At 37.6% G+C, this 49,566-nt stretch carries 47 protein-coding genes; 29 read left to right on the top strand and 18 right to left on the bottom strand.

Annotated features, from left to right (window positions below):
* Positions 1-90: 90 nt before the first annotated feature.
* A complete protein-coding gene (locus tag GN157_RS07365; protein ID WP_157482582.1) occupies positions 91-2,001 on the bottom strand; it encodes an ABC-F family ATP-binding cassette domain-containing protein in 1,911 nt (636 codons plus the stop codon).
* Between the two features lie 51 nt (positions 2,002-2,052).
* On the opposite strand from GN157_RS07365, the gene GN157_RS07360 reads away from it, so the two are divergent.
* The gene (locus tag GN157_RS07360) at positions 2,053-2,445 is read left to right on the top strand and encodes a DUF983 domain-containing protein (RefSeq protein WP_157482580.1); all 393 of its coding nucleotides are present in this window, start codon (positions 2,053-2,055) and stop codon (positions 2,443-2,445) included.
* On the opposite strand, the gene GN157_RS07355 is transcribed toward GN157_RS07360, so the two are convergent.
* The 7 genes from GN157_RS07355 to topA form a co-directional block, all read right to left on the bottom strand.
* On the bottom strand, positions 2,435-3,475 hold the full coding sequence (locus tag GN157_RS07355; protein ID WP_157482578.1) for an NAD(P)/FAD-dependent oxidoreductase: 1,041 nt from the start codon (positions 3,473-3,475) through the stop codon (positions 2,435-2,437). The genes GN157_RS07360 and GN157_RS07355 overlap by 11 nt on opposite strands.
* A gap of 70 nt (positions 3,476-3,545) precedes the next feature.
* Positions 3,546-4,472: a type IX secretion system ring subunit PorN/GldN gene (gene porN / locus GN157_RS07350; protein ID WP_157482576.1), complete on the bottom strand. Its 927-nt coding sequence runs from the start codon at positions 4,470-4,472 to the stop codon at positions 3,546-3,548.
* Positions 4,473-4,516: 44 nt separating this feature from the next.
* Positions 4,517-6,070, bottom strand: coding sequence for a type IX secretion system motor protein PorM/GldM (gene porM / locus GN157_RS07345; protein WP_157482574.1), 1,554 nt, complete (start codon positions 6,068-6,070; stop codon positions 4,517-4,519).
* Positions 6,071-6,130: 60 nt separating this feature from the next.
* Positions 6,131-6,763: a type IX secretion system motor protein PorL/GldL gene (gene porL, locus GN157_RS07340; protein WP_197429415.1), complete on the bottom strand. Its 633-nt coding sequence runs from the start codon at positions 6,761-6,763 to the stop codon at positions 6,131-6,133.
* Between the two features lie 65 nt (positions 6,764-6,828).
* Positions 6,829-8,208: a T9SS ring complex lipoprotein PorK/GldK gene (gene porK / locus GN157_RS07335; protein WP_157482572.1), complete on the bottom strand. Its 1,380-nt coding sequence runs from the start codon at positions 8,206-8,208 to the stop codon at positions 6,829-6,831.
* A gap of 163 nt (positions 8,209-8,371) precedes the next feature.
* Positions 8,372-9,523, bottom strand: a complete 1,152-nt coding sequence (locus GN157_RS07330) for a formimidoylglutamase (protein WP_157482569.1) — start codon at positions 9,521-9,523, stop codon at positions 8,372-8,374.
* Between the two features lie 3 nt (positions 9,524-9,526).
* Positions 9,527-12,031 carry a type I DNA topoisomerase gene (topA, locus tag GN157_RS07325; RefSeq protein ID WP_157482567.1) on the bottom strand — a complete coding sequence of 835 codons (2,505 nt, stop codon included), beginning with the start codon at positions 12,029-12,031 and terminating at the stop codon, positions 9,527-9,529.
* 220 nt (positions 12,032-12,251) lie between these two features.
* Between topA and GN157_RS07320 the strand changes: the two genes are divergently transcribed.
* From GN157_RS07320 to GN157_RS07270, 11 genes are all read left to right on the top strand, one after another.
* The gene (locus GN157_RS07320) at positions 12,252-12,956 is read left to right on the top strand and encodes a hypothetical protein (protein WP_157482566.1); all 705 of its coding nucleotides are present in this window, start codon (positions 12,252-12,254) and stop codon (positions 12,954-12,956) included.
* 78 nt (positions 12,957-13,034) lie between these two features.
* The gene (miaB, locus tag GN157_RS07315) at positions 13,035-14,486 is read left to right on the top strand and encodes a tRNA (N6-isopentenyl adenosine(37)-C2)-methylthiotransferase MiaB (RefSeq protein ID WP_157482564.1); all 1,452 of its coding nucleotides are present in this window, start codon (positions 13,035-13,037) and stop codon (positions 14,484-14,486) included.
* A 2-nt stretch (positions 14,487-14,488) separates the two neighbouring features.
* Positions 14,489-15,019, top strand: a complete 531-nt coding sequence (locus GN157_RS07310) for a YcxB family protein (protein ID WP_157482562.1) — start codon at positions 14,489-14,491, stop codon at positions 15,017-15,019.
* Positions 15,020-15,034: 15 nt separating this feature from the next.
* The gene (locus tag GN157_RS07305) at positions 15,035-16,327 is read left to right on the top strand and encodes a sigma-54 interaction domain-containing protein (RefSeq protein WP_157482560.1); all 1,293 of its coding nucleotides are present in this window, start codon (positions 15,035-15,037) and stop codon (positions 16,325-16,327) included.
* A 15-nt stretch (positions 16,328-16,342) separates the two neighbouring features.
* Positions 16,343-16,846 carry an LptE family protein gene (locus GN157_RS07300; protein ID WP_157482558.1) on the top strand — a complete coding sequence of 168 codons (504 nt, stop codon included), beginning with the start codon at positions 16,343-16,345 and terminating at the stop codon, positions 16,844-16,846.
* Between the two features lie 32 nt (positions 16,847-16,878).
* The gene (locus tag GN157_RS07295; protein WP_157482556.1) at positions 16,879-17,907 is read left to right on the top strand and encodes a tetratricopeptide repeat protein; all 1,029 of its coding nucleotides are present in this window, start codon (positions 16,879-16,881) and stop codon (positions 17,905-17,907) included.
* Positions 17,900-18,256 (top strand): preprotein translocase subunit SecG, encoded by a 357-nt coding sequence (gene secG, locus GN157_RS07290; protein WP_157482554.1) that lies wholly within the window; start codon positions 17,900-17,902, stop codon positions 18,254-18,256. Before GN157_RS07295 ends, secG begins: the two co-directional genes overlap by 8 nt.
* Positions 18,257-18,402: 146 nt before the next feature.
* On the top strand, positions 18,403-18,678 hold the full coding sequence (locus GN157_RS07285) for a co-chaperone GroES (RefSeq protein WP_035135923.1): 276 nt from the start codon (positions 18,403-18,405) through the stop codon (positions 18,676-18,678).
* A 43-nt stretch (positions 18,679-18,721) separates the two neighbouring features.
* On the top strand, positions 18,722-20,356 hold the full coding sequence (gene groL / locus GN157_RS07280; RefSeq protein ID WP_157482553.1) for a chaperonin GroEL: 1,635 nt from the start codon (positions 18,722-18,724) through the stop codon (positions 20,354-20,356).
* A 120-nt stretch (positions 20,357-20,476) separates the two neighbouring features.
* The gene (locus tag GN157_RS07275; protein ID WP_157482551.1) at positions 20,477-22,855 is read left to right on the top strand and encodes a hypothetical protein; all 2,379 of its coding nucleotides are present in this window, start codon (positions 20,477-20,479) and stop codon (positions 22,853-22,855) included.
* A gap of 51 nt (positions 22,856-22,906) precedes the next feature.
* Complete coding sequence (locus tag GN157_RS07270) at positions 22,907-25,261, top strand: hypothetical protein (RefSeq protein ID WP_157482549.1); 2,355 nt, start codon at positions 22,907-22,909, stop codon at positions 25,259-25,261.
* A 26-nt stretch (positions 25,262-25,287) separates the two neighbouring features.
* On the opposite strand, the gene GN157_RS07265 is transcribed toward GN157_RS07270, so the two are convergent.
* The 4 genes from GN157_RS07265 to GN157_RS07250 form a co-directional block, all read right to left on the bottom strand.
* Positions 25,288-26,586: a hypothetical protein gene (locus GN157_RS07265; RefSeq protein ID WP_157482547.1), complete on the bottom strand. Its 1,299-nt coding sequence runs from the start codon at positions 26,584-26,586 to the stop codon at positions 25,288-25,290.
* A gap of 170 nt (positions 26,587-26,756) precedes the next feature.
* Positions 26,757-27,110 (bottom strand): heavy-metal-associated domain-containing protein, encoded by a 354-nt coding sequence (locus GN157_RS07260; RefSeq protein WP_157482545.1) that lies wholly within the window; start codon positions 27,108-27,110, stop codon positions 26,757-26,759.
* 38 nt (positions 27,111-27,148) lie between these two features.
* Positions 27,149-29,386 carry a TonB-dependent receptor gene (locus GN157_RS07255; protein ID WP_157482543.1) on the bottom strand — a complete coding sequence of 746 codons (2,238 nt, stop codon included), beginning with the start codon at positions 29,384-29,386 and terminating at the stop codon, positions 27,149-27,151.
* A 67-nt stretch (positions 29,387-29,453) separates the two neighbouring features.
* Positions 29,454-29,876: an HYC_CC_PP family protein gene (locus GN157_RS07250; protein ID WP_157482542.1), complete on the bottom strand. Its 423-nt coding sequence runs from the start codon at positions 29,874-29,876 to the stop codon at positions 29,454-29,456.
* A gap of 147 nt (positions 29,877-30,023) precedes the next feature.
* On the opposite strand from GN157_RS07250, the gene GN157_RS07245 reads away from it, so the two are divergent.
* The 6 genes from GN157_RS07245 (at position 30,024) to GN157_RS07220 (ending at position 34,791) form a co-directional block, all read left to right on the top strand.
* Entirely contained in the window at positions 30,024-30,479 is a 456-nt protein-coding gene (locus tag GN157_RS07245) for a GAF domain-containing protein (protein WP_035135917.1), read from the top strand.
* A 134-nt stretch (positions 30,480-30,613) separates the two neighbouring features.
* Positions 30,614-30,883: a 30S ribosomal protein S15 gene (gene rpsO, locus GN157_RS07240; RefSeq protein ID WP_035135916.1), complete on the top strand. Its 270-nt coding sequence runs from the start codon at positions 30,614-30,616 to the stop codon at positions 30,881-30,883.
* 149 nt (positions 30,884-31,032) lie between these two features.
* Entirely contained in the window at positions 31,033-33,279 is a 2,247-nt protein-coding gene (locus GN157_RS07235; RefSeq protein ID WP_157482540.1) for a polyribonucleotide nucleotidyltransferase, read from the top strand.
* A gap of 78 nt (positions 33,280-33,357) precedes the next feature.
* Positions 33,358-33,951: a TetR/AcrR family transcriptional regulator gene (locus GN157_RS07230; protein WP_157482538.1), complete on the top strand. Its 594-nt coding sequence runs from the start codon at positions 33,358-33,360 to the stop codon at positions 33,949-33,951.
* A gap of 76 nt (positions 33,952-34,027) precedes the next feature.
* Positions 34,028-34,480: a hypothetical protein gene (locus GN157_RS07225; RefSeq protein WP_157482536.1), complete on the top strand. Its 453-nt coding sequence runs from the start codon at positions 34,028-34,030 to the stop codon at positions 34,478-34,480.
* Positions 34,481-34,482: 2 nt separating this feature from the next.
* Positions 34,483-34,791 carry a DUF3817 domain-containing protein gene (locus GN157_RS07220; protein ID WP_157482535.1) on the top strand — a complete coding sequence of 103 codons (309 nt, stop codon included), beginning with the start codon at positions 34,483-34,485 and terminating at the stop codon, positions 34,789-34,791.
* 33 nt (positions 34,792-34,824) lie between these two features.
* Here the strand turns inward: GN157_RS07220 and GN157_RS07215 are convergent, their stop codons facing one another.
* Both GN157_RS07215 and GN157_RS07210 read right to left on the bottom strand, forming a co-directional pair.
* On the bottom strand, positions 34,825-35,448 hold the full coding sequence (locus GN157_RS07215) for a hypothetical protein (RefSeq protein WP_157482533.1): 624 nt from the start codon (positions 35,446-35,448) through the stop codon (positions 34,825-34,827).
* A gap of 1 nt (position 35,449) precedes the next feature.
* On the bottom strand, positions 35,450-36,106 hold the full coding sequence (locus GN157_RS07210; RefSeq protein WP_157482531.1) for an LA_2272 family surface repeat-containing protein: 657 nt from the start codon (positions 36,104-36,106) through the stop codon (positions 35,450-35,452).
* 278 nt (positions 36,107-36,384) lie between these two features.
* On the opposite strand from GN157_RS07210, the gene GN157_RS07205 reads away from it, so the two are divergent.
* On the top strand, positions 36,385-37,161 hold the full coding sequence (locus tag GN157_RS07205; protein ID WP_197429414.1) for a hypothetical protein: 777 nt from the start codon (positions 36,385-36,387) through the stop codon (positions 37,159-37,161).
* An 11-nt stretch (positions 37,162-37,172) separates the two neighbouring features.
* On the top strand, positions 37,173-37,625 hold the full coding sequence (locus GN157_RS07200; protein WP_157482529.1) for a GNAT family N-acetyltransferase: 453 nt from the start codon (positions 37,173-37,175) through the stop codon (positions 37,623-37,625).
* Between the two features lie 46 nt (positions 37,626-37,671).
* Here the strand turns inward: GN157_RS07200 and GN157_RS07195 are convergent, their stop codons facing one another.
* Both GN157_RS07195 and GN157_RS07190 read right to left on the bottom strand, forming a co-directional pair.
* Positions 37,672-39,198, bottom strand: coding sequence for a DUF6770 family protein (locus GN157_RS07195; protein WP_157482528.1), 1,527 nt, complete (start codon positions 39,196-39,198; stop codon positions 37,672-37,674).
* Between the two features lie 2 nt (positions 39,199-39,200).
* Positions 39,201-40,487: a M48 family metallopeptidase gene (locus GN157_RS07190; RefSeq protein WP_157482526.1), complete on the bottom strand. Its 1,287-nt coding sequence runs from the start codon at positions 40,485-40,487 to the stop codon at positions 39,201-39,203.
* Between the two features lie 177 nt (positions 40,488-40,664).
* Here GN157_RS07190 and GN157_RS07185 point away from each other — a divergent pair, with 177 nt between their 5' ends.
* From GN157_RS07185 to GN157_RS07145, 9 genes are all read left to right on the top strand, one after another.
* The gene (locus GN157_RS07185) at positions 40,665-42,200 is read left to right on the top strand and encodes a helicase HerA-like domain-containing protein (protein ID WP_157482524.1); all 1,536 of its coding nucleotides are present in this window, start codon (positions 40,665-40,667) and stop codon (positions 42,198-42,200) included.
* Between the two features lie 116 nt (positions 42,201-42,316).
* Positions 42,317-43,180, top strand: a complete 864-nt coding sequence (locus GN157_RS07180; protein ID WP_020212501.1) for a sigma-70 family RNA polymerase sigma factor — start codon at positions 42,317-42,319, stop codon at positions 43,178-43,180.
* 304 nt (positions 43,181-43,484) lie between these two features.
* Positions 43,485-44,147 (top strand): ribulose-phosphate 3-epimerase, encoded by a 663-nt coding sequence (rpe, locus tag GN157_RS07175; protein ID WP_157482522.1) that lies wholly within the window; start codon positions 43,485-43,487, stop codon positions 44,145-44,147.
* Between the two features lie 38 nt (positions 44,148-44,185).
* Positions 44,186-45,628, top strand: coding sequence for a glycoside hydrolase family 30 protein (locus GN157_RS07170; protein WP_157482520.1), 1,443 nt, complete (start codon positions 44,186-44,188; stop codon positions 45,626-45,628).
* Positions 45,629-45,869: 241 nt separating this feature from the next.
* Positions 45,870-46,295: a DoxX family protein gene (locus GN157_RS07165; RefSeq protein WP_157482518.1), complete on the top strand. Its 426-nt coding sequence runs from the start codon at positions 45,870-45,872 to the stop codon at positions 46,293-46,295.
* A 31-nt stretch (positions 46,296-46,326) separates the two neighbouring features.
* Positions 46,327-46,881 carry a dihydrofolate reductase family protein gene (locus tag GN157_RS07160; protein ID WP_157482516.1) on the top strand — a complete coding sequence of 185 codons (555 nt, stop codon included), beginning with the start codon at positions 46,327-46,329 and terminating at the stop codon, positions 46,879-46,881.
* Positions 46,882-46,903: 22 nt separating this feature from the next.
* Complete coding sequence (locus GN157_RS07155; RefSeq protein ID WP_157482514.1) at positions 46,904-47,446, top strand: SRPBCC family protein; 543 nt, start codon at positions 46,904-46,906, stop codon at positions 47,444-47,446.
* Position 47,447: 1 nt separating this feature from the next.
* Positions 47,448-47,864, top strand: a complete 417-nt coding sequence (locus tag GN157_RS07150) for a VOC family protein (RefSeq protein WP_157482513.1) — start codon at positions 47,448-47,450, stop codon at positions 47,862-47,864.
* Positions 47,865-47,929: 65 nt separating this feature from the next.
* A complete protein-coding gene (locus GN157_RS07145) occupies positions 47,930-48,433 on the top strand; it encodes a DinB family protein (RefSeq protein WP_157482511.1) in 504 nt (167 codons plus the stop codon).
* Here the strand turns inward: GN157_RS07145 and GN157_RS07140 are convergent.
* Positions 48,423-49,232, bottom strand: coding sequence for a zinc-dependent peptidase (locus GN157_RS07140; RefSeq protein ID WP_157482509.1), 810 nt, complete (start codon positions 49,230-49,232; stop codon positions 48,423-48,425). The two genes, GN157_RS07145 and GN157_RS07140, sit on opposite strands and share 11 nt — an antisense overlap.
* A 154-nt stretch (positions 49,233-49,386) precedes the next feature.
* Positions 49,387-49,566 (bottom strand): OmpA family protein (locus GN157_RS07135; RefSeq protein WP_157482508.1); only part of this gene is annotated, 180 nt, incomplete at its 5' end.

Here is a 49,566-nt window from a genome sequence, read left to right as displayed (position 1 = left end):
CTAATTTTATACATGAAAAAACCAGTCAGCAAATACTGACTGGTTAATATAAATTTTATTGTAAAAATTGTCAACCTATTTTAGGACGACTCATAAACTCTCCAGTTCTTCCTGAACGGTTTCCCATTCTTCCATTAAACCTTCAAGGTCTTTTTTCTTTTTCTCATAAGCCGAAAAAAACGAAGCATCAGCCATCAGTTTCTCATAATCGGTTTCCAGTCGCCTGTCATCCTTCTGAATATCACTTTCCAGACTTTGTATCTGCCCTTCAATTTTATTCAGTCTGTTTTGAAGGGTTTTATTCTTTTTCTGATCCTCGTAAGAAACCTGCTGTTTCACCTCCTTAGGAGCCTCTTTTACCACAACATCCTTTTTCTCCACCTCTCTCATATTCTGAAGGTTTCGCTGTTCCAGATAAAAGTTAATATCGCCCAGGTATTCTCTTATTTTCCTGTCTTTAAACTCATAAACGGTATTAGCCATTCCCTGAAGGAAGTCCCTGTCGTGAGAAACAAGCAGTAAAGTCCCCTCAAATTTCTTTAAAGCTGCCTTTAAAACGTTTTTAGACTTAATATCAAGGTGATTGGTAGGCTCATCCATAACAAGCACGTTAATAGGCTGTAAAAGCATTTTACAAAGCGCCAAACGGTTTCTTTCTCCTCCCGAAAGTACCTTTACCTTTTTCTCCACATCATCTCCCCTAAAAAGGAATGCACCAAGCATATCCCTAACCTTAGATCTATTAGTATCGGTTGCGGCATTCTCCATGGTTTCCAAAAGTGTAATCTCACCATCAAGATATTCAGCCTGATTTTGGGCAAAATACCCCAACTGAACGTTATGCCCCAGTTTTATATTACCGGTATAGTCAATTTCCTCAACAATAGCTTTTATCAGTGTAGATTTCCCCTGACCGTTTTGTCCCACAAAAGCAATTTTACTTCCACGCTCAATAAGCAGGTCAATATCGCTTAATATGGTTTTCTCTCCATATTTTTTAGTCACATTTTCGGCTTCAACTACAACCCTACCCGGAGTAACGGAAACAGGGAAGGAAATATTCATAACCGAATTATCATCCTCATCAACCTCAATACGGTCTATTTTGTCCAGTTTCTTGATAAGCGACTGCGCCATGGAAGCCTTAGAGGCTTTTGCCCTGAATTTTTCAATCAGTTTCTCCGTTTGCTCAATCTTCTTCTCCTGATTCTTTTGGGTAGCAAGCTGCTTTTCCCTTATCTCCTCCCTTAGAGTAAGGTATTGCGTATATGGTTTATTAAAGTCGTATATCTTACCAAGTGATATTTCGATAGTTCTGTTTGTTACATTATCAAGGAACATTTTATCGTGCGAAACGATAATTACAACTCCAGGATAGTTACGCAAAAACTGCTCTAACCAAATGATACTCTCAATATCAAGGTGGTTGGTAGGCTCATCCAGCAGCAACACATCATTATACTGAAGCAGAAGCTTTGCCAGCTCAATCCTCATTCGCCATCCGCCCGAAAAGGTATCGGTTAGCTTATCAAAATCCTCGCGCTTAAAACCAAGACCTAAAAGTATCTTCTCGGTATCACCCACATAATTATACCCTCCCAATATCTCGTAGTGGTGTGTGTGATCACTTAAATCTTCTATCAGCTTAGAATACGATTCACTTTCATAATCCGTTCTTGTGGTAAGCTGCTCATTGATTTCTTCAATCTTAGCCTCAGCTCTCTTAATCTCCTCAAAAGCCTGATATGCCTCTTCAAGCACGGTTCTTCCTCTCACAAAATCGATATCCTGGCGCAGAAAACCTATTTTAACCTCTTTCTCAGTAGCTATCACACCCGAATCTGGCGGTATATCGCCCGAAAGGATTTTTAGCATGGTAGACTTACCGGCACCGTTTTTACCAACAAGTCCTACCCTGTCTCCGGCACCCAGTCTAAAGGTTACTTCTTCAAATAAATAAGTTCCGCCAAAAGAAACCGATAAATTATGTATGTTAAGCATTATCTGTTTTTATTTAATTGTAAATTTGTGTGAAAACCAAATTTTTTGCAAATGTTAAAAAAAGGATCCAAACTATATAGCATTTTAACAGGAACATGTCCTCGTTGTCAGGAAGAAAGCATGTATATCGATAAAAATCCCTATAATTTGAGCAAGGTATATAAAATGCATGAGAATTGCAGCCACTGCGGACTGCATTATAAAATAGAGCCTTCCTTTTTTTACGGAGCGATGTATGTTAGCTATGCCGTTGGTGTTGCCTTTAGTGTTGCGACCTTTATAATTAGCTATGTATTTTTTAACAGCAGCCTTAAAACAGCCTTTATCGCTATAGTAACTACGCTTATAGCACTAATGCCTGTTAGCATGCGTGTATCAAGAAACATTTGGATCAATTTCTTTATTAGCTACGATAAAGACTGGAAAAACAACACTAGCGCTTAAAGCGAAGGAAACTCACTGTTTTATCTACAGGAATATCATTCTCAATAGAATCAAAAAGCAGTTTAGCCATAGGCGGTCCTAACATTACACCACGTGTACCCAGCCCGTTTAAAAGGTGTACTCTTTTATACAACTCATGGGTACCAACCAACGGTTTCCTGTCTTTAACAGTAGGACGTATACCTGCCAAATGTTCAAGAATTTCGTAGTCGCATGAAATTACCTCCTCTATTTTTTCTATAAGCTCTTGTTTGCCTGCTTCGGTAGGAACAGGTGTTTTATCATACCATTCGTAAGTAGCCCCAACCTTATAAATATCATTACCTACCGGGAGAATAAACACACTTGCATTTATCGCTACATCAAGCTTAAGATCAGGAGCTCTTATTACCAATAACTCGCCCTTAGTACCATCCAAAGGCAATCCTGTAAAGTATGGATTATCATGCAAACCAAAGCCCTCGGCAAAAACAATATGCTTTGCTTTTATCCCTTTATATTCTACACAATCAGCAGTAACGTTAAGTTGAGTATAATCAAACGTTTCCTTTATAAGCTGATGATTGTTTTCAAGATATTCCTGATAAGCATTTAGATAAACTCCGGTATCCAGATACCCGGTATGCAATACTTTTCCAAAGCCGTAAGGAGAATCTATACCGTTATACTTAGTATGAATTACCGAAGTAAACAAAAAAGGCGATAAAGCAGGCTTATCAGCCGCCTCAAACCAGTTATTTTGTTCTTCGGCCGAAACGAACTTTCTGCAAATAGGAATAGGAACATCAAACTTTACATCTATCCGATTCTCAATGGTACTGTAAAACGGCTTTATATATTCAATATGCTCTTTAGCATTAAGAGGCATACTAAAGCGTTTTAATATTACAGGATTATATAATCCGGCAGCTACATAACTGGAGTTTTGAGAAGCATCACTAATAACCGTAAATGATTTATCATTCAAAAAAGCTGTTTCAGCAAAACTTACACCTGCCAGCCCGGCGCCTACAATTATATAATCTTTCATGGTGTAAAAATAAAAAACTCTTACTTAAAAAAGTAAGAGTTTTTCATATTGTATATAAGACAACTACTTATTAGTAATTCCACATATCCTGCTCAAAGTTACGAATAACCTCTTTTAGGCGCTCAGCTTCAAGAAGCTGCATTTGTGAATTATCTTTTAAATAGTCCTCAATAAGTCTGTCACCATATTCGTTTTCAACTTTTATAATATTAGATGAAAAACGTCTTGAGTTTAACAGGTGATCAAAAGTAATTGGCATTGCAGAGTTTCTTGGATTGAATGCATCTTCTCTGTGCAGAATATCTCTTGCAGCAGGGAAGTAAACCCAGAAAAGTTGAATTGGTTCTGCATCAGCACCTATTCTCATTTTAGTAAGAGCATCAACAGCCATAGGACAAATACCCATCATTCTGTATTTTAACTCACCTTGTCTCTTATCAAAATACCAGTACCCTTCAATCATGTACTTAGTAACATCGCCAGCATTTACTTCAGATGTATCATAATGCTCTGCAGTTAAGATACCTTTAGCTTTCAGCTCGTCTTCAGAACTACCCATATACTGGTTCATCGTTTCAATACCGTAGCTATTTAACTCTTTGTGGCTAAACAACTGTTCGATATTTTCAGGAGTAATTTTATCCCTGAAATAAGAATCGCTATAAACCTCAGTTAATTCTCCGTCTTTAATTGCAGTCGTTAAAACATTGAATAGAGACTTTCTATTTTCGCCTAGGTTATCTTCAACCGGAAAATACAAAGGGAAATTAATTCTCTCATCAAGGTCAATCACCTCCCATACCCTTTTGAAGAACATGATATCCCTATCCCCAACATATCCATACGGAAGTGGGTTATCATTGTCCGCAGCCATCTCGGCTTCGGTCTTCTTTCCTATCTCATCCGGTGTTTTTGCGTTAAGAACGTTAGATTGAGCAAAAGCTGAACCAGCACCTAACATAAAAAGAGCCGCTAATAAAATTTTTCTACTATTCATATTTTAATTTTAAGCTGTAAAAGAAAAACGTTCTTTTGAAAATATTATTGTACTTCCCAAACAAGAGGACTAGAAGGTTTCACCTTGTAGCCTGGAGCACCTTGTACATCAACCTGAACTCTGTTGATTGTAATTTGATCTCCTCTTGTTGCTCTGGAAATAGCTTTTAATGCCTGAGCATTAAATCTGTTACCCTGACAAATGATAGCCGGATTACCAGGAACATAAACCTCAAAACTCTTAACAGTAGCTGTTACATCAAATACGAAGTCTTTAAACACCGCGTTGATTGTAGAGTTAGAAAGGTCATTTTTATTTCCTTTAGCTGAATCGGTTTTACCTCTTACAGAAGCCGATGGCTGAGGAATATCTCTTACGTTAAATGTTTTCTTGTCAACAACTTTAGAACCGTCAGGTAAAGTACCTGTTACGGTAACTACAGCTGTAGTTCCCTGTACTCCGTTAACACTCCAGTTGTACTGACCTGGCTTACTTCCTTTAGAAAGACCCTGAGCAGAAACAGACACGTTGTTATCAGAAATACCTGCAAAAGATATAGTCATAGGGTTTGAAACACCTCTATAAACAGAATTCATTTTATCAGCAGAGATTGTAGCTGAGTTCGGTCTTGGCACTACAACGTAGTTACCTTCGATTGGAATTTCAACCTCTTTACCATCCTCAAGGAATAGGAATTTACCTTTAATGTCGTGCTCTCCTGTACCTCCTGCAGAGATTTCAAAATTAGCCTGACCGTTTTTCATTTCAACTTTACCACCTTCAACGTTAACACCAGTTGGCACAGTTGATTCGTCATAACGACCAAGTACTACTCTACCTGTCACAGCCTCACCAGAGAAGAACGCTGATTTATCTGTAACAACGATAGCTTTATAATTCTTCATATTGTTAGCCTCAAGAGCAGCTTTACCAAGAGCGAAGTTGTAAACGTTAGCCTCAAGCACCTTAACGTTATTCTGCATTGCAGAAAGTTTTGTTAAAGAAGCAATTGCAGGGAAACCTTTATAGTGGTAATCAAGATACATCTTTTTAACACCTTCGTTATCCTTAACATCACTAATGTCGAATTTTTTATCAACATCACTAAGAATTCCTTTATATTTTACGTCGTTACCAACAGCAGCCTTAATATCAGACTTGTACTTATTGATAGTAGCAATGATTTCTTTACCCTTTTGAGAGTAACCATCACCACTAAACCAAAGTTCATCAATTTTATCACCTTTATCCATTGCTTCATAAGGAAGCTTGCCTTCCTCTTTTTCAATATCTTTGGTGATATCAGTTTTCAAAGACTCTATGTACGCATAAAAATCTGCTGATATTTTTTTAACTTTATCTGCTATTTTTTTAGCTTCACCAAACTGAGCTGGCGAATCACTAGCTTTCTGTTCGATTGCTTCATACATTAATTTGTTACTATCTGTAGTATCACTGTTTGAAGTCTCGAACTGCTCGTTCATCAAACCAAAAGCGGTAAGAACCTCTTTTGACATATTAAGAGCCATCATAGCGATGAAAACCAGATACATCAGGTTAATCATCTTCTGCCTAGGGGTTAATTTTCCTCCTGCCATTTCCTAATTAGTTTTTTTGTTTTTTGGTTAAAAAATATTTAAATAAAACTAATCAGTCAATTAGCCTCTGTTACCCATAGCAGAAAGCATTCCGCCATAAACATTGTTTAATGAAGCAATGTTTTGAGTCATTTGCTGCATTTGTTGCTTTAATTGAGAAGCGTTCTCAGCAATCTCTTTGTTAGCCTCAGCATTACGAGAAGCACTTTCTAACTGTACTTTGTAAAGGCTGTTTAGAGATTCCATTTGAGCTGCCGCTGTAGACATCTCTTCGCTGTATTTCTTTTGAGAAGCGATAGAGTCTACTGTAGGAGAAATTCCTTTAGCTGCAGATTCGAAGTTTTTGATACTGTTACCTAAGCTAGCCATTAACTCACCGTCAATTTTAGCGTCTTTTAACAGGTTATCTAATTTTTGAGATAATAATCCCTGAGCCTCTTTTGGATCTTCTTTTTTCTGACCTTTTTTAGTTGGTTCTCCACCAGCTAATTCAGGATAAACAAGAGACCAGTCTAATTCTTTCTCAACTGGATCAAAAGCAGAAAGACCGAAAATGAATGCCTCAACACTCAGACCAATAATAAGCATTGGACTTGCACCTGGCCAGTGCATAAGCTTAAATAATGCTCCGATGATTACTACTGCTGCCCCCATACCGTAGGCGAAATTCATAACTCTTTTAGGTAGTGCCATAATAAATAATTTTTAGTTTTTAGTTAAGTTAATCAATTAAATATTCAAGTTATTAAAATTGGTTATTAGTTAAGTGTGTTACGTGTATTTTGAGTACCCATGTAATCCTGAACTGTTCTGAAACCAATAAAGCTTCTTGCAGAATCTGCATACTCATAATCTCTCGTACTCACCTGAAGGTAGTAAGCTACATCCTTCCACGATCCTCCACGAATTACTTTACGCTTATTTTGGTGATCTGTAACGTTAGGGTTCATTGTAGACACATACTCATAAGATGAAGCATCATATGAAGAGTCTGTCCACTCAGAAACGTTACCCGCCATGTTGTAAAGATTGTAATCATTTGGATCGTATGACTTAGCTTCTACAGTGTATAGTGCACCGTCTGCAGCATAGTCACCTCTGTTAGGCTTAAAGTTTGCCAAGAAACACCCTCTATCACCTTTAGCATAAGGGCCACCCCAAGGGAATGCAGCCGACTCCATACCACCTCTTGCAGCATACTCCCACTCTGCCTCAGTAGGTAAACGGAACGAGTTAACGTGCTGTCTTCCTTTATCTTTTTGATAAGCGTTTTTATAAAGTGTTCTCCAAGCACAAAATGCTTTTGCCTGATCCCATCTTACACCTACCACAGGATACTCACCATAAGCCTGATGCCAGAAATAATCATTATGCATTGGCTCATTGTAAGAATAAGCAAAGTCTTTAATCCAAGCCGTTGTATCTGGATAAACATCTACTTTCTCCTTAATCAGATACTTACTTCTTTTGTTTCTTGTATTCTTAGACTTATCTTTTGCCGCAGCCTGAATATCCATCCATGAATAAGCAAACACAAGCTTAGAAACATCAAACGTTCTTAAACCATTGTAAGACTCTGAAGCAGGTAAATACAATGAATCCATCACTATCACATAATCTTCATCCGGATATTTTTGAGGATCATCCATAAGTTTCACTTTGTGATTCAGCTTTCTGCCCGCATAAAAATCATCATCAGTACCTAAACTGTAATAATTATCATACATGTATTGATCATAAGGAGACTTTTCTTCTTCCGCCTGATCTAAGAATGCATACTCACCAATACCACCACCACCTGGAGCCTGACCCATCTCATCTGCCTGGATAGCCAATCTTGTCCTGATAGTAGAATCTTTAACCCATTCTACAAACTGACGGTATTCACTATTGGTAATCTCTGTTTCATCCATGTAAAACGAACGAACAGTTACAGTCTTAGTTGGAGCATCCTGTACATTAGCCAAATCGTCGTCCGATTTACCCATAATGTAAGCACCTCCAGGAACCAAAGTCATACCATAAGGCTTTTCAGGCCTCCACTTTTTACCTTTAACACCTACAAGCTCTCCGCGGTCGCTAGAACCACAGCTAATTAAAAATGTTAAAGTTGCTGTTAATGCAATGAACTTCTTCATATAAAATTGGGTTATTAATGTAATTCTATTTTTTAAGGGCGTAAACCTATTTATTTATTTTCAAAAAAACAATTTTTTTCCTAAAAAAACCTAAACAAAAAGTAATCTAATGGTAACTTTAAGAAAATCTAAATAAAACTATGCTCTTTTTATAACATTATCATCAAATAATGTTTTTTCGCTGAGCCTTCCACCATCTTTCAGGTATCTCACTCCCACACGCACCCTTGTAATCTTCATGTGTACAAGGTAACAACGTATTTCTTGTTAATTTATTATTAACATGAGACACATATGGTATCTCTATCCACCATCTGTCAGTCCTGTCGCTCTTATAAAAAACCAGTTCCTCGTCTTCCAGAGGAACAATGTATTTAAGGTAGTGCTCTTTACTTCCAAAAGGATATTCATTAGACCTGTAATGAAAGCCTTCTATAAAATACCACAACACCTGAGCTATTAAAACGGACTCCTGCCCGGAATTATTGTGATTGAATACTCCAAACGAAGTAACCTTATCACTTATCCCTGCATACCGCGCTAAAATACAAATTTCTTTGCCATCAAAGCCATTTGGGATAAATTTAACATAATTACCGGAATCACTGGATTTTACAGCCGTCATATCGACCGAAACGATGTCTGCATCCCTAAAAACAGGTTCAGCAATCGTCGAATTATTACTTATTTCACCTAAACGGTAAGCATCAAAATACAATTTCTCAATCAAATCGATCTCTTCCTGAGAATTATAGTACGTTTGATAGCCTACGTTGCTAAAATTAAAAAGATTATTCGGTTCTTCTACGATTATCTTAGTTAAATATGAGTTAGCAGTAAGACCTTCCCCTTCACTACCAAAATCAAACTTACTATCTATAGAAACCAGGTTAACCATTTGCTCAAGCCTGTCATAACCTCTATACATTGCATAGGTAATATCCTGCGAACCTCCCAGCACTAACGGCACCACTTTTTGCTTAATAAGCTCCTCAACCAGTGTCTTTACTACATAGTAAGTATCTTCCGGAGTATTACCACTCACAACATCACCAAGATCAATAATATTTGCATGCCAGTTACCAGGAAACAAGCTGTAAAACTCCTTTCTTACATGTTCAAGATTAACACGTTCATCCTGCCCTAGGGAGCCTCTGTTTTCTAAAACACCTATAATAGCAATAGCTGCCTTATCTAAATCAGGAAAAACATCAGATGTATGTATACTGACCCTCCTCCCCAGAGACTGCTCAGGAAGTTCACTTATAAACCCCAGTAAGCTTTCATCTACAGGTTCTAAAAAATCAAACACCATACTTTATTTCTTTTTTGTTTTTGCAGTTGTTTTTTTAGCGGTTGCTTTCTTAGTAGTTTTTTTTGCCGGAGCTTTCTCCTCAATCAAGGTTTTCACCTGATCCAGCGTTAGCTTTTCAGCATCTACATCTTTGGTTAGTTCGATTTTGGTTTTACCTTTAAGGATAACCGAACGTCCCCAACGGGCTTTTTCAACCCTTATACCTTCATCTTCCCAGTTATGGATAAGCTTATCCCTGTCTTTTTGAAGCTTATCTTCAATAAGGGTCACTATATCCGACTGTGAAAGATTATCAAAGTCATATTTTTTATTCACATTGATAAACATTCCGTTCCATTTGATAAACGGACCAAAACGCCCCACTCCTTTTTGTACCGGCTCGTTTTGATAAACACCAATTGGTGCATCGGCCTGTTCTTTCTCCGCAATAAGTTTAGATGCCACCTCAAAATTCACATCAAGCGGATCCATTCCCTTAGGAAGTGAGATGAATGTTTTACCAAAACGAACATACGGACCAAAACGACCGTTGTTCACCTCAACCTCTTCTCCTTTATAAGTCCCCAATGTTTTTGGCAACATAAATAGTCCAAGAGCCTCATCAAGGGTAATACTACCTATGTTTTGTTCAGGCAACAGGCTGGCAAATCGTTTCTCTTCATCTTCAGCATCACCAATTTGAGCCATTGGTCCAAATTTACCTAAACGAACACTTACCGGTTTTCCGCTCTCCGGGTCTGTACCTAAAATACGCTCACCAGATTCCCTGTCGGCATTTTTTTCAACATCAATTACATTAGGATGAAAATGACTGTAAAAATCATTCATCATTTTTGTCCAGTCTTCATTACCCGATGCTATCTCATCAAAATCCTGCTCTACCTTAGCGGTAAAGTTATAATCCAGTATAGTTTCAAAATGATTTACAAGGAAATCATTCACAATCATACCTATATCTGTAGGCACCAGTTTTCCTTTATCTGAACCTACGTTTTCTTTTAATTGCTGTTCTGAAACCGCTCCGGCTTTTAAGGTTAGCTGAGCATATTTTCTTTCCTGCCCTTCAAAACTTCCTTTCTCCACATAATTTCTGCTTATAATAGTAGAAATTGTAGGAGCATAAGTAGACGGACGACCTATACCAAGCTCTTCCAGTTTTTTAACCAGTGCCGCCTCAGTATAACGTGCCGGCGGTCTTGAAAAACGCTCGGTCGCTGTAATATAATTATTACGCAGCTTCTCGTTTACTTTTAATGCAGGCAGCATACCTTCCTGTTCCACATCCTCATCATCACTTCCTTCAAGATATACTTTAAGGAAACCTTCAAACAACAGCACCTCTCCCGATGCTGCAAAAATTTCTTTATGATTGTTAGCTTCTATCTTAACATTGGTACGCTCTAATTTAGCGTCACTCATTTGAGAAGCCACTGTTCTTTTCCAAATCAAATCGTAAAGCCTTGCCTGATCCCTGTCAATATTTACCGTATGACGGGTCATATCTGTAGGACGGATAGCCTCGTGAGCCTCCTGTGCACCTTTACTTTTTGTAGCATAGTTACGCGGTCTGCTGTATTCCTTACCGTATGATTTTGTAATCTCAGCTTCGGCAGCAGCCATTGCTTCCTGAGAAAGGTTAACACTATCCGTTCTCATGTAGGTTATAAGTCCGGCTTCATACAGTCGCTGTGCCAGCATCATGGTTACTCCAACAGGGAAGTACAATTTTCTTGACGCCTCCTGTTGTAATGTAGATGTGGTAAACGGAGCTGCCGGCGATTTTTTACCCGGCTTGGTTTCTAAATCGGTTACCTTATACTCTGACCCTATATTTTTATTCAGGAAATCCTGCGCTTCCTGTTTTGTGGTAAAGTTTTTCGGAAGCCTTGCCTTAAAGCTTTTACCTGCCTCATTTACAAACTCGGCAGTAATTGAGTAAGAAGCCTCAGCATTGAAGTTTTGTATATCGCGTTCTCTTTCTACAATTAAACGTACAGAAACCGACTGTACACGACCGGCAGAAAGTCCGCTTTTTACTTTTTTCCATAATACAGGCGAAAGCTCATACCCCACTAATCTATCCAATACCCTTCTTGCCTGCTGTGCATTTACAAGGTTGTAATCTATAGTTCTTGGGTTTTCAATTGCTTTCTGGATTGCGGTTTTAGTAATTTCATGAAAAACAATACGCTTGGTTTTACTCTTATCCAGCTTAAGCTCTTCGGCTAGGTGCCACGCTATAGCCTCCCCCTCACGGTCCTCATCACTCGCTAACCAAACTGTCTCGGCTGATTTAGACAGATCTTTAAGTTTTTTAACCAAAGCCTTTTTATCTGAAGACACCTGGTATTTTGGTTTAAAGCCGTTTTCTATATCTACCCCTATCTCCTTTGAGGGTAAATCGGCTATATGCCCATAGCTGGACTCCACCTGGTAATCTTTACCTAAAAACTTCTCAATGGTTTTTGCCTTTGCAGGCGACTCAACGATCACTAAATTCTTTGCCATATTTGCTTTCCTTTGTCGCAAAAGTATAGGATTTTTTTAAATATTAAATTTTGGACATTTCAAATTCATACTTTTTTATCACAAATAAATGCTAAAACACCACTTTATACCACACTACACCTTATTATATATATACCCAAAATAAAAAACCGGAATACACATTGCCATTCCACCCTAAGTTTATTAAATTTAGGGTTTTACATATAATTCCAACTGTACCATGAGAGAGATAAATATAAAGCTGTTACTACCCTATAATTGGGGACACATCAGAAAAATTAAAATTTATGATAATAAAAAGCAGTTAATCACCAAAATTATGCACGGTGAGGAACTCACCTTAAATATAGATTCTGATATTGAAGAAGTGATTATTAAACTTGATTTTTACAAATCTGTAATAAAAATCCCAAAAAACGAAAAAGTATATCTGGGTCTGTATATGGATTTCAGGGATCGCTTTCCGTTCAAATACCTGGACACCTTAAAAAGGAAATGTTTAACTGGGCGTTTCATGACTGAAGAGGAATATGAAAATTTCAACCTGAGTTTTTATACCGAATCATTCCGATGGGTTCCAAAAGCCGGAATTGATAAGCCTACCGTATTTTTAGGCTTACTCCTATCCGTCGCAATAGTAGCCTTATCCATAATACAACAACAAAACCCGCATCAGGACATTGTTTTCTTTATAGGAGCATCGGGAATCATATCGCTTGCCCTATTGTATTTTGAAAAAGATAAAGTAGAACTTTACGATTACAGAAATAGGATGATAGCCTCAGGCTGCTCGTTCATACTTGCGGGGTTACTTGCTTCTTCATCCTTATCTGCCGGAGCTTTATTAGTGGTTTTAGGCTTTACTTTTATACTACGATCTGTTGCGGGAGTAAAGCGTTTATTCAACGCAGCGAATTTAACCTGAGAGAATATGTCAATATGTCATATTTTACAAATTAAATAGTATCTTTGCGAATTCAAAAAAGCACTACAGTAGCGAATCATGGAAAAGATTATAGAAGAGAACAAACAGGGAGAAAGTCTTGTTTTAGAGCAAAAAGACGGAAACAGCAAAAAGCTTTTTATAGAAAGCTACGGTTGCCAGATGAACTTTTCTGACAGCGAGATTGTTGCATCCATCCTTGCAAATGAAGGATATAACACCACCCAAAACCTTGAGGAGGCCGATTTGGTATTGGTTAATACCTGCTCCATACGCGATAAGGCAGAACAAACTGTACGTAAAAGACTGGATCAGTACAACGCTATAAAAAAAATAAACCCGGGAATGAAAGTGGGCGTTTTAGGCTGTATGGCCGAACGCTTAAAAAGTAAGTTCCTGGAGGAAGAGAAAATCGTTGATATGGTAGTAGGCCCCGATGCCTACAAAGACCTGCCTAACCTTTTAAAAGAGGTTGAGGAAGGGCGTGATGCCATTAACGTAATCCTTTCTAAAGAGGAAACCTATGGAGACATTGCTCCTGTACGCCTTAACAGCAACGGGGTAACTGCATTTGTTTCTATTACCCGCGGTTGTGATAACATGTGTACATTTTGTGTGGTACCGTTTACGCGCGGACGCGAAAGAAGCCGTGACCCGCAAAGTATTACCGAAGAGATTGCTGCACTATGGGAAAAAGGCTTTAAGGAAGTAACACTACTTGGCCAAAACGTAGACAGCTACCTGTGGTATGGCGGCGGACTTAAAAAAGATTTTGAAAAAGCCAGCGAAATGCAAAAGGCAACAGCTGTAGATTTTGCCCAATTACTGGACATGGTTGCTATACAGTTCCCTAAAATGCGTTTTCGTTTCAGTACTTCAAACCCTCAGGATATGCACCTTGAGGTAATTGAGGTAATGGCTAAACACCATAATATATGTAAGTACATTCACCTACCGGTACAAAGTGGTAGCACACGTGTACTTGAGGCAATGAACCGCCAGCACACCCGTGAAGAATACATGGAGCTTGTGGATAACATTTACCGTATTATCCCTGAAATATCACTTTCTCAGGATATGATTGCCGGTTTCCCAACCGAGACCGAAGAAGATCATCAGGATACATTAAGCCTTATGGAGCATTGTAAATATGACTTCGGGTTTATGTTTGCCTACTCTGAGCGTCCGGGAACACTGGCAGCCAGAAAACTGGAAGATGATATTCCTGCCGAGGTAAAAAACCGTAGACTAACAGAGATTATCAACCTACAGCAAAAAATGGCTTTTGAAAGAACCCAGCGTTTTGTAGGACAAACAGTTGAAGTACTTATTGAAAAAGAATCAAAGCGTTCTAACGAACACTGGAGCGGACGTAATTCACAAAACACCACGGTAGTATTCCCTAAAGAGGGCAACTACAAACCGGGCGACTTTGTAAATGTAAAAATCAGCAATTGTACTTCGGCAACCCTTATTGGTGATGCAGTAGGTTACAGCGACATCATGAATTAAGCATGACGGACATAACTATAACCCAAACCTTAAAGCAAGACGACCTTGCAAAGGCAGGTCTATATAATTTAGTAATTGGAAGAAGTCCGATATTACTTATAATATATGGCACTTTAGCATTAAGTGCAATTATAACATTTGTAAATCCGTTTAATGCCTATAGGGAAACAGAAAACACCAGTTACAATATTTTTGTATATGCAGTAGCAATAATCGCCATACCCTTATTACTTTGGAGAAGCATAAAAAAGGCTTCAAAAAAGGCTTTTGAAAAAAATGCCAGGTTTTACACTAATGTTAGCTACACCTTTACCCATAGCTCATATAAAAGCGAGGGTGATGATTTTAGCACCACATACAAATGGGAAGACCTGTACAAAATAAAAGAAACAAAAAAATGGTTTTTTATATACATAAGTAAAAACCAAGCTGTAATACTAGATAAGTCACAAATTGATTTATTACAACAAACAGAAATGAAAAACATATTCAATTCTGTTCAATCAAAAATCAAAGTGTCACTCATAAAATAAAACGTGACAATGCCTATGGAAAACATACAAGCCATAAAACAACGATTTGAGATTATAGGGAACGACCCTAAACTTAACCGTGCTTTGGAAAAAGCGATACAGGTAGCCCCTACCGATATTTCGGTACTGGTTACAGGAGAAAGCGGTGTAGGTAAGGAAAGTATCCCTAAAATAATACACGCACTCTCTCACAGAAAACACGGCAAGTACATTGCTGTTAACTGTGGTGCGATACCAGAAGGAACTATAGACAGTGAGCTTTTCGGTCACGAAAAAGGAGCCTTTACCGGAGCCACCTCTACCCGCGAAGGGTATTTTGAAGTTGCCGACGGCGGTACTATTTTTCTTGACGAAGTTGGTGAATTGCCTTTAACCACACAGGTAAGACTGCTTCGTGTTCTTGAAAACGGAGAGTTTATAAAAGTAGGTTCGTCTCAGGTACAAAAAACCAATGTGCGTATCGTGGCAGCAACAAACGTAAATATGTTTGAAGCTATTGAGAAAGGAAAATTTAGGGAAGACCTTTACTATCGTTTAAGTACGGTAGAGATTTTACTCCCTCCCCTGCGCGAACGAAAAGAAGATATCCACCTGCTATTCAGGAAGTTTTCTTCTGATTTTGCACACAAATACAAAATGCCTCCTATTAAGCTGGATGACGATGCGGTACAGTTATTGTTGCGCTATCGCTGGAGCGGAAACATCAGGCAGCTACGCAATATTGCAGAACAGATATCAGTACTGGAAACCAATCGTAATATTTCGCTTTCCTCACTGCGTTCATACCTACCGGACATAGGTACTAACCTACCTGCCGTAGTTAGTGAGAAAAAAACAGAAGGCGACTTTAGCAACGAAAGAGAAATACTGTACAAAGTACTGTTTGACATGAAAAGCGATTTAAACGACCTTAAAAAGCTTACCATGGAATTAATGCAAAACGGTAACACCAGTAAAGTACAGGAGTCTAACAAAGGACTTATCCAGAGAATTTACGGTAATAGCCCAGCAGAGGAGAATAGCCATAATTTTGAAGAAAGAATCCGTACAGAGGTCATGCCTTCACAAAACATAAATCATACGACCGAAACGGTAATAAGTCATCATGACGACGACGATGATGACGATGACCATTACCTTTTTGCAGAGACCGTTGAAGAAGAAGAAACACTCCGCTTAGATGAAAAAGAAGTTGAGCTTATAAAAAAGGCACTGGAACGCAACAAAGGAAAACGTAAGGCTGCTGCCGATGAGTTAGGAATATCTGAAAGAACATTATACAGAAAAATCAAGCAATACGACCTTTAATTATTAAAAAGGATAATGAAATATATAAAATACATACTTGTTTTAGTTTTAGCCGCTACGGTAAATAGTTGTGGCGTATATAACTTTACCGGAACAGGTAAAATTGATGCCGAAACTTTTCAGGTAAATTTTTTCCAGAACAATGCCGAGATTATAGAACCGGGTATTGAACGTCAGTTCACAATAAGACTACAGGAACTTATACAGAATCAAACTAACTTAAGTATAACCAATTCAGGAGGTGATTTGGTTTACGAAGGCGAGATTACACAATACCGTATTTCACCAATGACAGCTACTGCCGATCAGCGTGCTGCACAAAACAGGTTAAGTATTACGGTAAACGTAAGGTTTACCAATAAGAAAAACGAAGATGACGATTTTGAAAAACCATTTAGTTTTTACTATGACTTTAGCGGTGATTCGCTACCTACAGGATCGGTACTTACGGCTGCTTTAGACGAAATTTTTGAAAGAATAACACAGGACGTTTTTAACGAGTCGCTGGCAAAATGGTAATTAAATAAAAAGCTCCCTTAAAATAAATACATTTGAATACGAAAGATTTTACATACCTGCTTAATAAACCCTACAGTGTTACAGACAAGCACACCATGGATCTGGAAAGCGTATTATACGAATTTCCGTACCTGCAAAGTGCGCGTGCCATACACTTAAAAGGCCTATACAATCAGGATAGCTTTCGTTATAATATGGAGCTTAAAAAAACAGCGTCGCACACTAACGACCGTTCGGTACTTTTTGACTTTATTACTTCAGAGAATTTCCAGAGCATTCAAAAGGATTTTTTAGAGGAGAAAGAAAAAGCTATTGAAGAAATCACTGTTAAAGATACAGAAACCCTGCAAACAGAAACGGAGGAAACAGAGACTCCTACTCCTCCTGCTAACAGGTTGGAGCGTTCTATAGAACAAACCATAAAAGAGGCAGAAGAAAACAAAAGGAAGGAAGAGGAAATTCACGATATCCCTGCCATAGTAACTTCACCCGTTTTTACCCCTGATGAAGAAAAGGAGGAACAGACGGAGGAACCTCAACAGGATGAAACCGAAAAAAAACTGGAAATAGGCAAACCACTGGAGTTCGAAAAAGCCGAACAACATTCATTTCAGGAATGGCTACAGCTTTCAAAACTCACACCTATAAACCGCGAAACCGAACCGGAAGAAACAACAATTTTAGAACCGGAAAACACAGTTGAAAACGAAAACACCCTAACTGAAGAACCTGAAAAGGAAGAAACAGAAGGTTCGGCTCCAACTTCTTTAGATAAAAAACTGGAACTTATTGACAAGTTTATAGAATCAAACCCTAAAATAGTTCCTACCAAAAATGCCACGCAACCCGTGGCAAGCATAGAAAGAAGTAGCAGTGACAGCTCGCTGCCTATGACTGAAACACTTGCAAGAGTATACCTGGAACAAAAAAAATATCAGAAGGCAATTCAAGCTTATGAAATTTTAATTTTGAAATATCCGGAAAAAAGTGTTTTCTTTGCAGACCGCATAGCGGATATAAAGATCTTACAACAAAATAATAATATAAATAACAATGGTTGACTTTTCAATTTTTCTGGTACTAATTGTAGTAGTAAGTTTCCTTTTGGTTTTAGTAGTTATGGTACAAAACCCTAAAGGAGGAGGATTATCTTCTTCATTCGGAGGAACTCAAATGATGGGTGGTGTTCAAAAGACAACAGACTTTCTTGATAAAAGTACCTGGACTCTTGCCACTGTTCTAATCGCTTTAATTTTATTATCTACTTTAAGTTTCTCTAACGGAACTACAAATAGTATTATTGACGAGAGTGCTGTTCCAACTACAACGGCTCCGGCTGCTACTGAAGAAGCTGCGCCGACCGCTACTGAAACTCCTGCTGCTACAACAGAGGAAGCAACTCAGGAATAGTTTCAACATACAATATAAAAAAAATGCCAGCCTGTCAGTGCTGGCTTTTTTTTTGCCATAAACCTGACAGTTTTATGGATTGGCACAATTTCTGAAAAATTCAAAACAGTTAATTTTAAAAACAATAAACATAAATAGTAATTCATATGGCTTTAAACATTAAACCACTTTCAGATCGAGTTCTGATTGAGCCCGTAGCCGCAGAAACTCAAACTGCTTCAGGTATTTTTATCCCTGACACTGCTAAAGAAAAACCACAAAAAGGTATTGTAGTAGCCGTAGGTAACGGAACTAAAGACCATGACATGACAGTTAAGGTTGGTGATACTGTTTTATACGGTAAATATGCAGGAACTGAACTTAAATTTGAAGGTAAAGATTACCTTATAATGAAAGAAGAAGAGATTTTTGCAGTAATCTAATAAGAGTTTAATATTTTTTAAAAACATATAACCAGAATACAACATGGCAAAAGAGATAAAATTTGATATAGAGGCACGCGACGGTTTAAAGCGTGGTGTTGATGCGTTAGCTAATGCTGTAAAAGTAACATTAGGCCCTAAAGGACGTAACGTAATTATAAGCAAATCATTTGGCGGACCAACCGTAACTAAAGACGGTGTATCTGTAGCTAAAGAAGTTGAACTTGAAGACGCACTTGAAAACATGGGTGCTCAAATGGTGAAAGAAGTTGCTTCTAAAACTAACGACCTTGCAGGTGACGGTACTACAACAGCAACTGTTTTAGCACAGGCTATCGTTAAGGAAGGACTTAAAAACGTAGCTGCGGGCGCTAACCCAATGGACCTTAAAAGAGGTATTGACAAAGCGGTTGAGGCTATTGTAACAAACCTTTCTCAACAAACTAAAGAGGTAGGAAGTACTACAGATAAAATCAAACAGGTTGCTTCTATCTCTGCAAACAACGACGAATCTATAGGTGAGCTTATCGCTACTGCTTTTGGTAAAGTAGGTAAAGAAGGTGTTATTACTGTTGAGGAAGCTAAAGGTACTGATACTTATGTTGATGTAGTTGAAGGTATGCAGTTTGACAGAGGTTACCTATCGGCTTACTTTGTTACCAATTCAGAAAAAATGGAAGCGGAACTGGATAACCCTTACATTTTACTATATGACAAAAAAGTATCTTCAATGAAAGATCTTCTTCCTGTACTTGAGCCGGTAGCTCAGTCTGGAAAACCACTTCTTATCATTGCTGAAGATGTAGATGGTGAAGCTCTTGCTACACTAGTAGTAAACAAATTAAGAGGTGCACTTAAAATTGCTGCTGTTAAAGCTCCTGGCTTTGGTGACAGAAGAAAAGCGCTTCTTGAAGATATCGCTATCCTTACAGGAGGTACTGTGATTGCTGAAGAAAGAGGTTATACTCTTGAAAATGCAACACTTGACATGCTTGGAACTTGTGAAAAAGTAACTATAGATAAAGACAACACTACAGTTGTAAATGGTGCCGGTGATGCAGAAAACATCAAAAACCGAGTTAACCAAATCAAAGCACAAATGGAGTCGACCACTTCAGATTACGACAGAGAGAAACTACAGGAGCGTCTTGCTAAGTTAGCAGGTGGTGTTGCTGTGCTTTATGTTGGTGCTGCAAGTGAAGTGGAAATGAAAGAGAAAAAAGACAGAGTTGATGATGCTTTACACGCAACAAGAGCTGCTGTTGAAGAAGGTATCGTAGCCGGTGGTGGTGTAGCTTTACTTAGAGCTAAAGCTGTACTTGCTAACATTGATGCTGATAATGCTGATGAGGCTACAGGTATCCAAATTGTTTCGCGTGCTGTTGAGGCTCCGCTTAGAACAATTGTTGAAAATGCCGGTCTTGAAGGATCTGTAGTAGTTGCAAAAGTTGCCGAAGGTACTGGTGACTTTGGTTACAATGCTAAAACAGACGAGTATGTAGACATGCTTGGTGCAGGTGTTATTGACCCTAAAAAAGTAACTCGTGTAGCGCTTGAAAATGCTGCTTCGGTTGCAGGTATGATACTTACTACTGAGTGTGCTTTAATCGATATTAAAGAAGAAGGTGCTGCCGGTGGCGGAATGCCAATGGGTGGCGGAATGCCCGGAATGATGTAATAATAAGCATCACAACAATATACAAAGGAGCCCTAGGGCTCCTTTTCTTTTTTAAAATAGTTGAAAAAAACATACTTTAGCAAAACCAAAAAATAATTGCAAAATAACAATCACACCTACATGAAAAAGAAAGTTAAAGTATTACTCTTATGTATTGCACTTGCAAACGGATTAGCCTGTTTTGCACAACAATCCAAAAAAGAAGAGATTGCAAAGAAGTTTGAAGACTACTTCCTCCTTGAGCGCGAAAACATCCATGCGCATTTTGACAAAAATGTTTTTTTAACAGGCGAAAGCGTTTGGTTTAAAGGTTATGTATTTCACAGAAAATACAATATCCCTTTTTTCTCCTGCGTAAATATTTTTGCAAATCTTATTGATGAAAACGGAACTATTTTAGAAACAAAGTTACTTTACGGCAATCTGGGTGACTTTACCGGAAATTTTAAACTTGACAGCAGTTTAAAATCAGGTAAATACTATATTCAGTTTTACACTAACTGGATGAATAACTTTACCGAAGATGAGTCTGCCGTGTACGATATTACCGTTATAAATGAAGAAACAGGTATACCTTCATACCTTACTGAAAATGCAGAAGCAGAAGTAAACATAACACTAAAACCCGAAGGTAATTTTATTAGCGACTGTACAAATACCATAGGAGTACATATAACCGGATGCGACAATACTCCTCTCAATATTGACAGGGCAAAAGTATTAAACGATAAAAAAGAAGAGATAAAAGAAATCCCTTTAAATAAATTAGGTTATGGTAAATTTGATATATCAGCAAATACTACTATAGGCTACACCTTACAAATAGAGCTAAACGGAAAAATATATAGCCAGCCCCTACCCCCTGTTCAGGCTAAAGGAATTGCAATAGATATAAACAGCCATGTAATGGCAGATAAAACCATTATTAAACTTAAAACCAATTCCTTTACTTATAGTGACATTAAAGGTAAAACATACTTTATAGCCATAAATAAGGACAACAGAACATCTATTATTGATTTCTCATTTAACGATAACCAACTTGAGCAAACTATCCTTCTTCAAAACAAAGACCTTTTTGAAGGAGTAAACACACTACGTATTCTTGATAACAACCTTCAAGAAATAGGGCAACGATTATTTTACATACATCCTAAAAATATCGTAAATGCCGATATTAAAAAAACATTTGACGACAACGGAACCGTAGAGTTTAAAGGAAAGATAAACAACGGAAACATGATGAGCCTTAGTGTGTCTGTTATACCGGCAAACACAATAAGTATTTCAGAGAAAGAAGATATTTATGGAGACTTCCTTATTTCTCCATACATTGATGGGCAGGTAAAAACCACCGCAAAACAGTATTTAAGTGACTTATCCAGAACAAGTAAATATGAGCTCGATTTATTCCTTATGAGCCAAACCAGTAAATACAACTGGAACAATATAAAGAGTAATCCTCCAAAACAAAATTATACGTTTGACATAGGCCTTTCGCTAAAAGGTATTATAAACAAAAAAAAGTCATTAAAAGGATACTACGTTCAAATTTCATCTATTAAAGGCTTACTGGACGAAAGAACTTATGTAATAAATAACAATGAATTTTACCTCAACAACATAATTATCCCCGATTCCTGTAATGTAAGTTTCTCTTTGATGAAGCCGGGACAAAAACCCGAAATTTTAAAATTAACACCTACGGTATCAAATAATATAAGACCATTTAACAAACCGTATAAACCTGTTAAGGTTTCGTGTATAAACTACACTACAAGTGCAGATTCGGAAATTGCCCTACCTAAATATGCCTCAAAAAGCGTTATGCTTGAAAACATAACTATTGACGGAGATGCTAAAAAGAAACTAAAATACGCCAGAGGTTCCGGTAACGGCTTACTAAGAGGCTACAAAATTAGCGAAGATGATGCTATTAGCTTTTTCTACCTGCTGGATTTTATAAGATACCATGGTTTTGATGTAACCAAAACCCCAATGGGCGATATTAATATTACCGGAAGAACCGTAAATACTTTTCAAGGACAACCAACAACACCAATGGTTTATATGAACACCTGGCTATTAATGAGCTTTGATGTTCTTGATGGCATTCAGACCTCAGAAGTTGAAGAGCTATATATCAATCAGCATATTGCAGTTCCCGGAGTTGATAATAAAATGGGGATAATCAAAATTTACCTAAAACCGGGAGGAGGGTTTAAATCAAAAAGTAAAAAACCTGAAGCCTCCTTTCTTATAAAAAAAGGATTTGAGGAAAACAGCGAATTCAAAAACTCTGAATACCTTTCAACTTATGATGATATAGGATTCCAAAACTTCGGACTGATAGACTGGCACCCAACCATAATTACAGATGACAAAGGAGAGTTTAGCTTTAGTGTACCTAAACTTTATTCGGGCAGTGTTAAAATACTAATAGAAGGCATAGGCCCTGACGGAAAAATGATTTCAGAAATAAAAACAGTAAACTTATAAAAAAGAAAGGTATCATATTTTGATACCTTTTTTTTATAACTTACAGTCGCCATGAAAAAACACCTTGCAACCATATTAGTCTTCTGTATTCTAACATCATCCACCCTTTACGGACAGGAAAACAAAATACAGGAAATCTCATCAATAGTTAAAAATTACTATTCTCTTGAAAGAGAAAGCATACATGTACATTTTAGCAAAAACACCTTTATTACTAATGAGAGCATATGGTTTAAAGGATATGTATACTATAGTAAAAAAAACACTCCCTTTTTCACTACTACAAACATCTTTGCAGTACTAAAAAATGCTGAAAACAAAACTTTAAACTCTAAGCTACTATATGGCAGCATGGGAAGTTTTGAAGGAAATTTTGAGCTCCCTTCTAATATGGCTTCGGGTAGTTACTATTTACAGTTTTATACTAACTGGATGAATAACTTTAGTGAAGACCAGTCTGCCATATATAAAATTGAAGTAATTAACCCAAACGCTCCGGGGCAAAGCACAACAAACGATGCAGGGGTTGAAATAACAACATACCCTGAAGGAGGAACATTTCTTAAAAACAAAACCAATACGTTGGTAGTATCGGTTAAGGGATGCAAAAATCAGCCCTTACCTGTTACCGAAGTTAATCTTTACAGCAATAATGAAATAATTCAAACCATACCTCTTGACAACAATGGTTACGGAAAGTTTGAATATTATGCAGTTGAAGAAACCACAACAGACTCATTAAAAGTAACTTTTCTTAATAAAACCTATAAAACAGCCCTACCCAAAGCACAAAAAAAAGGGATTACCCTTAAGTTCACTAACAAAACAAGCGGTGATGCCTCGTTGCTTGAATTAAAAACAAATAAAGATACTTACCCTGATATAGAAAACAAACCCTTTTATATACTAATACATAAAGACGATAATGCCTTTTTACTGGAAACTAAGTTCACTGATAACGTTACAGATCAGGAAATGCTAATTGCTGATAATTATTTATTTGACGGACTAAATACAATACGGATAATAGATAGTGATTTAAATGAAGTAGCACAAAGGCTTATATATAAAGATTTTGATAATAATATCACCATAAATATTACTGAAACCAAACAGGAAAATGGCAACATACTATTTACAGCCCAAACTACAGCTAACACTAATTTAAGCATTACTGTACTGCCTTCAAAATCCATAGCTCTAAACAACAATAATATCTTTAATGAATTTTTACTAACCCCTTATATTAAAAACCATCCTGATATAAATATTTCAGATTATTTTAATAATAGTAAAGAACCTAATAAAAACCTCGATCTATACCTAATTTGCAGCAACAGCAAATATGTTTGGGAAACTATGAAAAAAAATCCACCAAAAGAAAACTACACTTTTGACATGGGACTAAAAATAAAAGGAGTTATTAATCAAAAGCTAAAGCGCGGAAAAAAATATTCGATTAAAGTTACTTCATTCGGTACCATTATCGACGAAGAAGCTGAAGTTGTAAACAATAACGAGTTTTATTTTGACAATCTCATATTAGCCGACTCCTGTAAACTTGATTTTGAGCTACTGGAAAACGACAAAAATATAACTCCGAAAATTTACTTAAGAACCCTTAACAACACACCACAGTACAACCATCCATTTACCCCTAATGAAAAGAGATGCATAAATGATATAATTAACGAACCATTTACTGATTTCCCAAACATACAAGAAGACGCTATTAGACTTGAAGATGTTGTTATTGAAGATAAAAGAGAGAAACTTACACATGCAGTAGCATTTGGTAACGGACAGCTAAGAGGCAGAAAAATTACTGAAGCCGAAAGTACAGGCTTCCCTACAGTTCTTGACCTTATTAGATATGAAGGCTTTGAGGTGAGAAACAGACCCGATAGTGCCGTTGCTGTTTACGGACGTTTGAAAAATACATTTGTAAAAGGACTAAAAAACTCACCCGATGTATTTCTGGATGATTACCACCTGGTAAAACTGGATATTTTAAGAGACATATTAACCAGTGAAATAGATGAGTTTTACATCAACAAACACATGTCGGTGCCAACAGTGCAAAACAGAATAGGGATAATAAAAATATACCGTAAAAGAAAGGCTTTCAGTGCGCTCAAAGACAAGCCCGTATTTAATTATGTTTTAGAAAACGGATTTGAAAAAATAAAACCTTTCACAAACACTACATATGTAAATGGTTACCATGGTAGCGGTTTTAATAATTACGGACTGATTCACTGGATACCTACAACAATAAGCGATGAAAATGGAAAATTTAGCTTTAGTATTCCGCAGGCATATAAAGGAGAAGCTAAATTAATTATTGAAGGACTTTCACCCGAAGGCAAAATTATTTCTCAGGTCATCACTATTAATTTACAATAAAAAAGCGGGTTTATAACCCGCTTTTATTAATTGAACAAAACCTGATACTGGGCTATAATAGCCCCCTTACTTCCGGTTTTCTCTCCTCCTAAATTATAAATAGGCCTATTTTGATAAGCAACGGTAAACTTAGATACATTCCCGTCCAATAGCCAGTTAACTCCGGCATCAAAAAAATTCATTGCATCATTAAGTCTGTCATAATCGGCATGCTGTAATGACACATAAGGCATTAAGGTGGTTTGCCCTATAAGGTTATCCTTAAACTTATACCCTGCCTGGGCATAAATTACAGTACCTGTACCATACATAGGGAAACTGTTTCCTCCACCGTTTAGTATTATTGGGTTATCATTTCCGTTAGCCGGATTCATTGCTCCGCCATTACGAATATAGTTTTTTCCAAAGTCATAACTGGTTACATTACCATAAAAGCTTACAGCCTGCCCGCCTGTACCTACAGGAGCATCATAAAACACATCGGCAGCAAAGTGCACCATATCGCTTTTCTCCACATCTCCTGTATTGTTAAGCATCCACATGGCATCCTTTTGATAAATAAAGCCTGCCCCTATATTAAACACCCTCTTTTTACCCTGATATGTTCCGGTTAAGTAAGGCGTCATGTTAGACTCCTGATCCAAAAACTGGTATTGAAAATAACCGTTCCACTGCATTTCAGACGGATCGGTAGAGAAAGTAGTTTCATTCACTACTGCGGGTGAGTTTTTAACCTCCAGCGGATCGGCCATTTGCAGGCGGTAATCCAGCTTACCCAGCTTACCTTTTACAAAAACCGAAAGCTTCCTTAAAAACTGGTCGTTCACATCATTAGTGGTTTGTAAAAACAACGGTGCATCTATCCCCAAAATGGAACCAACGGAAGGCGACGAGAAGCGTGACAACCCACTCCAGCCTGATAAACCTATACCTATGGAAAGCTTGGTTTTATCTACAGCATATTCACCATAAGCATCGTGTACAAAAAAGCCCAGTTTCCTGTCGGATATAGTATTGAAATTATTTTCTCCAAACTGACTGTATGCAAAAACCCTGTCGGTTAGCTGCCCGTACATTTGTACCCTATAACGGCGTATACCTATATCGGTACCGCTACTTTTTTCAACCCCGTTTATGGTAGTACCCGGATTATAATCCATGCTCCTAAGCCAGGCTTGGGTCATAAAGGTAAATTTCACGTAGTTACTTCCGTCTTCATTAAGGTAGAGTTTCCGGTCTTTAAAAAATTCCTGTGCCTGTGTGCTTTCAGTTAAAAATGTTGCCGAGAGCCCTAAAAAGGCCAGCGCATACTTTAGGTTTTTCATAAGGTGATTATGGTTAATAGTAAGTACATGCAATTTAATAATTCCGCCTGTAGGGTACAATCAAACCCATTGCTTTAACTATAAAAAAGCAAATAAATAAGCTGTTTTAATAACAATAGGGCAAAAAAAATCCCGAATTGAATTCGGGATTTACTTTTTAATAGGTTTATCTATTCCATACGGTCATACATACAGCAGGTATGCAGTTTATTAAAATCTTCCTCGGTTGCTTTTACCACTTCGGTATCGTGCCCTGCTTTGGCTACAGCCTTACAAACATCATCAACACTGGCTTTGTTTTCATCCAGTATAAGGTGAAGATCCTGATGGTCTGCATGCCATTCGGCCGACTTAACACCTTTCACACTGAAAGCCGCTTTTTCAATACGCTTTTTACACATATCACAGTTACCGTTTACAGCAACCTCATATTTAGCGTTCTTACTTTTTTTAACGTCTTTATCCTGTGCCTGTGCTGTTAATCCGAATAGAGTTACCAACACTACTAATAATATGTTTTTCATGATTTAATTTTTTGAATGTTAAATATATACTTTTTTTATTATTTGATTTTAAACCTTAGTCCGGCATAGTACATCTGTCCAAAAACCGGAGCATATACAATAGATGTATCAAAATACTGGCCAAAAGGATCATCTGCTCCAACAATAGCCTTATTTTGCCTGTAGTTACCAATATTCTCCCCTCCTACATATACTTCAAACACGCTGGAGAAGGTTCTTGTAACCTGAGCATTCATTAACGAGAAGGCCGGAGCATAATCTCCCATTTGGTATTCAACAGGATTACTACCTGTATATGGCAGGCGTTGTTTACCCATCCAGTTATAAGTAAAGTCAAACTTCCATTGTTTACCGCCTTCGGCAATATGGGTTTCATAAGCTAAGTTGGTAAAGAAACGGTGTTTTGCCTGTAACGGTTTATCCTGTGTACCCGAAAGGTAGTCGGTTTGAATATCGTAGTACTTGTATGCTGTACGGATATTAAAATGACGGGTAATTTCATAGTTCAGCTCTACCTGTAGGCTGTTAGCATACGACTTACCGTCCAGATTATAGAACAACACCTGTTGCGGACTGGCATATAAATCGACTACTGCCTGATTTTGGAAATCGGTTCTGTAAAAATCGACCACAAACTCGGCATTCCTGTTAAACAGTGGGAATCCCTGTACAAAGCTCAAACCGTAGTTCCATGCAATTTCAGGATCCAGCCCATATACCTTACCCCCTGAGTTAAGAATACTCATTACCCTAGAGCTACCAAACAGCGATTGGTTTTCGGCAAAAATATTAGCTGCTCTTTTCCCGCGTCCAAATGATGCTCTTACCGTTGCCTTATCCCACGGATTGTATTTTAAGTGCATTCTTGGCGTTAAAAAAGCCCCTAAACGATTGTGGTAATCAAATCTACCACCGGCAACTATACTAAAGTTACGAGTATTATCGTAAGTATACTCAAAAAAAGCACCTACACTATTATCAATACGACTGTGATCTATAGTATTTACAAATTCGCCATAGTTGTCGTAAGTTACATTAAGACCTGTAGAGAACTTATTAAGGGTATTGCTTAAAATAGAACTGAATATCAAATTAGAGTAAAAACTCTTTTGGTCTATATCATACTGGTTAAACCCAAAGTAAGAGTCCTGGTTATGCCAGTTGAAAGATGTTTGCCACCCAATGCTTTGGTAAGGCATATCGGGGAAAACATACCCCAGTTTGGTAGATATGTCCAGTTTATCGGTATTGATCTCGGCACCCCAGTGATTAGTAGTAAACTTATCGGTGTCAGGATCAAAGTCAACCTCACCGGTTTGTTTCTCATCCCTCATATAACGAAGGTTGATAAAACTAATCCATCCTGTTTCAGGGTTATTGTACTGCCAGCGGTTCATTACATTGATTTGCTTTGCCAGCGGATTATCTAAAAACCCATCATCGTTCATATCGTTTTTGGTCACCCTAGTATTACCGTGTAAAAACAGGCTGCTGCTCCAATGGTCATTCAGCTTTTTATTAAAATGGGTATTCAGCTCAAAACGACCACCCTGCGAACCGTATGCATTTAAAAAGAACGGAATATCCATAGCTGGTTTTAACAGCTCGTAGTTTATCTGTCCTGATATGCTCTCATAACCGTTAATAACAGGCCCCGCCCCTTTGGTTATCTGGATACTCTCTACCCATGTACCCGGTATGAATGATAAACCATACGCCTGTGAGGCACCACGAACCGAAGGAATATTCTCTTCAGAAATTAAAAGGTACGGACTGGTAAGCCCTAGCATTTTAATTTGCCTGTTTCCTGTAAGTGCATCAGAGAAGTTTACATCGATAGAAGGATTGGTCTCAAAACTCTCGGCTATATTACAACAAGCCGCTTTAAGTAACTCACCGGAACTCATAGTAACAACATTAGCTGCCGATGCACTAGTGCGCTTTAGGCTCTTCCTTGTTTTATCTATCACCACATTATCAAGCTTACTACCTTGAGAAGGTTTAAGCGAATGGCTTATAAAATCAGGAGATTCTACAGTAAGCGTATCTGTAATATAACCAATATAGCTTACCAATAATTTTTTGTATTCCGTTTTGTAAGGGATCTCAAAAGTACCGTCAGCATCTGTAGAAGCGCTAACGTTTGTATTAAGCCAGTAAAGGCTGGCTCCCGGTAGCGGCTGGCTGTTTTCATCCAGCACCTTACCGCTTAGCTTATCCTGTGCCTGTACCATAAAGGTGCACAGCAAAGCCGTGTAAAATAATATATTACGCATAAAAATATTTTAATGTTAACGAGTAGTATTCCCCATTACAGGGATATCAAACTGAAAAACATTAAAATCAGGCGTATAGAATGTATTGGCAATAGAGTTTAAATAGCGGGGGCGCGTTCGCCTCGCAGTAAAAGGAAGTATTTACCTGTTTTACAACAGGTGCTTTGTAAGCAACATCAATTGGTTGCCAGGCATCTGTAACATAAAAAGCGCCAAGATCAAGCTGAAGTGATTTTACAAGTATATTATCACTCTTATCATGAGGCTTTACAACGTCATTCTTACAGCATTTTTTACCGGTTTCGGTTTTCATGGCACAACAGCCCTTGTCCTCTTTTTTGGTATTAGCCATGCATGGCTCATCCAGTTTATAGGCTAACTTAACCGATGCTATCTCTCCGTGGCAATAATGTACATTAAGCGCAAACCCCGTGTTAGACATTAACAGGAGTGCCGCCAAAAGTATGTTTATGTGCCTTTTAAGTTTCATTGTGCCACAAATTTATACATTTAATTTTTAAGTGAGACTACCCCACCTCTGTTAAAACTCAAAATGTGGGAATTTTATATTTTTTAACACAAAAAAACATAAGCCAGAATGTTTTAATAAATAATTTTGTATTAAATACTATACACTATGACATTTGAAGAGTTAAAACCGAAAGTTACAGATATACTGCACCATGACAATACTTTAAGAGATGAGAAACTATTACAGCTTTGCCATCTTTTAAAAGATAATATTGATTATTATGACTGGGTAGGCTTTTATTTCAGGAACGGAGATAAGGAAGAGCTTTTACTGGGACCTTATGCCGGCGAACCTACAGATCATACAGTTATTCCTTTTGGTAAAGGTATATGCGGGCAGGTAGCAGTTTCTAACGAAAACTTTGTAGTACCCGATGTAACTGCACAGGACAATTATATTGCCTGTAGTATTACAGTAAAATCAGAAGTGGTGGTTCCGCTTTTTGTAGACGGAAAAAACATAGGCCAGATAGACATTGACTCTAACGTACTGGATGCTTTTAGCGAACTGGATGAGCGTTTTCTGGAATTTGTAAACGAACAGGTAGCCAAGTTATTCTAACTTACTGATTACCTGATACACTACACACCTTTTAAAGTTATTTAGCAAAGTATTGCGGATATTAAAATATTGATTACCTTTGCACCCAATCGGGATAGGCCCGTTACATAAAAATTATTTAAACAAATATTGGCATGTACTTAACTAAAGAAGTAAAAGAGCAAATCTTTACAAAACACGGTAAATCTGCAACTGATACAGGAACTGCAGAAGGACAGATTGCGTTATTCACATTCAGAATTAACCACTTAACTGAGCACTTAAAAAAGAATCGTCACGATTTTAACACTGAGCGTTCTCTTGTTAAGCTGGTAGGTAAAAGAAGAAGTCTTCTGGATTACCTTAAGAAGAAAGAGATTAACAGATACCGTGAGATTATCAAAGAATTAAACATCAGAAAATAATCGAGATGAAAAGAGGCGCCTGCGCGCCTCTTTTTGTTTTTATATATTTTGCATAAAAAAAGTTTTGGTTTTTCATTGGGGTTTAAACAACTACACACAACAACTACACAACTACAACGTACCCATTGTTTAATCAAAGAAATGGATTTATGATTCCAAATGTAACAAGAGAAATTATCGATCTTGGAGATGGAAGAAGCATCTCGATCGAAACGGGGAAACTAGCAAAACAGGCAGATGGTTCTGTAGTAGTACAAATGGGCAATGCCATGCTGCTAGCAACTGTAGTTTCCGCAAAAACTGCCGCTCCGGGCATTGACTTTTTACCGTTAACGGTAGATTATCGTGAAAAATTTGCGGCCGCGGGTCGTTTTCCGGGCGGATTCTTTAAACGTGAAGCAAGACCAAGTGACGCAGAAGTATTAACCATGAGGTTAGTAGACCGTGTACTTCGTCCGCTTTTCCCGGATGATTACCACGCTGAAACGCAGGTAATGATCCAACTTATGTCTCACGACGAAAACGTAATGCCTGATGCACTTGCAGGTCTTGCAGCTTCTGCTGCACTTGCAGTTTCAGACGTACCTTTCCACACACTTATCTCAGAAGTTCGTGTAGCACGTGTAGACGGTAAATTTATCATTAACCCTAGCAGAGAGCAACTGGAGCAGTCTGACATCGATATGATGATTGGTGCTTCAAGCGACTCTATTGCCATGGTTGAAGGTGAAATGAAAGAGATATCTGAAAAAGAAATGGTTGAGGCAATTAAATTTGCTCACGAAGCCATTAAAGCTCAGATTGCTGCCCAGGAAAAACTTAAAGCTGCCATTGGTAAAGAAATCAGAACTTACGAAGAGGAAGCTACTGATGCCGATGTTGAGAAAAAAGTATACGACCTTTCATACGACAAGTATTTTGCTGTTGCTCAGGAAAGTTCTTCTAAACAGGAGCGTTCTGAGAAATTCAGCGCTATCAAAGAAGAGATTCTTGCTGCCTTTACAGAAGAGGAGCAGGTTGAACTTGCCGACCTGATTAGCAAATACATCTACAAGTCGCAAAAAGAAGCTGTAAGAAACGTAATCCTTGACTTAGGCGTACGTCTTGACGGAAGAAAAACAAACGAGATACGCCCTATTTGGTGTGAAGTAGATTACCTACCTTCAACACACGGATCGGCTATATTCACAAGAGGTGAAACTCAGGCACTGGCAACAGTAACCCTAGGTACATCACGTGAGGCTAACGTTATCGACCTACCGTCTGAGCAGGGAGAAGAGAACTTCTACCTACACTACAACTTCCCTCCGTTCTCTACCGGTGAAGCAAAACCGCTAAGAGGAACTTCAAGAAGAGAAGTTGGTCACGGTAACCTTGCACAACGTGCACTAAAAAACATGCTTACAGACGAGAACCCATACACTGTTCGTGTAGTATCTGAAGTACTTGAATCTAACGGTTCATCTTCTATGGCTACTGTATGTGCAGGTACACTTGCTCTTATGGATGCAGGTGTTAAAATTGCAAAACCGGTATCTGGTATTGCAATGGGATTAATCTCAGACGATAAAACAGGCAGATGGGCTGTACTTTCAGACATCCTTGGTGATGAAGATCACTTAGGTGACATGGACTTTAAAGTTACAGGTACTGCCGATGGTATTACTGCATGCCAAATGGATATCAAGATTGAAGGACTTAACTACGAAATCATGGAGCAGGCGCTTGAGCAGGCACGTGAAGGTCGTCTTCATATCCTTGGTAAACTTACTGAAGTTATTAGCCAGCCAAGAGAAACTGTTAAGAAACACGCTCCTAAAATTGTTAAGGTTACTATACCTGGTGCATTTATTGGTGCTCTTATCGGTCCTGGCGGAAAAGTTATCCAGGAACTTCAAAAAGCTACAGGTACAACTATCGTTATTAACGAGGTTGATGAGCAGGGTGAAGTTGAAATTCTTGGTACTGATCCAGACGGAATGCAGGCTGTACTTAGCAAAATCGACTCTATTATATTCAAACCACAGGTGGGCGAAACTTACAGCGTAAAAGTTGTAAAAATGCTTGACTTTGGTGCAGTAGTAGAGTACGTTCAGGCTCCGGGTAACGAAGTACTGTTACACGTATCTGAACTGGCATGGGAACGTACAGAAAATGTTTCTGACGTTGTTAATATGGGTGACGTATTTGATGTAAAATACATCGGTATCGATCCTAAAACCAGAAAAGAGAAAGTTTCAAGAAAAGCATTATTACCAAGACCTCCTAGAGATGAGAATCGTCCGCCAAGAGACGAGAACCGTGCTCCAAGAGAGAACAGAGGACCTCGCCCTAACAGGGACAATAACAACAGAGGACCTAGAAATAATGACAAAGACGGTAATAAGGAAGGTTAATATTTTATAAGGTTAATTCATAAAAACCCTGCTGTATAGCAGGGTTTTTTATTTAACTTAGCACTTTGTTTTTACAATATGTCATCAAAAAAAGCAGCAGCCACAAGGCTTAACATACTACAAAAAGCATTTGAGCTGGTTTACCAAAACGGTTACCGTACCACCAGTGTAGACGAGATTATCGCTACCACACAGGTTACCAAAGGCGCTTTTTTTTATCATTTTAAAAATAAAGATGAAATGGGTCTTGCCATGATAAACGAGGTTATGCAACCCGGCATGCACAAATCGCTAATAGAAGCACTACCTAACAACGGCAATCCTGTTGAGGAGATTTATAATATGATGGAATCCCTCCTGCTTAAAGACCCCTTCTTTACAATTAAATACGGTTGTCCGGCAATAAACATGGTGGAAGAAATGGCATCATATAGCGAGGCTTTCAATAAAGCACTTTCCCAACTGGTTGTACAATGGGAAGAAGCCATTACCACTACACTTGAAAACGGAAAAGCTACCGGAAAGATAAACCAAGATACCAATCCAAAAGAAGTAGCACAATATATAATATCAGGCTACGGAGGAATAAGAAACCTTGGAAAAATCCACGGAAAACCAAGCTACATAAGCTATTTATCCCAATTCAAAAACTACCTCAACACCTTGAAATAATTTTTTTATCAAAAAACATACTAATTAGTATGTTTTTATTATTTTTGTCCTGTCAATCATCAATCAAAACACAGTTATGTATTCATTTTTACTCCCTGCCCACTCGGTTTTCAGGTGGGCTGTGGTTTTTAGTCTAACCTATGCAATAATTATTTCGGCAAAAGGTTACTTCGGTAAAACCGCTTTCACCAAAACCAACAACGCCATAAGACACTGGACAGCAACCATTGCACACATACAGCTTATTACCGGAATAATACTGTATGTAAAAAGTCCGTTTGTAAAACAGTTTTTCGCTACAGCAAACAACACAGGTGAAACCCTGTTCTTTGGGATCATTCACATATTGCTAATGTTATTAGCAATTGTTTTAATCACTATAGGTTCGGCAAAATCAAAAAGAGAAAAAACAGACCAAGCAAAATTCAAAACCATGCTGATATGGTTTAGTCTTGCCGCTCTGCTAATATTATTAGCAATACCCTGGCCGTTCTCACCTCTTGCTAACCGACCTCTAATCCGCTTTTAATTATGAAAAAACTGTTTAAAACCAATGTAGGGAGACTACGACTAATAGGTTTCCTGGAAGGCACATCATTACTAGTATTACTGTTTGTCGCTACCCCCTTAAAACACTTTTACGGTTACCCCCACCTTTCAACCACACTGGGAACCATACATGGAGCATTGTTCCTTTTATTTGTATTCAACACCTTAAGTGTAGGAGTAGAACAACAATGGCAGTTTAAAGTCACTACCTGGAAAGTTCTGCTTGCCTGTATCATTCCGTTTGGCACATTTTACATCGACAAAACTATCCTCAAAAAAATCGAATTATAATTTTATAAAAGCCCTGCTAAATAGCAGGGCTTTTTATTGTCTATAAATAAATCCTAAACTCAAACTATGCGACCCCAAACCGGAAGGAACATAATTTGTAAATAATTTATAGGGTGTAAAATTATACTTTACCTGAAAACCGGTGTTTTTATACCAAAACCTCACTCCCTGTCCCAAATGAAAAGCACTAAAACCCTTACTGTAACCTGTAACCATATCACCATTTTGAAAGTTCTCATCAATACCCTCTTCACGCGGAGCGTTATACAGTAAAAAAGCATACCCTAACGAAGACTCCCACTCTAACGCAAAGTTTTGATTGCGCATTACATAGAGCTTATTCATACGAACACCAACCATACCCGAAACTTCCTGCAATTTTACACTATACTCTCTATTATTAAGTTTATAAATAAACACTTCACGATTTAAGGGAGTAAAGAGAGAAAAACCTATATCATATACTTCATTAGCCCTTTTAGTACGATACCATAATCCAAATTCAGGCGACACACCATACCTGTTACCGTTACCTATAGGAATCCTTAACCCAGCCTCTCCAAAAAAACGTTCATAAACAGTATCTTTAACAACTTCAACCTGTGCAGTGGCATAAAAGGTCAAAAGCAATATCTTTAAAAACATAACCTTCTTCATATTACCAGTTTATTAAAGGCAAAGACCTCTTTGCATTAATATTCCAAAATCCAAATTGCAAACCTTTAGTATGAGTAGTTTTATTAAACAATCCTATCTGTAAACCATGAAGTACCTCCGAATTATTAAGAAGTCCAAGCTGTACACCACGAAATTCCACACCTGCATTATTAAATATAGCTATCTGTAGTCCGCTGCCTTTCTGGGTATCATTTTTAAGCCCGGCAATATGAAGTCCATTCATCTCAAGAGAATAATTATAAAAAGCCGTTAGGGTAAGCCCGTTTGAAGCACAGGTGATATTATAAAGTGAGACACCCATACCGTTTTGTTTCACATTACCCAAAAAGCCTCCAATAGACAAATGAAGCCCGTTTTGCACCAGTCTGACTTCCAGACTGATATCAATACGTTTTTGGGGATCTATATAAAGAAGCAAAAGAGGAGATACAGGATTTATTTCAATATTAAGTCCGTTAATATGTTTAGGAATTTCCAAATCATAATCGTAATGCCATACCCCTAAAACCATTCCGTTTACGGTTTTCACATTAGCAGAAATCGGAGCAAAACTAAATATCTGTGTTTTGTATTCCTGTTGGGAAACACTCTTAACATAACAAAGTAATAAAAGCAAAACAAACAACCTGATTTTCATAATAAGCTGATTTAAAGTTCATCTCAAAACTATTGCGTATATTGCAATTAACTTTGCGGTAATAAATTAAAAAGCAAATCAATTTTGCGTTTTTCACAAATGAACAATCAGGATAAACTTTAAAAACCATAAGGCAGCACAGCCAGTCGGCATCACTTATAGATGAGATAGCTGCTATACTCAATATTAGCTATGACGCTGCACACAGGAGAATATCCCAAAAAAGCAAGTTTAGCATAGACGAAACAATAACACTGTGCAGTCATTATACCATATCAATGGATACCCTGTTTAGCAATAGCAATAAGGTCGTTGTGGAAAAAACCGCCGAAATAAAAAACATGGCAAACCTAACCGACTACTTTAAAGACTCGGCACAAAAACTGGAAGCTTACAAAAACTACCCTGATTCGGTTATGTACTATTCAGCAAAGGATATCCCGTTATTCCACACCATAAGCGGAACATTACTCTCCAAGTTTAAGCTCTATGTATGGCTTGATCTTCTTAGCGGACAGCAACATGAAAAGTTTGAGAATTTTACCGTTAGCGGTTCGTTGCTGGAACACAGCCAAAAGCTTAACAACGTATACAAAAATGTAGAGGTAAAAGAGATTTGGAATGATACTACCATAAACAGTACCATACAACAGATATATTACTTTTTCCAGTCGGGGCTACTAACACTGGCTAACGCCATGCTTATTTGTAACGACCTTAAAGCCATACTTAATGAAGTAGAACTTAAATGTTCCAAAAACGATTCGGGCTATCATTTATATTACAACGAACTGCTTTTATTAAACAACAACGTACTGTTATCATCGGTAAAACAAAAATCATTATTTATTCCCTATACCATGTTAGGATACTTTATTACAGGAGATAATGATACCTGTCAAAGCACAGAAGACTATTTTAACTATCAAATCAAAAATTCAAAGTCACTTAACCTGTCGGGTACACGCGACCGTAAACTATTCTTTAACCGGATGCACCAAAAAATAGATTTTTACATTCAGCGTATGAACAGCGAACTGGATTACAACTTTTAAAACACATAACCATGCAAACCGATTTAACTTACAGGGAAGCATTAATTACCGATATTCCTCAAATACAATACGTAAGGCATGCTGTTAAGGAGAACACTCTCTCTAACCCCGAACTGGTTAAAGACAGCGATGTGGAAGATTATATCACCCGTCGCGGCAAAGGCTGGGTTGCCATAGCAAACAATACTATTGTTGGATTTGCTATAGTAAGCACGGCAGATAATAACGTATGGGCATTATTCATTTTACCAGAGTTTGAAAACAAAGGTATAGGCAAAACCCTCCATAATATTATGATGGACTGGTATTTTTCACAAACACAGGAAACCATTTGGCTTAGTACCGGCACAGGCACACGTGCCGAAACATTTTATCGTCTTAAAGGATGGGAAGATGCCGGGGCTTATGGCACTCAGGAAATTAAATTTATAATGACTCATAACAAATGGAAAAAAACACAGTAATCATAAACTAAAAATCCCTGCTATGCAGGGATTTTTAGTTTATGATCTAGAAATTCACTTTCTCTAATCGTAATTCGGTAGCTTTTGTCTCCTCGTCAAAATTTTCAACCAGTAACATATATCCTTTTTTGGCACTGGTAGCAAAAATAGTACTGGTCTCAGTCTTCAGATTAAGAGTCTGCCTTTTAAACTCACCATCTGAATAGGATATAATACCATATAAGGTTGTTTTCTTTCTGTTTTTAGAGTTTTTCTCATTATCATTAAGAAAGAAAAGATACTCATCATCTCCCAAATCCTGATAATCCATAAAGTCAAACAATCCATATCTCTTTATAGTAGACGAATATGCATTGGTATTAGAAAATTTATTTCTGAACTTCTCAATTTCAAAACACTGAGAAACAGAAAAATCTTCGGCAAGTTCAAACAAATACATGTTATTGGTAATAATTGGTTTATTCAAAAAGGTTTCGCCAACTGCTATAACCTTACCGTTATCAAGCATAAGCATATTGTGTATATACATTTTGCCTTCTTTTTTTACTACCCCATTTTTATTTATTGTTATACTCTTATTATTCAGTAAATTCTCCCACAGCAAATATTTCTTATCCAAAAGCTCACCTGTCTCCTTGTCAAAAACGAACTTATAAAGCCCTTTGCCTTTCGAATCATGAACAAACCCTTCTTTAGTTTTTTCAGACATGTTGCCCATCACATAAATCCTGTCATCCTTTATAGCGCAGTCTACCACTCTATATGTATAGTCATCTTTAGGGAAAGGCACTTCTTTTATCAGATTACCATTTTCTGAATTTATGAAAGTAACAGATAACTCATTAAGATACTTAGAAACATTGCCATTTTTTAAATAATGATTAAGCATCACAATTACTTCATTATCTGAATTAAGATAGCTTAAGCTAGTCAGCTTTTTTGCTTTTATCTGATCGTACTTAAAAGTCCACAATTCATTGAGTTCATCATCATAACGCACTATTCTCCTATCTGTAACCCCCTGTTTTTTATTCATTGTTTTAGAGTGAGCCATAAGCCCTACCCCGTTATAAAAGGTTATTTCTTCAGACTGGTTACTCGCAACATTGGAATGCTTACGATCAAATTCAGGGTTTTTAACCAAGGTATTTTTGTTATATATAAAAGGGTCACTTAACTCATTTGATGCAATATCAAGTATTCTATATCTTTTAAAATATTCTTCTCCCGCTATATCGTCTGCAAATCCAATAAGCAACTTACGTCCTTCCAGAACCACTTCAACATTAATTTTTTTAGCTGTAAAAAACCATGACTCATATTTCATTTCAGTAATAAAGCCATTAGTAACCTTAGTAAGATTCTCATCAAGAAGTATATACTCTAACTGATAGGTTTCCTTTGCCACTTTATCTGTTTCATAAAGCAGGAAATACCCCCTGGTATTGTTGTGCTTATCTTTAATTTCAGCAGATGAATAAAACTTTCCTCGTGATAACTTACCCAAATCGGCAACCTGTCCGTATGTAAGCGATAAAACAAAAAACAAAATCAGTAAAAAACGATATTTCATGTTTAGGATTTAAAATTGTTTATAATAGTTTCCAAATCGGTCATTTTTATATTGCTTATAAAGCTAATAAACCTGTTAAGGCTTTTGGTGTTATTCAGGTTGTCATGTTTAGGCACATACCTGTTTATGGTATAATTTTTTCGGGAATCATATATCTTAACAAGATTAAGATATATGATGTTTTTAAGCACAGGATCTTCCGGCTCATGCTTATACAACTTCAACGCCTCATATAGTGATATACCATAATCCTGCGCCGAAAACATATTGAAAAGATTTTGATATACACTGTTCCTTTTTATTTCTTCAAAACCTGTAGAACTAGCTGTACTGCTTTCAAGAAACTTGTTATCAAGATAATCTTTAATAAGCGTTATACGTGTAGAGCAATCAGGATGCGACTTGAGTGAATCAGTATTAAACCTTTCATCTTTTGTATAGGTTTGAAATAAACTTTCTTCCTGTTCAAAATAGCGTTGTTTAACTACAAAACCTCCCTTTTCAAAAATCTTTTTATAATCCTCCACAACAAGGGAGTCTTTCTCAGTATCTGATACATCAAGCTTTTGAAGTAAGGATATAGCTGCCGCAGGGCTGCGCTTGGTTTGCCTGTAAAAAACCAAACCTATGGAGTCGGCCTCAATCTCCTTTTCCCTTCGTTCACTATAACTCTGATAGCGTATGTTTTTAAGTAAATTAGTCGCCATAGAGGCTTTACCATATTTTTGTTTTTTTATCTCTTTAGTCTTCTTAATCATTTCTTCAGAAGTGGACAAACGGGCATAAGCTTCTACATCCTTCTTTAAATGATCCAGAAACTGGTGCCCTATTTCATGACAAATCACAAAAACCAATTCATCTTCGTTATCAACAGCAAGAAAAAGTCCGTAGTTAACCACAACTGTACCATCGCCGGTATTATAAGCATTAACCTGAGAGTCTTTTGATAACAGTATACGGTATATATCCTTATCAATACTGTTACTTGTAAGTATTTCATTCATAAGGCTATTCAGGTAGCCATTAATATCACCGTCACAAATAAAATTATTATCATCAATCTTTTCTATAAAGTCTTCCTGTAAACCTCCATATATCTCTTTGATGATATTTTTTTGTGCAGATGTTTCATACTCCCTGCTATTATTGATATTCTTAAACTTTTTTACATACTCAACTTTAAGCTTGGTAGCACAGTTGCGAGATAAAGTATCAAGAGGTGAAAATGAAGTTTGCCCTTCAGCATAAAAAAAAGAAAAGAAAAATAAGAGTAGTAAACTGTGTTTCATAATGGTAAGGCTATAATAAAGCCTTCAAAAATACATTTTTTAACATAACAAAATAACTATAAATCAAAAAAAATGTTAAAAAATACATTACGAAAATAAAAAAAGAAAAAGCAGCCCTCTTGCCAGATAAAAATTATTGCCCGAAATTTAGATTCGCAAAAGAAACCAAAACCTTATATGGCAGATACAGCTCAATTTCTAGATACCATCACTAAAGGATATAGCACAAAAGGCGACGCTATTACACTGGGAACAGCCATGCTTAACGGCGAACCTGTAGAGGGAGCTTATGTAAATGTTCCGTTAAAAACTCTAAACAGGCACGGGCTTATTGCCGGAGCTACCGGTACTGGTAAAACCAAAACCCTTCAAATCCTGTCAGAACACCTTTCTAACAACGGTATCCCTGTATTAATGATGGATATAAAAGGAGACCTTAGCGGTATTGCCAAACCGGGGGAAGAAAAAAGCTTTATTACCGAAAGACATGCTAAAATAGGTTTGCCGTATGAAGCCAAAGGTTTCCCTGTTGAACTGATGAGTCTTTCCAAACAACATGGTGTAAGACTTAGATCAACGGTTTCAGAATTCGGTCCGGTTTTATTCTCCAGGGTTCTGGATCTTAACGATACCCAAACCGGGATTATGAGTGTTATCTTTAAATACTGTGACGATAACAACATGCCTTTACTGGATTTAAAGGACATTAAAAAAGTACTGCAATACATTACCGACGAAGGTAAAGAGGAGATTGAAAAGGAGTACGGGCGAATATCTACCGCTTCTACAGGAGCAATACTCCGCAAAATAATTGAACTGGAACAGCAGGATGCCAACCTGTTTTTTGGCGAACTATCCTTTGAGATTGACGACCTTATGCGCATAGACAGCGAAGGCAAAGGCTATGTAAACATTATGAGGTTAACCGATATTCAGGACAAACCGAAACTGTTCTCAACCTTTATGCTCTCGTTACTGGCAGAGATATACAACCAGATGCCCGAAAAAGGCGATGCCGACAGACCTGAACTGGTAATTTTTATAGACGAAGCACACCTTATTTTTGACGAAGCCAGTAAAACACTACTGGATCAAATAGAGACTATAGTAAAACTTATCCGTTCTAAAGGTGTAGGACTATTTTTTGTAACCCAAAACCCTACCGATGTTCCAAACGGAGTATTGAGTCAGCTTGGATTAAAGGTACAGCACGCCCTTCGTGCCTTTACCGCTACCGACCGTAAAGCCATTAAACTAACGGCCGAGAACTACCCTATCTCTGATTTTTATGATACCGATGAAGTAATCACCCAACTGGGTACCGGAGAAGCACTCATAACAGCACTTAACGAAAAGGGGATCCCTACCCCGCTTGCCGCCACTATGCTGCGCGCTCCTATGAGCCGAATGGACATCCTTACAGAACAGGAAATAAGCGAAATAAACAACAGTTCAAAGCTGGTTAAAAAATATGCCGAGGAAATAGACCGCGAAAGCGCCTGTGAGATACTTACCAAAAAAATAGAGGTAATCACCGCACAACAACAGCAGGAAGAACAGCAAAAAGCCGAAGAGAAAGCCCGTAAGCAAACCACCCGAAGCTCCCGAACGACTTCTACAAGCAGCACACTGGAGAAACAGATTATCAAAACAGTTACCAGTGCTACTTTTATTAGAGGAGTTTTTGGGGTATTGAATAAAATGTTCAAATAAAAAACAACACAAAACCTTAACAATAAGCTAATTAAAAATAATTTCAAATTTTCTGTAACTTTTTTGCAACTCGTTACGTATAACTATCTCAACACATAACTCAGAGGAGATTTTAGATGAGACAGCTTAAGATTACCAAGCAGGTTACCAACAGGGAAACTGCTTCATTAGACAAGTACCTACAGGAGATTGGAAAAGTAGATTTAATCACTGCAGATGAGGAGGTAGAGTTAGCACAACGTATTAAAGCCGGAGACCAGAGAGCACTTGAAAAACTTACAAAAGCCAACCTGCGTTTCGTTGTATCGGTTGCAAAACAATATCAAAATCAGGGATTAACACTTCCCGATTTAATTAACGAAGGAAATTTAGGACTTATTAAAGCTGCACAGCGTTTTGACGAAACCCGTGGTTTTAAATTCATTTCATATGCCGTATGGTGGATTCGTCAGTCTATATTACAGGCACTTGCAGAACAGTCCCGTATTGTTCGTTTACCACTTAACAAAATTGGTTCCATAAACAAGATCAATAAAATGTATGCTTTGCTTGAGCAAAGTAATGAGCGTGCCCCTTCTGCCGAAGAGATCGCTAAAGAACTTGATATGACAGTAAATGACGTAAAAGAGAGTATGAAAAACTCAGGTCGTCACCTGTCTATGGATGCACCACTTGTTGAAGGTGAAGACTCTAACTTATACGACGTTCTTCGTTCGGGAGAATCTCCAAATCCTGACCGTGAGCTTATTCACGAATCACTTCGCACAGAGATTGAAAGGGCTCTTGAAACCCTTACTCCGCGTGAAGCCGATGTGGTACGCCTTTATTTTGGCCTGGGTGACCAGCACCCTATGACACTTGAAGAAATTGGTGAAACTTTTGACCTTACCCGTGAGCGTGTACGCCAAATTAAGGAGAAGGCTATCAGAAGATTAAAACATACTTCAAGAAGTAAAATCCTTAAAACATATTTAGGATAATCGTAAAAAGCCAAAAAAGAGCTTCCAAAATTCGCTTTTTTAGATTAAATTTGTATTTTGGCACTCCAAAATTTTGACTTTCAACACGAATAAAAATATTTAAGACACTTACAGTTCAATAACTGTTCGTTTTTTGATTGATGATTGAACTCCGGCTGATTACCGGAGTTTTTTTTTTACACATACTTTAAATTTCCTCCATAAAAATTATCATTTATCCACAATAACATGACTTTGCAAAGGTTAAGCTACGCATTTTAAAAACTTTGCGCTTATATTTGCATAAATTCATACTCTAACAATAATGAAAAATACATTAATCGCACCATCTGTGCTTTCGGCTGATTTTGCCAACCTGCAACGTGATATCGAAATGATTAACAACAGTGATGCCGACTGGTTTCACATAGACATTATGGATGGCGTTTTTGTGCCTAACATTTCTTTTGGTATGCCGGTTTTAGAGGCTATTACACGCCATGCTAAAAAAACTATAGATGTGCACCTTATGATTGTAAACCCAGACCAGTACATTAAAACATTTGCTGCTCTTGGTGCTACAAACCTAACTGTTCATTATGAAGCATGTACTCACCTGCACCGTACCCTACAGGCAATTAAAGCCGAAGGTATGAAAGCTGGTATTGCTATAAACCCACACACTAACGTAGCGCTTTTAGAAGATGTTATTAAAGACACTGATGTGGTTTGTATGATGAGCGTTAACCCTGGTTTTGGCGGACAGTCTTTCATTGAAAACACGTACAGCAAAATCAAACAGCTTAAAGAAATTATTGTAAAACACAATGCTCCTACCCTTATTGAGGTTGATGGTGGTGTAAACGATAAAAATGCTAAGTTACTTGTTGAAGCTGGTGCTGATGTACTTGTTGCCGGAAACTTTGTATTTAAATCGGATAACCCTACGCAAACTATTGCCGACCTTAAAAAGCTTACATCGTTTTAATTTAATTACATATATACACTAATCTCAAAACCGCATCTATGAGACAGTATCTATTAACCATCCTGATGGTATCGGGGGTGGCATCGTTTGCCCAAAAAACACCCTATACCACCTCAGGCAAAAAAGTAACGGTATACAATACCGTTAAGGAAACAAACCAAAGATTAACACCGGCACAGGGTACACTTTCGTTTAGCGAAAAGAAACAACCGCTGGAAACAGAAGTATCTGTATTTGTAGATCCAACCCACACTTTTCAAAGCGTAATGGGTTTTGGTGGCGCTATTACCGATGCATCTGCCGAAGTATTTGCCAAACTGCCTAAAGACACGCAAAAACAGCTTCTTGAAGCCTATTACGACAAAGAGAAAGGTATTGGGTACAATCTTGCCCGTACTACCATTCACAGCTGTGATTTTGCCAGCGAAAGCTACACTTACGTGAAAGAAGGCGACAAGGAACTGAAGTCTTTCAACATAAGCCACGATAAAAAATATCGTATTCCGCTTATCAAAAAGGCTATTGAAGCTGCCGGAGGTGAACTTACACTTTACGCTTCTCCATGGAGTCCTCCAGCTTTTATGAAAAGTAACGGCAGTATGCTAAAAGGCGGGAAGTTATTACCGGAATTCTATCAAAGCTGGGCTACTTACTACACTAAATTTATCGCTGCTTACGAGAAAGAAGGAATCCCTGTTTGGGGTATTACTATCCAAAACGAGCCTATGGCAACCCAAAAATGGGAGTCTTGTATTTACACAGGAGAAGAAGAACGCGATTTCCTTAAAAACTATTTAGGCCCTACAATGCATAAAGCAGGCTATGCCGACAAAAAAATCATTGCATGGGACCACAACCGCGATATGCTGTTCCAAAGAGCTGCAACGGTACTTAATGACCCTGAGGCTGCAAAATACCTTTGGGGTGTAGGCTACCACTGGTATGAAACATGGAATGGTGGTTCGCAAATGTTCAATAACCTGAAACTGGTTCACGAAACTTTCCCTGAAACCAACCTTATTTTCACCGAAGGCTGCAAAGAGCAGTTTAAACTGGAAAAAATAAACGACTGGAAACTGGGAGAATTATACGGACACAACCTTATCAATGACTTTAACAGTGGCACAACAGCATGGACAGACTGGAACATTCTTCTTGATGAAACAGGAGGACCTAACCACGTTATGAACCTATGCTTTGCACCTGTACACGCAAATACCAAAACAGGTGAGCTAATGTTTACCAATGAATATTACTATATAGGTCACTTCTCAAAATTCGTTCAAAAAGGTGCTAAAAGGATTGCCTGCTCTACAAGTCGTAGTGCTATAGAGGCTACCGCTTTCCTTAACCCTGACGGAAAAACTGTGGTAATCGTAATGAACCGCGGTGAAGAGAAGGTAAACTATTTCCTTTGGATAAACGGTCAGGCTACAGAAGTTGAAAGTGCTCCGCATTCAATGCAAACACTGGTTTTCTAAACCCTGAATACAAAATATAAAAAAAGTCTCCCGTTGGGAGGCTTTTTTCGTTTATAACAGCTGTGTCTTAAATCCCCCCTTATAATGACGTTTAAACGTTCCTTTAGCAATAACACTACATCCTAACTTTGTAATATCAAAAATGATTAACTTTTAAACACTCATAATTATTATATCGTTTTCACAAACTGCAATAAACTAATATTCATAACTTTATAAAACTAACTACAAATCAACCAAGATGAAAAATCTGATTAAAGTACAGGCACTTAACATTGATTTGGCCACTTTATTACTAAGGCTGATCTTCGGCGGAATGTTTGTTTATTACGGTTATATGAAAGCAGCAAACTATGAGGCATTTGCACCAATGTTTCAGGATTTTATAGGAATAGGCGCAAAACTGTCTTTTAACCTGGTAATTTTTGCCGAACTGGTATGCGGTTTCTTTATCCTTATTGGGCTATTAACCCGTTTTTCGGTAATACCGGTATTCATAACTATGATAATTGCATTTTTTGTAGCACATGCCGGTGACGGATTTAATGACAAAGCCATCGCCTTTGTATATATGTTACTATGTATAGTGATTTTCATTCTCGGTAGTGGAAAGTATTCGGCCGATGCCGTTCTTTTTGGTAAAGATTCAAACCCTTCAGATGAATAACAATTAATCAATTATAAACTTAAAATCAGCTATGAGAAAACTAAAGCTTCAGGTACAAATGTCTATTGACGGATATATTGCCGGTCCAAACGGTGAAATGGACTGGATGATTTGGAACTGGGATAAGGAACTTAAAGATTATGTTACCGCCCTAACAAAACCTGTTGACACTATTGTACTGGGCAGGAAGCTTGCCGAGGGTTTTATTGCACACTGGGAAAGCCAATACAACAACCCTGAAACGAGAGAAGAAACTCGTGATTTTCACCAAATCCCTAAAGTAGTATTTACCAACACCATTAAGGATAACCCGTGGAATAACACATCTCTGGCTCACAACCTTACCGATGATATTAAAAAATTAAAAGAATCAAACGGTAGTGACATCATTGCTTATGGCGGCGGAACTTTTGTTTCTTCTCTTATCAAAGAAGGACTTATAGATGAGTTTTTCCTGTTTGTGAATCCAACTGCTTTAGGCAAAGGCATGCCAATTTTTGAAGAGCTTAGCGACAGGCAAAGCCTGAAACTTATAGAGAGTAAAGCTTTTGACTGCGGAATCACCTTATTGCATTACACCAAATAATATAACTTAACAATCAATCAACATGAAAATAATTAAACGAATCCTGATAGTACTTCTTATCATAATTGCCATCCCTTTTATACTGGCAATTTTTATTAGCAAAGACTATAAAGTAGAAAGAGAAATTACTATTAACAAACCTCAGGCAGAAGTTTTTGACTATGTATCACACCTTAAAAACATGGACGAATACAGTGTATGGATGAAAGATCCAAATATGAAAACCAAGTTTACAGGGAATGATGGCTATAAAGGTTTTATTTATGGCTGGGATGGGAATGATGATGTAGGTGAAGGCGAACTGGAAATAACTAACATAGAAACCAACGAACGCCTTGATATGGACCTTCGTTTTATAAGGCCTTTTGAAAGTGAAGCTAAAGTGTACATCACTACCAAAAATTCAGGTAACAACAGTACAAATGTGCATTGGGTGATGCAGGGCACCAGCTCCTACCCTATGAACTTTATGAATCTGATGATGGATAACATGATAGGTAAAGATCTTGATGCCAATCTACAGAATATCAAATCTAATCTGGAAAACAATAAAAATCAATCATAAAATGAAAGCAGTTAATCCTTATTTAAATTTTAACGGCAATACTGAAGAAGCATTCAACTTCTACAAATCAGTATTTGGCGGAGAGTTTGTAACCGTTATGCGTTTTGGCGAAACACCTGGATGCGAGAGCATGCCCGAAACCGAAAAAAATGGAATTATGCATATTGCTTTGCCATTAGGCAGCAGCTTACTAATGGGTACCGATGTACCAAAATCTATGGAGCAGGTAAAATTTGGTACCAACAGCTCTATAACCATTGATGCAGAAAGCCGTGAAGAAGCCGACAGGTATTTTAACGGACTGGCAGAAGGCGGTAAAGTAGGAATGCCTATGGATGATATGTTTTGGGGAGCCTATTACGGTATGCTAACCGATAAATTCGGAGTACAATGGATGATCAATTTCCAAAATCAATAATTAATAAAACAGTCGGTTATCCGGCTGTTTTTATTTTACAGAAATCTTAGCTATAAAGAAATAATATGGAGGCAATCATCAGTCAATTGGAAAAATCGTTTAACGAAACAACACAGCTCCTATCACAATTCAGTCAGGAAGAGATAAACACTATCCCATTTAAAGACAGCTGGACAGCAGCTCAGGTTGGCTGTCACTTATTAAAATCAGGAACAGGAACAGACAACATACTTACCGAATCTACACACCCCGTAGACCGTGCTCCCGATGAAAATGCTGAAAACCTGAAAAAGCTGTTTCTTAATTTTGAAAATAAAATGCAGGCTCCTGATTTTATAATTCCGGAAGATAAAATATACAACAAGGAAGAATTAATCTTTTCCTTAAAAGAGCTTACTAAAAAAACTATTGAGGCAGCACGTAAAAGTAATCTTTCCCAAACAACATCGCTGCCTGATATTCATCCGTTAAAAGGAATGTCAAAACTGGAAATGATACATTTTTTAACCTATCATACCATGAGGCATAACAACCAAATTAAAAACATCAAAACAAGTCTTAACGTCTAAAGTTGATCATTTTACTTACCATATCATACAGTTCGGGCAATTTTTGCCTAAACTCATTTGGTGTTTCAAAAAAGTACTCCAATATAACTGCTATAAACTCAAACTGATTGGTATAAGCGTATAGTCTGAAATAATCAGCCTGTGCAAGTTTTTCCCTGTTAGCCGGCTTACTTATGTATTTCATAATTTTATCAAGCATATCCCTGTACAATACAGAAGCTGTACCTACTGTCCTTTTACGAAGGGAACTAAAATGAAGAGCATGAGCAAACTCATGCAATCCTAAATTCAGGTTATCATTATCATACTCTATACCTTCCATGAAATGATGCCATGAGAACACTACAACACCCACTGCCGGATTAAATTCCCCTTTATGATACTCCTGAGTTGAGAGAGATAAAAAAGCATCCGGATAAACAATTATGGTTTGGAATACATCTGTAAGATATTGTCGCATTCCAAACGTAAGCATCACACTTGTGGCTGCAATTCTTATTTTCATAGCATCGGTAACCTCTAGTCCTTCTCTACCTACAAAATCATAGTATTCAATAAAGGCGTGTACTCTGTGCCTAAAGTATTTCTTCCTTACCGGAGAAAGATTTCTGTAAAACCCAAACTCTTTATTTAGTATAGACTGGGCTTCTGTAGGAAGCTCATTGGTAAACATGTACCAATGCACATATACAGGCTTATCAAACATAAGCATATAAGCAGGCTCAATAAGCACATTAAATGCCAGAAAAAGAAAAAACAAAGCTATGGCTATACATAAAAGCCCTACAAATACTTCCAAAATACAATTCGTGTTTACTGTTGCAAAATACTACTTTAAATTACATAAGGCATAAAAAAACTGCTATCCTACATGTGCACAATAATGGCCACGAGGATAGCAGGGTTCAAACATAAACAATATTATTTATGCTGTATATAAATTTAATTCTCTTTTAAGCCTTATCTCCTTTAACGATAATAAACTCAGATCGTCTGTTTTGAGCATGTTGCTCTTCAGTACAGTTTTCTTTACAGTCAACTTTAGGCTCGCTCTCACCATATCCCTGTCCGGAGATACGCTCTTTAGCAATACCTTTTGAGATTACATACTGAACTGTAGCCTTAGCCCTTTT

Source organism: Flavobacterium rakeshii (assembly GCF_009741375.1).
GTDB lineage: Bacteria > Bacteroidota > Bacteroidia > Flavobacteriales > Flavobacteriaceae > Flavobacterium > Flavobacterium rakeshii.
The sequence above is the reverse complement of the archived record's forward strand: the minus strand, read 5'-3'. Positions and strand labels throughout refer to the sequence as shown.

Bases quoted from the DNA above. Each gene is read 5' to 3' on its own strand.
- GN157_RS07205 (WP_197429414.1), top strand. From the start codon at position 36,385: ATGGATACCCTGTTTAGCAATAGCAATAAGGTCGTTGTGGAAAAAACC.
- rpe (WP_157482522.1), top strand. From the start codon at position 43,485: ATGAAAAATACATTAATCGCACCATCTGTGCTTTCGGCTGATTTTGCC.
- groL (WP_157482553.1), top strand. From the start codon at position 18,722: ATGGCAAAAGAGATAAAATTTGATATAGAGGCACGCGACGGTTTAAAG.
- GN157_RS07305 (WP_157482560.1), top strand. From the start codon at position 15,035: ATGGAAAACATACAAGCCATAAAACAACGATTTGAGATTATAGGGAAC.
- GN157_RS07255 (WP_157482543.1), bottom strand. From the start codon at position 29,386: ATGCGTAATATATTATTTTACACGGCTTTGCTGTGCACCTTTATGGTA.
- miaB (WP_157482564.1), top strand. From the start codon at position 13,035: ATGGAAAAGATTATAGAAGAGAACAAACAGGGAGAAAGTCTTGTTTTA.
- GN157_RS07355 (WP_157482578.1), bottom strand. From the start codon at position 3,475: ATGAAAGATTATATAATTGTAGGCGCCGGGCTGGCAGGTGTAAGTTTT.
- GN157_RS07170 (WP_157482520.1), top strand. From the start codon at position 44,186: ATGAGACAGTATCTATTAACCATCCTGATGGTATCGGGGGTGGCATCG.
- GN157_RS07160 (WP_157482516.1), top strand. From the start codon at position 46,327: ATGAGAAAACTAAAGCTTCAGGTACAAATGTCTATTGACGGATATATT.
- GN157_RS07210 (WP_157482531.1), bottom strand. From the start codon at position 36,106: ATGAAAATCAGGTTGTTTGTTTTGCTTTTATTACTTTGTTATGTTAAG.
- GN157_RS07365 (WP_157482582.1), bottom strand. From the start codon at position 2,001: ATGCTTAACATACATAATTTATCGGTTTCTTTTGGCGGAACTTATTTA.
- porM (WP_157482574.1), bottom strand. From the start codon at position 6,070: ATGGCAGGAGGAAAATTAACCCCTAGGCAGAAGATGATTAACCTGATG.
- GN157_RS07145 (WP_157482511.1), top strand. From the start codon at position 47,930: ATGGAGGCAATCATCAGTCAATTGGAAAAATCGTTTAACGAAACAACA.
- GN157_RS07270 (WP_157482549.1), top strand. From the start codon at position 22,907: ATGAAAAAACACCTTGCAACCATATTAGTCTTCTGTATTCTAACATCA.
- GN157_RS07275 (WP_157482551.1), top strand. From the start codon at position 20,477: ATGAAAAAGAAAGTTAAAGTATTACTCTTATGTATTGCACTTGCAAAC.
- GN157_RS07230 (WP_157482538.1), top strand. From the start codon at position 33,358: ATGTCATCAAAAAAAGCAGCAGCCACAAGGCTTAACATACTACAAAAA.
- GN157_RS07225 (WP_157482536.1), top strand. From the start codon at position 34,028: ATGTATTCATTTTTACTCCCTGCCCACTCGGTTTTCAGGTGGGCTGTG.
- GN157_RS07285 (WP_035135923.1), top strand. From the start codon at position 18,403: ATGGCTTTAAACATTAAACCACTTTCAGATCGAGTTCTGATTGAGCCC.
- GN157_RS07190 (WP_157482526.1), bottom strand. From the start codon at position 40,487: ATGAAACACAGTTTACTACTCTTATTTTTCTTTTCTTTTTTTTATGCT.
- GN157_RS07245 (WP_035135917.1), top strand. From the start codon at position 30,024: ATGACATTTGAAGAGTTAAAACCGAAAGTTACAGATATACTGCACCAT.
- GN157_RS07265 (WP_157482547.1), bottom strand. From the start codon at position 26,586: ATGAAAAACCTAAAGTATGCGCTGGCCTTTTTAGGGCTCTCGGCAACA.
- GN157_RS07320 (WP_157482566.1), top strand. From the start codon at position 12,252: ATGAGAGAGATAAATATAAAGCTGTTACTACCCTATAATTGGGGACAC.
- GN157_RS07200 (WP_157482529.1), top strand. From the start codon at position 37,173: ATGCAAACCGATTTAACTTACAGGGAAGCATTAATTACCGATATTCCT.
- rpsO (WP_035135916.1), top strand. From the start codon at position 30,614: ATGTACTTAACTAAAGAAGTAAAAGAGCAAATCTTTACAAAACACGGT.
- GN157_RS07235 (WP_157482540.1), top strand. From the start codon at position 31,033: ATGATTCCAAATGTAACAAGAGAAATTATCGATCTTGGAGATGGAAGA.
- GN157_RS07215 (WP_157482533.1), bottom strand. From the start codon at position 35,448: ATGAAGAAGGTTATGTTTTTAAAGATATTGCTTTTGACCTTTTATGCC.
- GN157_RS07220 (WP_157482535.1), top strand. From the start codon at position 34,483: ATGAAAAAACTGTTTAAAACCAATGTAGGGAGACTACGACTAATAGGT.
- GN157_RS07195 (WP_157482528.1), bottom strand. From the start codon at position 39,198: ATGAAATATCGTTTTTTACTGATTTTGTTTTTTGTTTTATCGCTTACA.
- porK (WP_157482572.1), bottom strand. From the start codon at position 8,208: ATGAAGAAGTTCATTGCATTAACAGCAACTTTAACATTTTTAATTAGC.
- GN157_RS07310 (WP_157482562.1), top strand. From the start codon at position 14,489: ATGACGGACATAACTATAACCCAAACCTTAAAGCAAGACGACCTTGCA.
- porL (WP_197429415.1), bottom strand. From the start codon at position 6,763: ATGGCACTACCTAAAAGAGTTATGAATTTCGCCTACGGTATGGGGGCA.
- GN157_RS07330 (WP_157482569.1), bottom strand. From the start codon at position 9,523: ATGGTGTTTGATTTTTTAGAACCTGTAGATGAAAGCTTACTGGGGTTT.
- GN157_RS07155 (WP_157482514.1), top strand. From the start codon at position 46,904: ATGAAAATAATTAAACGAATCCTGATAGTACTTCTTATCATAATTGCC.
- porN (WP_157482576.1), bottom strand. From the start codon at position 4,472: ATGAATAGTAGAAAAATTTTATTAGCGGCTCTTTTTATGTTAGGTGCT.
- GN157_RS07300 (WP_157482558.1), top strand. From the start codon at position 16,343: ATGAAATATATAAAATACATACTTGTTTTAGTTTTAGCCGCTACGGTA.
- GN157_RS07180 (WP_020212501.1), top strand. From the start codon at position 42,317: ATGAGACAGCTTAAGATTACCAAGCAGGTTACCAACAGGGAAACTGCT.
- GN157_RS07360 (WP_157482580.1), top strand. From the start codon at position 2,053: ATGTTAAAAAAAGGATCCAAACTATATAGCATTTTAACAGGAACATGT.
- GN157_RS07260 (WP_157482545.1), bottom strand. From the start codon at position 27,110: ATGAAAAACATATTATTAGTAGTGTTGGTAACTCTATTCGGATTAACA.
- GN157_RS07250 (WP_157482542.1), bottom strand. From the start codon at position 29,876: ATGAAACTTAAAAGGCACATAAACATACTTTTGGCGGCACTCCTGTTA.
- topA (WP_157482567.1), bottom strand. From the start codon at position 12,031: ATGGCAAAGAATTTAGTGATCGTTGAGTCGCCTGCAAAGGCAAAAACC.
- GN157_RS07165 (WP_157482518.1), top strand. From the start codon at position 45,870: ATGAAAAATCTGATTAAAGTACAGGCACTTAACATTGATTTGGCCACT.
- GN157_RS07185 (WP_157482524.1), top strand. From the start codon at position 40,665: ATGGCAGATACAGCTCAATTTCTAGATACCATCACTAAAGGATATAGC.
- GN157_RS07150 (WP_157482513.1), top strand. From the start codon at position 47,448: ATGAAAGCAGTTAATCCTTATTTAAATTTTAACGGCAATACTGAAGAA.
- secG (WP_157482554.1), top strand. From the start codon at position 17,900: ATGGTTGACTTTTCAATTTTTCTGGTACTAATTGTAGTAGTAAGTTTC.